This is a genomic window from Wenjunlia tyrosinilytica, from assembly GCF_014646055.1.
GTDB classification, from domain to species: domain Bacteria; phylum Actinomycetota; class Actinomycetes; order Streptomycetales; family Streptomycetaceae; genus Wenjunlia; species Wenjunlia tyrosinilytica.
Map to the genome: position 1 here is coordinate 1 of NZ_BMMS01000037.1, position 57298 is coordinate 57298.

General features: G+C 70.5%; 50 protein-coding genes (1 of these 50 cut by a window edge). 11 read left to right on the forward strand and 39 right to left on the reverse strand.

From position 1 onward, the window contains the following. Positions 1-99: 99 nt before the first annotated feature. On the forward strand, positions 100-570 hold the full coding sequence (locus tag IEY86_RS30510) for a Pycsar system effector family protein (protein WP_189135151.1): 471 nt from the start codon (positions 100-102) through the stop codon (positions 568-570). Between the two features lie 55 nt (positions 571-625). Here IEY86_RS30510 and IEY86_RS30515 read toward each other — a convergent pair whose 3' ends face one another. The 3 genes from IEY86_RS30515 to IEY86_RS30525 all read right to left on the reverse strand — a co-directional run bounded on the left by IEY86_RS30515 (position 626) and on the right by IEY86_RS30525 (position 3208). Beyond that, positions 626-1552 (reverse strand): hypothetical protein, encoded by a 927-nt coding sequence (locus IEY86_RS30515; protein WP_189135152.1) that lies wholly within the window; start codon positions 1550-1552, stop codon positions 626-628. Next, complete coding sequence (locus IEY86_RS30520; protein ID WP_229698889.1) at positions 1552-2340, reverse strand: ParA family protein; 789 nt, start codon at positions 2338-2340, stop codon at positions 1552-1554. Before IEY86_RS30520 ends, IEY86_RS30515 begins: the two co-directional genes overlap by 1 nt. A 157-nt stretch (positions 2341-2497) precedes the next feature. Then, positions 2498-3208, reverse strand: coding sequence for a hypothetical protein (locus IEY86_RS30525; RefSeq protein ID WP_189135153.1), 711 nt, complete (start codon positions 3206-3208; stop codon positions 2498-2500). Between the two features lie 329 nt (positions 3209-3537). Here IEY86_RS30525 and IEY86_RS30530 point away from each other — a divergent pair, with 329 nt between their 5' ends. Both IEY86_RS30530 and IEY86_RS30535 read left to right on the forward strand, forming a co-directional pair. Further along, positions 3538-3828 (forward strand): hypothetical protein, encoded by a 291-nt coding sequence (locus IEY86_RS30530; RefSeq protein ID WP_189135154.1) that lies wholly within the window; start codon positions 3538-3540, stop codon positions 3826-3828. Between the two features lie 89 nt (positions 3829-3917). Further along, the gene (locus tag IEY86_RS30535; protein WP_189135155.1) at positions 3918-17051 is read left to right on the forward strand and encodes a helicase-like domain-containing protein; all 13134 of its coding nucleotides are present in this window, start codon (positions 3918-3920) and stop codon (positions 17049-17051) included. A 250-nt stretch (positions 17052-17301) separates the two neighbouring features. Here the strand turns inward: IEY86_RS30535 and IEY86_RS30540 are convergent, their stop codons facing one another. Beyond that, positions 17302-17439 carry a hypothetical protein gene (locus IEY86_RS30540; protein WP_189135156.1) on the reverse strand — a complete coding sequence of 46 codons (138 nt, stop codon included), beginning with the start codon at positions 17437-17439 and terminating at the stop codon, positions 17302-17304. A gap of 442 nt (positions 17440-17881) precedes the next feature. Here IEY86_RS30540 and IEY86_RS36950 point away from each other — a divergent pair, with 442 nt between their 5' ends. Further along, entirely contained in the window at positions 17882-18022 is a 141-nt protein-coding gene (locus IEY86_RS36950; RefSeq protein WP_229698890.1) for a hypothetical protein, read from the forward strand. A gap of 157 nt (positions 18023-18179) precedes the next feature. Here IEY86_RS36950 and IEY86_RS30550 read toward each other — a convergent pair whose 3' ends face one another. The 7 genes from IEY86_RS30550 to IEY86_RS30580 form a co-directional block, all read right to left on the reverse strand. Beyond that, a complete protein-coding gene (locus tag IEY86_RS30550) occupies positions 18180-19082 on the reverse strand; it encodes a site-specific integrase (protein ID WP_189135157.1) in 903 nt (300 codons plus the stop codon). Between the two features lie 245 nt (positions 19083-19327). Then, positions 19328-20227 (reverse strand): plasmid pRiA4b ORF-3 family protein, encoded by a 900-nt coding sequence (locus tag IEY86_RS30555; RefSeq protein ID WP_189135158.1) that lies wholly within the window; start codon positions 20225-20227, stop codon positions 19328-19330. A gap of 150 nt (positions 20228-20377) precedes the next feature. Then, complete coding sequence (locus IEY86_RS30560) at positions 20378-21106, reverse strand: bifunctional DNA primase/polymerase (RefSeq protein ID WP_189135159.1); 729 nt, start codon at positions 21104-21106, stop codon at positions 20378-20380. Beyond that, the gene (locus IEY86_RS30565) at positions 21103-21543 is read right to left on the reverse strand and encodes a hypothetical protein (RefSeq protein ID WP_189135160.1); all 441 of its coding nucleotides are present in this window, start codon (positions 21541-21543) and stop codon (positions 21103-21105) included. The genes IEY86_RS30560 and IEY86_RS30565 overlap by 4 nt, the downstream gene beginning before the upstream one ends. A 207-nt stretch (positions 21544-21750) precedes the next feature. Next, positions 21751-22680 carry a recombinase family protein gene (locus IEY86_RS30570; protein ID WP_229698891.1) on the reverse strand — a complete coding sequence of 310 codons (930 nt, stop codon included), beginning with the start codon at positions 22678-22680 and terminating at the stop codon, positions 21751-21753. Beyond that, a complete protein-coding gene (locus IEY86_RS30575; RefSeq protein WP_189135161.1) occupies positions 22673-23422 on the reverse strand; it encodes a hypothetical protein in 750 nt (249 codons plus the stop codon). The genes IEY86_RS30570 and IEY86_RS30575 overlap by 8 nt, the downstream gene beginning before the upstream one ends. Before the next feature lie 235 nt (positions 23423-23657). Further along, on the reverse strand, positions 23658-24479 hold the full coding sequence (locus tag IEY86_RS30580; protein WP_189135162.1) for a hypothetical protein: 822 nt from the start codon (positions 24477-24479) through the stop codon (positions 23658-23660). Positions 24480-24564: 85 nt separating this feature from the next. Here IEY86_RS30580 and IEY86_RS30585 point away from each other — a divergent pair, with 85 nt between their 5' ends. Then, a complete protein-coding gene (locus IEY86_RS30585; RefSeq protein WP_189135163.1) occupies positions 24565-24822 on the forward strand; it encodes a hypothetical protein in 258 nt (85 codons plus the stop codon). Further along, complete coding sequence (locus tag IEY86_RS30590; protein WP_189135164.1) at positions 24815-26101, forward strand: zeta toxin family protein; 1287 nt, start codon at positions 24815-24817, stop codon at positions 26099-26101. The genes IEY86_RS30585 and IEY86_RS30590 overlap by 8 nt, the downstream gene beginning before the upstream one ends. A gap of 84 nt (positions 26102-26185) precedes the next feature. On the opposite strand, the gene IEY86_RS30595 is transcribed toward IEY86_RS30590, so the two are convergent. The 8 genes from IEY86_RS30595 to IEY86_RS30630 are packed head-to-tail and all read right to left on the reverse strand — an operon-like array spanning position 26186 to position 34548. Next, the gene (locus IEY86_RS30595) at positions 26186-26761 is read right to left on the reverse strand and encodes a DUF4913 domain-containing protein (protein ID WP_189135165.1); all 576 of its coding nucleotides are present in this window, start codon (positions 26759-26761) and stop codon (positions 26186-26188) included. Then, positions 26751-28496 carry a type IV secretory system conjugative DNA transfer family protein gene (locus IEY86_RS30600; protein WP_189135166.1) on the reverse strand — a complete coding sequence of 582 codons (1746 nt, stop codon included), beginning with the start codon at positions 28494-28496 and terminating at the stop codon, positions 26751-26753. The genes IEY86_RS30595 and IEY86_RS30600 overlap by 11 nt, the downstream gene beginning before the upstream one ends. Next, positions 28496-30088 carry a putative type IV secretion/conjugal transfer ATPase gene (locus IEY86_RS30605; protein ID WP_229698892.1) on the reverse strand — a complete coding sequence of 531 codons (1593 nt, stop codon included), beginning with the start codon at positions 30086-30088 and terminating at the stop codon, positions 28496-28498. Before IEY86_RS30605 ends, IEY86_RS30600 begins: the two co-directional genes overlap by 1 nt. Position 30089: 1 nt before the next feature. Next, positions 30090-31541, reverse strand: coding sequence for an SCO6880 family protein (locus IEY86_RS30610; protein WP_229698893.1), 1452 nt, complete (start codon positions 31539-31541; stop codon positions 30090-30092). Further along, on the reverse strand, positions 31538-33031 hold the full coding sequence (locus tag IEY86_RS30615) for a hypothetical protein (RefSeq protein ID WP_189135167.1): 1494 nt from the start codon (positions 33029-33031) through the stop codon (positions 31538-31540). Before IEY86_RS30615 ends, IEY86_RS30610 begins: the two co-directional genes overlap by 4 nt. After that, positions 33028-33834: a hypothetical protein gene (locus IEY86_RS30620; protein ID WP_189135168.1), complete on the reverse strand. Its 807-nt coding sequence runs from the start codon at positions 33832-33834 to the stop codon at positions 33028-33030. The genes IEY86_RS30615 and IEY86_RS30620 overlap by 4 nt, the downstream gene beginning before the upstream one ends. A 10-nt stretch (positions 33835-33844) precedes the next feature. After that, positions 33845-34168 (reverse strand): hypothetical protein, encoded by a 324-nt coding sequence (locus IEY86_RS30625; protein WP_229698894.1) that lies wholly within the window; start codon positions 34166-34168, stop codon positions 33845-33847. After that, positions 34165-34548, reverse strand: coding sequence for a hypothetical protein (locus IEY86_RS30630; RefSeq protein ID WP_189135169.1), 384 nt, complete (start codon positions 34546-34548; stop codon positions 34165-34167). Before IEY86_RS30630 ends, IEY86_RS30625 begins: the two co-directional genes overlap by 4 nt. A 590-nt stretch (positions 34549-35138) precedes the next feature. Here IEY86_RS30630 and IEY86_RS30635 point away from each other — a divergent pair. Continuing rightward, the gene (locus IEY86_RS30635; protein ID WP_189135170.1) at positions 35139-36200 is read left to right on the forward strand and encodes a C40 family peptidase; all 1062 of its coding nucleotides are present in this window, start codon (positions 35139-35141) and stop codon (positions 36198-36200) included. A 64-nt stretch (positions 36201-36264) separates the two neighbouring features. Here the strand turns inward: IEY86_RS30635 and IEY86_RS30640 are convergent, their stop codons facing one another. From IEY86_RS30640 to mobC, 3 genes are read right to left on the reverse strand one after another with little or no spacing between them, the layout of a single operon-like run. Then, entirely contained in the window at positions 36265-37419 is a 1155-nt protein-coding gene (locus IEY86_RS30640; protein WP_189135171.1) for a hypothetical protein, read from the reverse strand. Between the two features lie 15 nt (positions 37420-37434). Beyond that, a complete protein-coding gene (locus IEY86_RS30645; protein WP_189135172.1) occupies positions 37435-39201 on the reverse strand; it encodes a relaxase/mobilization nuclease domain-containing protein in 1767 nt (588 codons plus the stop codon). Continuing rightward, complete coding sequence (gene mobC, locus IEY86_RS30650; RefSeq protein WP_189135173.1) at positions 39201-39593, reverse strand: plasmid mobilization relaxosome protein MobC; 393 nt, start codon at positions 39591-39593, stop codon at positions 39201-39203. The genes IEY86_RS30645 and mobC overlap by 1 nt, the downstream gene beginning before the upstream one ends. 285 nt (positions 39594-39878) lie before the next feature. Between mobC and IEY86_RS30655 the strand changes: the two genes are divergently transcribed. Further along, positions 39879-40256: a hypothetical protein gene (locus tag IEY86_RS30655; RefSeq protein ID WP_189135174.1), complete on the forward strand. Its 378-nt coding sequence runs from the start codon at positions 39879-39881 to the stop codon at positions 40254-40256. Between the two features lie 443 nt (positions 40257-40699). Here the strand turns inward: IEY86_RS30655 and IEY86_RS30660 are convergent, their stop codons facing one another. The 17 genes from IEY86_RS30660 to IEY86_RS30740 form a co-directional block, all read right to left on the reverse strand. Then, entirely contained in the window at positions 40700-40900 is a 201-nt protein-coding gene (locus tag IEY86_RS30660; protein WP_189135175.1) for a hypothetical protein, read from the reverse strand. Beyond that, positions 40897-41322 (reverse strand): ATP-binding protein, encoded by a 426-nt coding sequence (locus IEY86_RS30665; protein ID WP_308425187.1) that lies wholly within the window; start codon positions 41320-41322, stop codon positions 40897-40899. The genes IEY86_RS30660 and IEY86_RS30665 overlap by 4 nt, the downstream gene beginning before the upstream one ends. A gap of 114 nt (positions 41323-41436) precedes the next feature. Next, the gene (locus tag IEY86_RS30670; RefSeq protein WP_189135177.1) at positions 41437-42660 is read right to left on the reverse strand and encodes a helix-turn-helix domain-containing protein; all 1224 of its coding nucleotides are present in this window, start codon (positions 42658-42660) and stop codon (positions 41437-41439) included. A 153-nt stretch (positions 42661-42813) separates the two neighbouring features. Next, complete coding sequence (locus IEY86_RS30675) at positions 42814-44466, reverse strand: class I SAM-dependent methyltransferase (RefSeq protein WP_189135178.1); 1653 nt, start codon at positions 44464-44466, stop codon at positions 42814-42816. Between the two features lie 411 nt (positions 44467-44877). Beyond that, the gene (locus IEY86_RS30680) at positions 44878-45516 is read right to left on the reverse strand and encodes a hypothetical protein (RefSeq protein ID WP_189135179.1); all 639 of its coding nucleotides are present in this window, start codon (positions 45514-45516) and stop codon (positions 44878-44880) included. 172 nt (positions 45517-45688) lie between these two features. Then, positions 45689-46276 (reverse strand): DUF6248 family natural product biosynthesis protein, encoded by a 588-nt coding sequence (locus IEY86_RS30685; RefSeq protein ID WP_189135180.1) that lies wholly within the window; start codon positions 46274-46276, stop codon positions 45689-45691. A 95-nt stretch (positions 46277-46371) separates the two neighbouring features. Then, entirely contained in the window at positions 46372-47244 is an 873-nt protein-coding gene (locus IEY86_RS30690) for a phosphoadenosine phosphosulfate reductase domain-containing protein (protein ID WP_189135181.1), read from the reverse strand. 107 nt (positions 47245-47351) lie between these two features. Then, complete coding sequence (locus tag IEY86_RS30695; RefSeq protein WP_189135182.1) at positions 47352-48110, reverse strand: hypothetical protein; 759 nt, start codon at positions 48108-48110, stop codon at positions 47352-47354. A 138-nt stretch (positions 48111-48248) separates the two neighbouring features. After that, the gene (locus tag IEY86_RS30700; protein WP_229698896.1) at positions 48249-48818 is read right to left on the reverse strand and encodes a hypothetical protein; all 570 of its coding nucleotides are present in this window, start codon (positions 48816-48818) and stop codon (positions 48249-48251) included. A 90-nt stretch (positions 48819-48908) separates the two neighbouring features. After that, the gene (locus tag IEY86_RS30705; protein ID WP_189135183.1) at positions 48909-49229 is read right to left on the reverse strand and encodes a hypothetical protein; all 321 of its coding nucleotides are present in this window, start codon (positions 49227-49229) and stop codon (positions 48909-48911) included. Between the two features lie 667 nt (positions 49230-49896). Beyond that, positions 49897-50193 carry a hypothetical protein gene (locus tag IEY86_RS30710; RefSeq protein ID WP_189135184.1) on the reverse strand — a complete coding sequence of 99 codons (297 nt, stop codon included), beginning with the start codon at positions 50191-50193 and terminating at the stop codon, positions 49897-49899. After that, the gene (locus IEY86_RS30715) at positions 50186-50476 is read right to left on the reverse strand and encodes a hypothetical protein (RefSeq protein WP_189135185.1); all 291 of its coding nucleotides are present in this window, start codon (positions 50474-50476) and stop codon (positions 50186-50188) included. The genes IEY86_RS30710 and IEY86_RS30715 overlap by 8 nt, the downstream gene beginning before the upstream one ends. Then, positions 50473-50802: a hypothetical protein gene (locus IEY86_RS30720; RefSeq protein ID WP_189135186.1), complete on the reverse strand. Its 330-nt coding sequence runs from the start codon at positions 50800-50802 to the stop codon at positions 50473-50475. Before IEY86_RS30720 ends, IEY86_RS30715 begins: the two co-directional genes overlap by 4 nt. A gap of 201 nt (positions 50803-51003) precedes the next feature. Continuing rightward, a complete protein-coding gene (dnaB, locus tag IEY86_RS30725; protein WP_189135187.1) occupies positions 51004-52401 on the reverse strand; it encodes a replicative DNA helicase in 1398 nt (465 codons plus the stop codon). A gap of 87 nt (positions 52402-52488) precedes the next feature. Further along, complete coding sequence (locus tag IEY86_RS30730; RefSeq protein WP_189135188.1) at positions 52489-53781, reverse strand: hypothetical protein; 1293 nt, start codon at positions 53779-53781, stop codon at positions 52489-52491. 670 nt (positions 53782-54451) lie between these two features. Further along, positions 54452-55018 (reverse strand): GNAT family N-acetyltransferase, encoded by a 567-nt coding sequence (locus tag IEY86_RS30735; protein ID WP_229698897.1) that lies wholly within the window; start codon positions 55016-55018, stop codon positions 54452-54454. A gap of 3 nt (positions 55019-55021) precedes the next feature. Continuing rightward, positions 55022-55801, reverse strand: a complete 780-nt coding sequence (locus tag IEY86_RS30740) for a GntR family transcriptional regulator (RefSeq protein WP_189135189.1) — start codon at positions 55799-55801, stop codon at positions 55022-55024. A 589-nt stretch (positions 55802-56390) separates the two neighbouring features. Between IEY86_RS30740 and IEY86_RS30745 the strand changes: the two genes are divergently transcribed. The 3 genes in view from IEY86_RS30745 to IEY86_RS30750 are tightly spaced (each overlapping or abutting the next) and all read left to right on the forward strand, a layout consistent with a single transcriptional unit that may run on beyond the window. Continuing rightward, on the forward strand, positions 56391-56810 hold the full coding sequence (locus IEY86_RS30745) for a hypothetical protein (protein ID WP_189135190.1): 420 nt from the start codon (positions 56391-56393) through the stop codon (positions 56808-56810). Then, a complete protein-coding gene (locus IEY86_RS37685; protein WP_265805893.1) occupies positions 56807-56932 on the forward strand; it encodes a hypothetical protein in 126 nt (41 codons plus the stop codon). The genes IEY86_RS30745 and IEY86_RS37685 overlap by 4 nt, the downstream gene beginning before the upstream one ends. Continuing rightward, positions 56929-57298: the 5' portion of a hypothetical protein gene (locus tag IEY86_RS30750; RefSeq protein ID WP_189135191.1), read on the forward strand. 29 nt of this gene lie beyond the right edge of the window; the window shows 370 of its 399 coding nt (coding positions 1-370); its start codon is at positions 56929-56931; the stop codon falls past the right edge of the window. Before IEY86_RS37685 ends, IEY86_RS30750 begins: the two co-directional genes overlap by 4 nt.

Below are 57298 nucleotides of genomic sequence, written 5' to 3' on the forward strand. Positions count from 1 at the left end.
CACCCGATCCCCCCGCACAGGAGCGGCCGCGCACCCCCACGGGATGCGCGGCCGCTCCGGTACACCCCTGACCCGCTCCGCAACCACGTAAGGGACTCGATGACCACGCCCGACAGCCTCGACGCCCGCCTGGACGCGGCCAACGCCACCGTCCTCGCCGAGATCTCCCGTACGGACGCCAAGTCCGGCGTCCTGCTCACCAGCTTCTCCCTGCCCCTCGCCGCGCTCGTCGCGGTGGTCCCGGGCCACGACTTACCGCCCGCCGTCGGTCTCCTCGTCGGCGCCGGCGCCTTCGGCCTCATCGCCTCCATGCTCGTCGTGCTCGTCGTCGTCCACCCGCGCCTGTCGGGCGCCGCACGCGGCAGCTTCCTCTACTGGTCGCTCTGCACCCCCCAGGACCTGGTGAAGGACCTCCAGACCCCGGACGACCGCGTAGCCCACGTCATTCACCTCTCGCAGATCGCCCGACGCAAGTACGAAGGCCTACGGCTCGCCGGGATCATCACCGGCGCCTCGCTCATTGCCCTCGGCGCCGCACTGCTTGCGGCCTGCGCACGGCATCTGAGCTGACAACACGAAGCGGGCCCCGTCCTCGGACGGGGCCCGCTTCTTTGCGTTCGGGGCCTTACGCTGCGGACGCGGCCGCAGACGCGTCTGCGGCCTCCGTCTCAGGGCTGCTCTCCTCGGGGTCCTCGCTCACGTCGGCGACTCCGCCTTCGAGCTCGCCTTCCTCGGCCTCGGTCTCGCTCTCCAGGAACGTGACCGTAACCCCGCTGACGGAGGACAGGACCTCGATCAGGGACTTCACCGCATTGCGAGCGCGCTTCGGGTCGTGTTCCAGCGCGGCCTGGAGAGCGCTCGCGTCGAAGGTGCGCGCAGCCTTCGACAGGGCTCGCACGGTCTTCGCGGGGTCGGTCGCCGGAGTCGAGCGCGCCTCGTCCTCCGGGGAGGCGAGGTAGGAGATCACCGCCTCCTCGGTCTTGGCCTTGTGTCCGGCGGCCTCCTCCGGCAGCGCCTCCACGGCGCCCTGGACGAGTGCGGCGGTGACGCTCGCACCCTTGGCCTTCACGAGTCCCAGGTACAGGTAGACGGCCGCCTGCACGCTGTGCTTCTCGACCAGCGGGACCAGCGCCCACGCGTGCCCGTACCCCAGCTTGGTAGAAACAACTGTTTCCAAACCGCCCCCTGGCCTGGCCTGGAACAGGGCTTCGGCCACGCGCCACGTACGGATCAGCTTGCCTGCGTACTGCGGCGTGATGTCCCAGCGGGCCTGGGTGTAGTCCTCGAACGTCTCGAACTGAGCCCGGTACAGCCGAGCATCACGCACCACCTGAAGCGCCTTGCCGGCGGCCCAGAAGGCGAAGCGCAGGTTCTCGATGGCGCTCTCGCACTTCACCAACATGTCCTGCTCCTGCGCGATGAGCGCCGGAGTGTCGGTGAGCTGCTTCGTGGGGAGCTTTGCGGAGTCGCCGAGGGCGCGCGCCAACTCGATCGCGTTGTTCGGGCGCCCCGGGGCGACGGGGGCCCCGTTTACGTTGATCGGCTTACCCATCAGAGCATCTGCTCCATCGTCAGGGCCACGCGCATGAAGTCCTCACGCGCTTTCAGGGCCGTACCCGACATCTTGTACTCGGTGACCAGGGTGCCGTTCTCGTAGGCGTGCTCGTGGATGGTGTACCGGCGGATCGGGTCTGCGACCCGCGGGTAGTTCCGCTCGTCAATCCACGCCTTGACCTTGTTGAGCTGCGCCTCGAACTTGTCCTTGCCGGGGTCGTGCATGTTGATCACGACCAAGAAGGGGATGCCTCGCGGCTTGAGTACGCGCTCGATCGTGTACTCGCACTCATCCCAGGTGATCTTTGACGGAGTGATCGGGACGAGTGCCAGGTCTGCGACTTCCAGCACCTCGCGCAGCGCATCGGCTGTCCGGCTCTCGCCGAGCGGGTCGGCCCCCCACTCGGCGTCAGGGTCGACGTCCAGGAAGCCGGGCGTGTCAACGATGATTCGCCGCCGCTCGGAGTCGTTGATGATGCTGGGCAGGATGTTCAACTTGCTGCGGGTGACGACGAAGTCAAACGGGAGGGCCTCCTCTCGGACGCCCGCGCACCACTTCTCCAGGGTGCCCTGGACGTCGATGCCGGCCGCGACGACGGGGGCGCCCGCGGACTCGTCCCCGTTGGACAGTACCGCCGACCGGCCCGCGCACGCGGCCGTGTTGACGGCGATGGTGGACTTGCCTGCGCCGCCCTTCTGCTGGATGACGACGATCACTTTCGCCGTTCTGGCGACAGCGTCAGCGGCCGTGTCGATGGCCGTTGAGAGGGTTGTGGATGTGCTCATTCCGAGGCCTTCCGTTGATTTCGCCGCACGATGGGCGGCTACTCGGATCGGGCACAGCTTGCCAGACGTTTGGGGTGTTGATGTGCATCGCGGCATTACGGAAAGAGCAAGAGCGTTCGAGTGAAATCGAACGACTTGGAAACAGTTGTTTCTACTCTCAGGCCTGCTCGGGGATTTCGGGCTGATCCGTTGCTGTGGCCCGGTCGATCGCCGCGCGGAGCAGGTCGCCGGTGGTGAGGACCTGAGCGCGGAGTCGGTCGCGGATCTCCAGTGCGGACTGTGGTGCGGAAGGCCGCCCGGCGGCGACCATAAGGGCGAGTTCGGCGGGGATGCCGTCCCGTTCGGCTTCCCGGAGGGCGACATCGACTCCGTCGCCCCAGCGGTCGGCCCACTCCTGGAGTGCTTCGACAGCGGCCTTGCTGGTCCAGTACGCGGCACGGCGGACGGTGTCGCCGAGGTTGTACGGCAGGTTCACCGACACGCGGCCGGTGTACCCGCCCTCGCCCATGGGGGCGCTCGGGGGAGTGCCCCAAGGGCGGCCCGGTGCGTCGGTCTCGCCCTCCGGGGGCTTGGGCCACTTGCGGTCCAGGCCGCGGGCGCGCAGTTCCTCGCGCACTGCCCGGGCCACGATGTCGTCCCGGTTGCCACTGAACTCGCCCGTGCGGCGCATCCGGGCGGCCTGGACGCGGACGTCGCGGCGTACGGCGGCGGCCGCGCGCCGTGACATGCCGGGAAGGAGCAGCTCCCGCCGGCGTGCGGCGATCCACTCCTTCTCGCGGTTCCGCTCCGCCTCGGCGTACTCGTTGAGCGCCTCCAAGGCGTGCTCGGTCACGGCTACGTGGAACTTCATCTTCGCCATGCTCGCCATGGAGGAAATGTAGCCAGATAATTGCGGGGCGTTCTGCTGCCCTTCCGTTTCGCTGTGCGCAATGGAGGGGGCGGCATTTCGCTGAGCGAACTCAACTCCTGCTTCACCAGGGGCAATCCGCTGTTGGTGCGTCGTAGGGTCAAAGAGGATGGATCACGTCCGGCCGCTGTGAGCATCCGGGCGAGGCTGAGGGAAGTCCCTGGCCCCGTTCGTGGTGACGGCGTGCCGGGCCGGGTCCATGGCCTGTGCCCTACCAGCATCACGGGGGAGAACGCTCATGAGCATCGGGGGAGTGGAGCCGCCGCTCCGCGAGGACGAGGAGAACCGCAGTGACGCAGCTCAGCAGGCACGGGCAGACGGCTCGGGAGTATTGGGAGACGTACAGGCCGCAGGCCCTGGAGTCGCTGGGGAGCCCGGCGCAGCAGGAGGCCTACTTCCAGGAGTTGGACCTGCGGGTGACGGAGAAGATCGGGCAGTTGGCGACCGAACTCCTTCAGAAGCTGCCGATGGAGCAGCGCGCGGCGGCCCGGCGGTCGACCCGGTCGCAGGCGCAGGAGCTGGTGTACGCGGAGGAGATCTGGCTGGAGAAGGAGCCGGGGACGGAGCACCGGGAGATGTAGCTCCGCCTCGTTTCCGACCGGAGAGTCAGCGGGACCTCGCCCCTGCCGGGCAGAGTGAGCGGGCCCGCGCCAACCTCGCGGCTCTGGAGATGCTGCGGGCCCTGGAGCGCGAGCAGCGCCCGGCCACCGAAGAGGAACAGCGCACCCTCGCGCGCTGGTCCGGCTGGGGCGCTCTGCCGGTCATCTTCAACCCGCGGCCGGCGCGTGCCGCGTTCGGCCCGGACGAGGATGAGCGCTTTGAGCGGGCGGCCGCGCGTTGGGACGCCGTCAGTGACCTGCGCGAGCAGATCCGGGCACTCCTCTCCGAGGATGAGTGGGCGGCGGCCCGCCGCAACACCATCAACGCGCACTACACCGACGCCGACCTGGTCCGCTCGATCTGGGGCGCGGTCCGCGGGCTCGGCTTCACCGGCGGCCGCGTCCTCGAACCGGGCTCCGGCTCGGGTAACTTCATCGGCTTCGCGCCGATCCTGACCTCGACCCCGGTGCAGATGACCGGTGTTGAGGTCGAGCCGACCACCGCGGCGATTGCCCGCCACCTGTACCCGGACGCCGAGATCATCACCAGCGGCCTCGAAGAGGTCCCGCTTGCCGACGGTGCTTTCGACGGCGTGGTCGGCAACGTCCCCTTCGGCAGGTACAAGCGGTTCGACAAGGTCCACAACGCCGACCTGTCGCTCTCGATCCACGACCACTTCGTGCTGAAGTCGCTGTACGCCACTCGCCCGGGCGGCGTCGTCGCGCTCATCACCTCGCGCTACACCATGGACGCGGAGAAGCCGGATGCGCGCGAGCGCATGTACCAGCTCGGCGACCTGGTCGGCGCGGTCCGTCTGCCCGCCCGGGCGCACATGGCGGCGGCCGGGACGGACGTCGTCACCGACGTGCTGTTCCTGCGGCGCCGGATGCCGGGCGAGGAGCCGGGGGACAAGACGTGGCTGACCTCCCGCAAGCGGGTGCTGCCTGGCCACGATGACGAACTAGCGGTCAACAGCTACTTCGACGCGCACCCCGAGTACGTGCTCGGCGAGCTGCGTGCGGGCTCCCGGGAGTGGGGGCCGGAGGTCACCGTCGTCGGTCGTACCGACCAGGCGCCGGCCGAATCCCTGGCGGCCGCGGCCGCCGCCATCGCAGTGGAGGCCCGGGCCGCCGGGCTGACGGCGGCCGCCGATGAGCGCACCGAGCCGGTACAGACGATCGTCACCGGCGGCACCGAGGGTGCGCTCGGGCTGGACGCCGAAGGCAACCCCACGATCATCGACGGCGGCCGCCCGGTCCCGCTGGAGATCCACCCCGACCAGCGCGAGCAGCTCGTCCAGCTCATCCGCCTCAAGGGCCTGACCCTGGCCCTGTACGCGGCGGAGGCGGACACCCCCGAGCCCGGCGAGACGCCGCAACTCGCGGCGCTCCGCGCGGAACTGCGGGTCGCCTGGCGGGACTACCGCAAGAACCACCCACCGCTGACCAAGCCGCGCCAGCACTACATCTTCACCCCGCCAGAGGCCCGCGCGCAGGCCACGGCGCAGGGCCTGAAGGACGTCCCAGCCGCGTGGAAGCAGCGCACGGCGTTCGCCTGGATTGACGACGACCCCGACGCCTCGCTGCTGTTCGGCCTGGAGGAGTGGGACGAGGCGACAGGCAAGGGCACCGAGCAGAAGGTGCTCCTGTCCCGCGTCCTGGAGCCGCGCACCCTGCCGTCCCGGGCCAACAGTCACGAGGACGCCATCGCCCTGGCGATGGAGTACGACGGCGGCCGCCTGGACATGAGCCGGGTCGCCAGCCTCCTGGGGCTGGACGAGGAAAGCGCGGCCGCGCAGTGCGCGGACGCCGGTCTCGCCTACCGCGATCCGCTCCAGGGCGACGCCTGGGAGCCCCGGCACCGCTACCTGTCCGGCAACGTCCGCGCCAAGCTCGCGGCTGCGCGGGAGCGGGCCGCCGAGGACCCGACGTTCCAGGGCAACGTCTCCGCCCTGGAACGGGTCCAGCCCGCCGACCTGGCGCCGTCGGAGATCAAGGCGAAGATCGGCGCCCCGTGGATTCCGGTCGACGTCTACAACGACTTCCTCGCGCATCTCGGCTTCGACGACGCCAGTGTGCTGCACGCGGGCGGCACGGTGTGGGAGGTCCGCGGCGCCAAGAACGGCGACCTGGCGCGCACTGAGTGGGGCACCGGCTCCCGCCCCACGCAGGATCTGTTCACGTCGCTGCTGCGGCAGACCGAGTCGACTATCCAGGTCACCTACCGCGACCGCGAGGGCCGGACCTACGTCGACAAGGAGGCCACCGACGCGGCCCAGGAGAAGGCCAAGCTGATCGCGGAGGCCTTCGAGGACTGGGTGTGGGACGACGAGACCCGCGCGGCCCGCCTCGCGGGGATCTACAACGAGCAGTTCAACAACATGGTGCTGCCCGAGTATGCGGGCTCCGCGCTGACCCTTCCCGGTCTGATCAGTGACTGGACGATGAAGGAGCACCAGAACGCGGCGATCCGCCGGATCGTCAACGAACCGACGGCGTTGCTCGCGCACGTCGTCGGCGCGGGCAAGACAGCGACCATGGCCGCCGGCGCGATGGAGCTGCGCCGCACCGGCCTGGCGACCAAGCCGTGCCTGATCGTCCCCAACCACATGCTCAAGCAGTGGTCGCGCGAGTTCCGGCAGCTCTACCCCAACGCCAAGATCCTGGCGATCACCGCGAGCGACCTGAACAAGAAGCGCCGCGCGAAGTTCATGGGCCGGATCGCGGGCGGCGACTGGGACGCCGTGATCCTCACCCACGAGGCGTTCACCCGGGTGCCGCTGCGCCCCGATACCCAGCGCGCCTACCTCGACCGCGAGATGAAGTCTCTGCGCGACCAGCTCGACGTCGCCGCCGAAGCCGGGATGCACCGCAACACGGTCAAGCAGATCGAAGAGTCCCTGGCCAACGCGGAAGCAAAGCTCCAGCAGCAGATCGACTCCATGGACGACGAGATCGGCGTCTTCCTGGAAGACACCGGCATCGACTACGTGTTCCTGGACGAGGCGCACGAGTTCAAGAACCTGCGCACCGTCTCGGCGATCCCCGGCGCCGCCATCCAGGGCTCGGCGAAGGCCACCAAGCTCCACATGGTGCTCGACTACCTGCGCACGACCAACGAGTCCGAGCGCGTGGCGACCCTGGCCACCGGCACCCCGATCGCCAACTCGCTGACCGAGGCCTACGTCCTCAAGCGCTACCTCGCCCCGCAGCTCCTGGAGGAGATGGGGCTCGACGCCTTCGATAACTGGGCGGCCACCTTCGGCGAGGTCGTGAGCCAACTGGAGCCCGACCCCAAGGGCGACGGCTACAAGTACAAGGCCCGCTTCAGCCGCTTCTTCAACGTCCCCGAGCTGATGGCCGCCTACCGGGTCTTCGCCGACGTGCAGATGGCGGAAGACCTCGACCTGCCCACCCCGCCCGTACGGGAGAACGAGGACGGACAGCGCGGCGAGACCATCCTCATCCCGCCCACGCCGGCGCAACGGCAGTTCATCAAGGAACTGCCGCACAAGCCCTGGGTGCGCAAGCCCGGCGGCGTCCTGAAGGCCCTCGGCGAAGGCCTGCGCGCCTCCGTCGACCTGGACCTGGTCGACGCCACCGAGGCCCTGCGCAACCTGGGCCTCAACATCACCGCCGAGGACATCAGCAGTGAAGACCCGACGTACGGCGGGCGCGTGCTGGACATGGAGAAGGTCCGCGACCTCGCGGACGCCGCCGCCGTCGACATGCGCAGCGTCGGCGGCAGCAAGGAGATGGGCAGCAAGATCCCGTACGCGGCCGAGAAGATCGCGGAGATCTGGCAGGAGACGAAGGACATCGTCTACCCGGTCTCCGGGGACAACCCGACCCCGCAGGATCTCCCCGGCGGCCTCCAGCTCGTCTTCCTGGACGAGGGCACCCCGGGCAGCACCGCCAAGCACGCCGCCGACCTGTACGCGGACCTGCGCGACGAACTGGTCGCCAGGGGGATGCCGCGCGAGTCCATCCGCTTCATCCACGAGGCGGGCACCGACCGCAAGAAGGAGAAGCTGTTCGCTGACTGCCGTGCCGGACGCGTCCGCGTCTTGATCGGAAGCACGCAGAAAATGGGAACCGGGACCAACATCCAGGACAGGGCAGTCGCGCTGCACCACCTGTCCTACCCGTGGCGGCCGGCGGACATGGCCCAGCGAGACGGCCGGATCGAGCGGCGCGGCAACCTCAACGCCCCCTGGATCGACAACACCCCCGACCACGTCCGCATCCTGTACTACATCACCGAGCGGACCTTCGATGAATTCCGGCTGACCACCCTCGCCCGCAAGGCGCGGTTCATCGGCCAGATCCAGCGCAAGGACTTCAGCGCCCGCGAGATCGAGGATATCGGCGCCGACGCCATCAACCTCGGCATGCTCTCCGCCCTGGCCTCCGGCGACCCGGCGATCCTGCAACTCGCCGAGGCCACGGCAGAACGCGCCCGGCTCCAGGGCCTGGCCCGAAGCTGGGACCGCCAGCAGGACACCCGCACGCAGCAGCTCAGCGACATCGACGAATTCCTCGGCCGCGCGGACGTCGCCCTGGAAGGCATGCGGGCAGCGGCCCCCAACCGGCGCCCGACCACCGGCGACGACTTCGCCATGACCGTGGGCGACGCCACGTATCGCAGCCGCGACGCGGCCGCGAACGCGCTCGGGGCCCGGATGGTCGCCATCGCCGGGGACCAGTCGATCCGGCCCGGCGAGCGTGTCCCGGTCGGCACCTTCGGCGGGCAGGACTTCCACGCCGAGATCGCCTACGGGGCCAGCGGCCGCCGCCAGATGCGCCTGCGCTTCGGCTGGGGCTACGTCGTCCCCCTGGGCCAGCGCGAGGACCGCGCCCAGTGGCAGGCCTCCTCCGTCACCCAGTCCAACGGCCGTGGCGCCATCCAGTCGTTGGAGCACTTCCTCAACCACCTGGACGACGACCTCAGCAAGCTGGAGAAGTCGACCGAGTCCCTTCGCGGCCGCCGCGAAGAGATCGCCGACAACCTGCGGCCGAAGGACGAGAACCCCTACCGCATCCAGGCCCGCTCCAAGGAGCGGGAAGAGAAGGCGCTGGGCAAGCTGGTCGTCGCCAACGAGAAGGAGGCCGCCCTCGCCGAGCGGGTCGAACGCGCCGCGAGCGTCAACCAGGACGCCGCCGAGGAGGTCAACGAGGAACTCGAAGCGCTGCGCGGGCACATCGCCAGCCTGCGGCAGATCATCGCTGACGAACACGAGGTCCAGGCCCGGGCCCGGGGCCTGGTGCAGGACGAGAACCGCCCCGACGACGCGCCCAACCCTGACGCACCCACCCCTGCGGAAAAGGCCGCCGCGGAAGCGTTCGCCCAGGACATGGCCGATGCGTTCTTTCCCGAGGGCAGTACCGAATCGCCAACGGCGAGCCCGTCCACGGGCGGCGCCGAGCCCCGGCAGGAGGACCCGCCGGCCGAAGCACAGGACCAGCCCGGCCCGGACGCCGAGCCCGTACAGAGTGACCCTGAGCCCGCCGCCCCCGGTGAACCCGAAGGGGAGCCATCCCCCGAACCGGTGACGCCCGAGGCCTCCGGCGACAGCGAGACTGCCGAGCAGGAGTCCAGGGAGCAGCAGTTCCAGGAGGCCGTGGACGACCTCTTGTCCGGTGCTGCGGAGCCCGAAGGCAACGCGCCCGATGCAGGAGACGGCCAGCAGGGCACACCCGACGCGGCCCCCGACGACGACCCACGGATTGCCGTCCCCGCGGGCTACCAGCCGTTCAGCGACAGCTCGGTGGAACTGGTGCCGGGCGACGTGGTCCGCGAGGGCCGACCGCAGTACATGGAGGATCGGCACCTCCAGTACCGGACGGTCGTCATCGTGGAAGGCCCCGACCCCTGGGACGGCTACTACATCTGCCGGCCACAGAACCGCAGTGGGACCAGCCGCGTTCACCCCCGGGAGATCGTGGCCGTGCCCGACGGCTCCCGCCTCCTGGAGTCCAGCGCACCCGTTGCGCAGGAGGAGCCTGCCCCCGCGCCCCCGGAGGCTGCGGACGAGGAGCAGGCGCCGCTCCAGGACCTGATCGACCTCTTCGGCGACCGGGTGTCGGTGACCCACATCGGCGGCGAACCCACCGGCCAGCAGCCCGAACCGGATGCCGCAGAAGCTGAGGCGCCGGAGCAGGGCCCCGAGCAGCAGGAGCCCGACCTCCCGACCGCAGCGGAGCCCGGCGCCGCCCCGGCGGCAGAGGAGACGACAGTCGCCCGGGACGAGCCGGAGCAGCACACCGGCCCCTCCCCGGCAATGGCGCGCTGCGCGGCCGTCCTGCGGTACTACGAACCGCTCTTGCAGCGGCACAAGCTCTCCGGCCGGGAGGCCGTGGCGTTCATCGACCGGCCCGGCGTCGGCTACCGGTACGAGCCGGGCAACCCGCTGCCCGACCTCATGGCCGAGATCGGCAAGGTCGCCGAACGCGTCGGCGGTTCCTACCGCGTCAGCTACAACGAGTGGGTCAACTACTCCGTCGGCGAGCGCCGACAGCAGCAGAGCGACACCCTCACCAACCTGAACCTCGACCTCATGACCCTGTACTCCGGGGAGACCGAGCCACTGCTCATGGTCGACCTGGAGGCGATCCTCGCCGCGCCCGGGACAGTGGTGGAGCTGCCCTCCGAGGCGGAGATCGAAGCCGAGGAGGCGGCCGCAGCCCGCATCGTGATCAATCACGATGCCGAGGGCACCGAGGTCCGCAACACCCCGCGCGGCGGGGACCAGCGCATCCGGGACGCGCTGAACGACCTGGACTTCAACTGGTCGCGCCGTCAGCAGAAGTGGTACATGCGCCGCGACACTCCCTTCGAGGACCGCGACACCGCCGTACAGGCTCTGCGCGCCGCCTTCGAGCGGCTGGGCGTCGCCTACACCTACAACGGCCCCGACCCGCAGGACACAGAAGAGACCGCCGAGGCCGCGCCACAGGAGACCGAAGCCCCGACCGGGCCGGTACAGAGCGAGCCTGCTGCGGACGTCTCCGCCACGCATGCCGCGGCCATCGCACCCGTCCGCCAGTCCGCCGGATGGGCCATCATGGCAGTGCTCAGCGACGACCAGGTGCGCGGGCTGGTCAGTGCCGTCGCGGTCGACGGCCAGACGGTCAGCACCCAATCCCGGCGCCTGCTCGGGGACCGCGTACGGCAGTGGATCGCCGAGCAGCGGCAGACGCCGACGACAGCCTTCTACGCCTCCGACAGCAGTGAGCTGCCCTCCGCCCTGCGCGGCGGCGGCGACGTGCGCCTATCAACCCACATCAACGGGCTGACCATCGACCAGGGCAACGTGTCCTTCCGGACCCCGTGGGAACACCTCCCTGCCTGGATCGACGCCGCCGTCGCGCACGACACTGCCACCCGCTCCAGTGACCTGCCTGCGTGGCGCTACGGCCGTCTGGACCACGAGATCCATTTCCGGATCGACGAGCGCAACGAGTCCGCAGCCCTGGCACTCCGCGCCCTGGCGACCGCATTGCGCGAGACCGCCCCACCCACCGACGAACAGTTCGCCGAAGCACGGGCCAAATTCGCCCCCTTGGCTACGGCCGCCGACGCTGAGCCCGAGCCGGGCACGGAGGACCCAGAACTCGACCTGTCGGCCGCCGAAGAACCAGCCGACGCACCCGCCGACACCATGGAGCCGCAGGACGGACCCGAGGACTCGGACACCGACGGCACCGATACGGTCCCCGACGCCGAGGACACGGTGATCGTGCAGACCCCGGACGGGCCCGGCACGGTCATCGGCACCGATGACGGCGACCTGGTGCTCGTCACCACCGGGTCCGGCACCCGGGTCTGGGAGGTCAGCGAGGTCCAGTGGCCCGATGGCGCTGCCCGGCCCGAGAACACCGAACGGGCGGTGAAGGAGCGCCAGAACGCCGCCGATGCCGCGCAGGCCGCCACCGCCGAGGGCATCGAGCTGCGCTACGGCAACGGCAACAGGCTGGTCGACCTGGACACCGAGGCCGGGCACGGCACAGTGGTCGACGCCGACGGCGCGGTCATCGGCTGGGTCCGCGCCCGGACCGGTGACGACGGCCGCCGCTACTGGTGGGCGCAGGACGCCCGCGGCGGCACCCCCGACGACATGCCCTTCCATGAGGCGCTGCCTGCCTCAGCGGGCGTCCCGGCGATCCGGGCCGCCGGGACCATCCGCTCCGAGCTGCACGCGGTCAAGGAACCGGCACACCGCGCCCCCATCCCTGCCGAGTACGCCGCCCGCGAGGTGCGGCTGACCACGGCTCAGGTCCCGGAGCTGCGCCGCCTGGTGCTCGATGCCACCTACTCGGACGGCACCCCCATCGAGCCGCCGGAGTGGGTGGCCTCGCACCGCAAGTACGTCCTGAACACGGCACAGATGCGGGCCCTCGGTGATGCGGCGCAGGCCGCCGCCGACGCCTTCCCCGGTGTCACCGCGGAGGAGCGACGCACCGCCCGCGTGCTGCGCAACGCCGCCGAGCGCTTCGAGTTCGAGGTGTACGACACCGCCCGGTGGCGCGCCACCATCGCGCCGATCGGCGAGACGGACCCCTACGTCGGGCCCTACCAGCCCCGCCCCCGGCCGGAGACACCCGACGCACCGCAGGAGACGGCGGACGTACCCGCCCCGGCCCCGGAGCTCGCGGCGACCGAGACGCAGACCTCCGCCGGGACCGAGGCAGAGCCCCCCGCCCCGGCGGACACCGACACCCCGGAACCGACCGCAGAGACGGAGGCCGCCCCCGCCGACCCGCAGCCCGAGGACCGCGCGGACACGGCACCGGACACCCCGGCACCGGACCCCGCGCTCACGGCGGACACACCGCCGGGGCCGACCGGTGCGGAACCCCAGGACGCCGGAGCCGATGACGAGGAGACACAGCTCGACCTCTTCCCCAGCGAGACGCCGGAGGCCCCGGCGCCCGCACGTCGGCCCGGCAGCCGCCGGCGGACCGGCCGGAAGGAACCCGCCATCCACCCCGGCGCCGAAGGCGGCCCCGAGGACGGACGCCTGGGCGTGTACGGGCACGCCGGTCACGGCGTGTGCGACCGGTGCGGCACCCCCGACACCGAGCGCTACACGATGGTGTGGAGCTGGCACCTACGGACCGAGGACGGCGGTGCCATGGCCGCCGAGTGCGGGAGCTGTGTCGAGCTGACCACCGGCCTGTCCTACAAGGAGTACCGGCGCCAGGCCGACGTCGCCGAGGCGCGGCGCGGCGGCCGCCGCATCGTGCCGACTCCGTACGCGAAGGGCGACGTCACCGGGAGCCGCACGGCCGAGAACGAGTGGACCTACGTCCACCAGCCCACCGGCAGCCGGTACCGCCTTGCGGAGGAAACCCCCAGCGGGTACCGGGGGTTCGTCCTGCGGGACCTGCACGGCATCTCCCAGGGCACGGGCGTCTCCACGAATTCCGGCTACGAACTGGCCGAACGGGCGGCCCTGGGCCGCACGGCAGAGACCCACCCGAACGACAGCGACGACTGGGTGTTCTTCGGCTACCGCACCAGCAAGGTGACGCTCCACGAGGGCGAGAGCATCAACACCCAGCACCCCAACGCCCCCCGCCGCAACCGCGCCCCGTTCGAGCACGGACCGCGCTGGGACATCACCGTCAGCGGGACCGACTACCAGGTGGAGATGGTCTACCAGAAGGGCCAGCCCGGCGAGGACGGCCACCGCCTGGAGGTCACCGCCCCGGACGGTGCGAGCGCCCGCTATGTGGAGTGGGACGGCGTGCTGGAGTGGGCACGCGAGCGTGTCCGGGCCCCGGAGCCGGAGCAGGCGGCCGCGCCCCTCGCCGCGCCGCTCGCCGAAGCCGAAGAAGCGCTCACCACGGCGGAGGGCATCCGCGACGCTCTCCAGAACCGCAGCACCACCAGCGCCCTTGTCCGGGCGCGCGAGGCCTGGGACCGGGCCCGGTCCCACTACGAGGCCGGTCGGCTCACCGAGGGAGACGGCCACCTTGCCACGGCGCGCAGTCACGCGATCTGGGCCCGGTTCCGGGAGAGCGCGCGTGCCGACTTCCAGCCGCTCAAGGCTGCCGCGCGCCGCTTCCACGACGCGGTGGACGAGATCCTCTACCCGGGCGGCGCGGGATGGCGGCCGACGGTGGGCGACTACGTCCGCTCCCGGCACCAGTACGTGCCCGAGTCCGAGGGCTTCTGGATGAAGGTCACGGCGATCAGGGCCGACGGCATTCGCGTCCAGTCCGGCTCGACCGGAGACGCCAAGACCGTGTTGCAGCCCGCCGACCTCGGGCCGCACGCGGATCTGGCCTGGCAGGAACAGCCCTTCCGTGCTCCCGGCGAGCCGAGGGCATCGGACCAGGAGCGGCGGGCCCACCTCGGCATGCCGCCGCAGGAGGCGGCGCCCGAACCCGGCCTCCCGGAACCAGCGGAGACGCAGAGCGCGCCCGGCGACTCGGAAGAGGAGCAACTGGACCTGTTCGCCGCCACGGCACCGGAGGCGCCCGCCCCGCCGGCCACGCCGGAGGACACCGCGGCGTCCGGCACCGAATCATCGGGCGAGTACAGCTTGGGCCTGGTCGACGGGGAGAGCCTGACGTACCGGGGTGACTGGGACGGCCGCTACGAGATCACCCTTCCGGGCACCAGTTACCTGCTGTTCCTGCCTTCCATCGAGTACCGGCGCACGAAGTGGGCCGTCGCGTCGAACGACGGGCCGGACACCATGTCCCCGAAGCGGCTGCGCCGGTTCGATGATCCGAACGAGATCATGCCGTGGGCGAGGGCTCACGCCTCGAAGCGGCAGACCGGCTACGTCTTCCGCGACGGCGCATGGACCGAGGCGCCGGAGACCATCGCACCGGAGCCTCCGACGGAGGACGCGGCCGCCGAGGACGGACAACTCCCGCTCCTCAGGGCCGACGACACCGCGCCCGCTCCCGACTCGGCGGCCGGAGAGGACCCGGCCGCCCCCGACGCATCGCCCGCTGAGGCGTCCGCGCCGGACGACGCGCCCGCGCCGGACGACGCGGACGAGGACCCCGACCAGCAAGACCAGGAGGAAGCAGTGGCAGACGAGCCGGTACCCACCTCCGTCGCGACGGACGTCCCGGCCGTCGACCCGCCCGTGGAAGACCTCCCTGCGGAAGCCCCCGCACAGGAGGTAGCCGAGTCCACCGTGGACGTCGAAGACCCGCCCGCGCCCCGGAGCTTCACCGAGACGTTCCCGCTCGCCACCGACGCGAGGTATCAGCTCCTGCTGACCAGTTTCGAAGGCGAGAGCCCCCACGAGGGCGAGCTGCGGTACGGCGAGGCCACCATTGCTGCCGTCCGACTGTCCGCCTCCGGGCGCTGGTTCGCCCGGATGACGGTCGACGGCATGCCTGCCGACGTCACGGACCTGAACGGCTCACCGCTGGACGCGGCGCATCAGGGCGCGGTGATGTTCGCGGTCATCACCGGGGAGCCGTACGGCGAACCGCCGGTCGCGGCCGACGCCCGGGGGCCGCTCTCGCGGGCGGACGTGCTGCGCGTCGAACTGCGCTCCGCCGTCGAGCAGCACCTGCGCACCATCACCGTGGCGGCCGCGCGGGTGACCCCGGACTACGGACAGAACCCCCAGTTCCAGGCCCTGAGCACCCAGCTCGGGCGACTCGGTGCCGCCGACGTTGAGTACCACGGCTCGCGGCAGATGGCCTCGAACCTCACCGCGGTCCAGGAGGCGGTCAACGCCTGGGGGGCCGCGCTGCCGGTGGACCCCGCCCTCGATGAGCGTCAGCACCTGGCCTTCCCGCTCCTGAACCTGCTGCACGAGACCATGCGCCTGCACGGACGCCTCCAAGCCACCCTGGACGCGATGGTGGCCGAACGCGCGGCCGCCGAAGGGCAGGAGGCCGCGGCCGCCGTCCCCGCGTCGGCCGAGCCCGCCCGGGACGACAACGCACAGCAGACTCCGGCCCCGGCGCCCGAACCGGCCGACGCACCCGGCCCGGAGCAGCCCGCCGACGAGGAGTCGACCGACCAGTTCGCCCCGAGCCGCGAACCGGAGAACCCCGAGATGGCCACACACGCCCAACCCGCGACACCCGAGACGCCGGAGGCGGAGGAAACCCCGCAGGCTGAGCAGGAGACCGCCGCCGCCCCGTCCGCGCCGGATGCGGCGGAACCCGCCACGGAGGCCTCCGCCGACGGCGAGCCCGCGCCGAGCGCGGACGACACGGAGCCCGCCCCGGCGACGGTCGAACCGCCCGCCGCTGCGGAGCCGTCGGGGGAGCTGCCACTGTGGACCGGCCCGGCGGACTCCGACCCGGCGGAGGACACGGTCGACGTCGTCGCCGACTTCCATGCGGTCAAGGATGCATGGGACGAGCACGTTCCCGCCGACAAGGGCACGGGCGACGACCTGTTCGCCGAGGTGGAGGAAGAACTGCACCGGCTGGAGGCGCTGTTCGCCGAAGCCGTCGCCAAGGTGAAGCCTGCCCCCGAGCCGGAACCCGCCCCCTCAGCGGCGCCGGCCGCCGCGGTGCAGAGCACCGAGTCCGACTCGGCGGCCGCGCCGCCGCCCGGCGAGCCGGAGGCGGCCCCCAAGGACCCCGACCCGCAGCAGTCGGCGGACGCGGTGAACTCGGCGCTGCGCGAGGCCGACGCGCACGCACCCGACCTCCGGGACCTGCCGGAGTGGCAGCGCATCCAGAGCGTGCGGGGCGCGTTCGGCCACCTGATGCGTGTCATGAAGGAACGGGCGGGCGAGCACTTCGGCAAGCTCATGGCCGACGGCCGCGTCTCCGACTTCGTCCGCCGGGTCTCGATCGCCGCGTGCGAGAAGGTCGCCGGGTGGGCACAGGCCGCTGCGGACAAGCTGCGCCGCCCCGACGAACGCGGTACGAACAAGCGCGAGGAGCTGCCGAGCGCGGAGGCACTGCTGCGGCTGGGAGATGCGGCCTTCGAGTACGGCGGTCCCCGCCGCAGCGGCGGTGGCACTCCGCCCCCGCCTGCGAACGGCGCGCCGGACGCGATCGACATCCCGGCGATGCGCAAGATGGGGGAGGCGCTGGACCGGCCCATGCCAGGCGCCACCAAGCGCGTCTCCACGGCGGCCGCGCGGGGCCGGTCGACCACCGCCAAGCGGGGAGGGAAGAAGACCACGCCCGGCACCGACCAGGCCGAACACCTCCGCCGCGGCGGCGCCGAGCAGCAGCAGACCCGCAAGCCCAACCAGCGCTGACCGGCACCGGCCGGGCGCCCAGGTGACCACAGTCGTCGGCGTCCGGCCGGGCACCGGCCATGTTCAGTCTGGCCAGATAACCCGCCTTCTACCTCGGGAGGTCGTCCGTGCCCATGGGCCCATCCTCGCTCCGGCACCCGCCCGACACGACGAAGCCCCGCCCTGGGCGCAGGCGGCCCGGTCGGGGCGGCTGGCCAGGCCGAAGCCGCAAGCCCTGGGGCCGACCGGAGTCGGCCCCAGGCGGGGGGCGTTAGCCCGCTTCGTGCCACTGGCGGAACTCGTCCGCGTCGTAGCCGGGGTTCTCCACGGGGCAGAGCGTGACGTCCTCGGGGTCGGTCGAGCGGGGGTTGGGGACCAGGCCGTCATCGCACTGGGGGTTGGCGCACATGTGGTTGCTCCTTCGAGGTCGGTGTCGCTGTCCTGATGGGCTCCGCCCTGCACGGTTCTGCTTGGGGGGCAAGGCTCGCGCTTGCGCGACCGCACGCAGTGCGGCTTGGCCTTGCCCCCCAAGCAGGTTCGTGCTGCCCTTCGGGCATCAGGACAGCGGCGCCGACCGGGAGTGACCACTTCACCAGCCGGTGTGATGACGGCCTGGTCCCCAACCCCCACCGCAGCTGACCCGCGCTCTGCCCCGTGGAGACCCCGGTCCGCACCCGGGCCGCCGACGCAGGTCAGCAGCATGCCGGACACGCGCACTTCCAGCGGAGTTCATCCGCGAACTCATCGTCCAGGGCACCCGCGAGGGCCTGGCCGCCGCTCGCGCCCGCGGCCGGGTCGGCGGACGCCCCACCGTCGCCACCGAGGAAGTCATCAAGGCCGCCCGGGACCTGTTGCCCGACCCCGGCCGCTCCATCACCTCGATCGCCAAACTCCTCGGCGTCTCCCCAGGCACCCTCTACAACCACATCCCCGACCTGCGCGAACTGCGCTCCGGCGACGTCCCCCGCCAGCTCGACGCTGCGGAGCGGTAACCCGTGCCGATCAGCCTCCGGCCAGCTGACCGCCAAGCTGAGCGGCTACTTTGCACCGGGGGTCAGGGATAGGACACCGGGGCCTACTTCGCAGACCGGCAGAACTGACACCCCTCCACATGCGGATCCCGCAGCGCCTCCCGGGCCGTCTGCTCGCTCACGGTCTCCCTGTCCCGTGCTGTTCCTCGGCGAACGGTGAGGGGGAGTGTGCGACGACGTCAGGCAGCAGGGTGGGGGCGATCTCTGTCAGGTCGGGGTGGGTGGCGGCCACTTCGCGCAGCAGTCGGGGGAAGGTGACGCGGTCCAGGCCGCGGCCGGTGCGGGAGAGCAGCAGCGGGCCGTGTGTCTTGGTGGAGTGCGGGGCCTTGTGGGTGCGCGCGGGAAGGTATTCGTCGAGTGCCCACAGCACCGGCCGGGGGATGGGTGTGAGGGGGCCGACGGCGGAGGCGCTGTTGTTCTTCATCGGCAGTCGCCAGGTGGGCCCGGCGGCGTTGTCGCGGTGGATGTGCTGGACGACGACGGCGATGGACTGGCCGGGTCGCAGGCCTGCGAGGGTCATGTAGGCGGCGAGGCGGGCGCGTTCGGGGTGGGGGCCGCGGTAGCGGTCGGCGGCGGTGCGCAGGGCGTCGGTCTGGAAGCGGGTGAGTTGTTCGCGTGGTGCCGGCGGGGTGGGTCCGGCGAGTGCGCGGCGGGGCGGCAGGTTCCAGCGGGCGGCGCCGAGGTCGTCTTGGCAATGCCGGTAGAAGGACCGGACGGCGGAGACGGCGCGGCCGCGGGAGGCGGCCGCCATGGGGGTGCCGTCCAGGTTCGTCAGGTGCGATGCCCAGTTTTGGATGTGCAGTGGCTCGAAGTGCCAGACGAGGTCGCCGATGTGGCTGAGCCAGTCGTACGTCCAGCCGGGTGGGGCTTCGAACCCGGCGAGCAGGAGGCCGTAGCGGTAGCGGGTGTCGTCGTCCCAGGCGCGGCCGGTGACTTCCTGGCCGTCGGGCCGCAGGTATGCCCCGGCGAGCCAGCCGCGCAGGATCGCGTACGGGTCGGGGGCTCCGACAGCAGCACTCATGGGCGCCACTCTATGAACCCCTCAACGAACTTTACGGAACAGACCGGCCATCTCCGCCAGGAGCCCGCGTCGGCCAAGGTCTGTACGAACGTGCGGAGTGCGGCGCGAGGCGGCGCCCCACCCTGGCCCTTGGGCTGGGGAGCTGGTCTGTTCCGTAAAGTTCGGTCGGTAGTCCCGTTCCGCTCAAGTGGGGGCGCCGGTAAGAACCCTGTCAGGAGCCGCAAACGACGGCGATAGTTGCCTTGTCAGTCGGACTTCCGGAGGGCTCGCAGCACCAGGGGGCGTGACATCGCACCGTGGACTCGCTGTGCCAGTTCGTTGGCGCTGGCGCCGGTCTTCTCCTGCTCGGCGCGCAGAGCGACGCCGAGCAGGACGCGGGCCTCGTCGACCTTGCTCAGCGCCTCCAGGACGGCGTCGACGGCCTCGGAGACGGTGGGCGGCGGTCCGGTGGTCAACGAGTTGACCACCTCGGCGGCAGGCTCCGTCTCGTCGGGACTCTGGTCCTGATCACCCTCGGGGTGGTCAACGGATTGACCAGTTGCGGCGGGTGCGCCCGGGTAGCGGAGGTTGGAGAGGTCGAGGACCTCCCGCTGCCATGGGGCAGGCTCGGGGTATCCGATGGACTTCGGGTCGGCAAGACCGCGGTTGACCTCGTCGCGGTCGAATGTCGCTGGGTTGTACTTGTGCAGGCCCCATTCGCGCAGTTCGCGGTAGCGGGGTCCCTTGCGAGCCCGGATCGCGCGCAGGGTGCGTTCGTAACCGAGTGGCCCGCCGCAGTCCTCCGGCGGGCAGGCGCGGCGGCCGGCGGTGCAGCGCGGGTAGTGGGTGTTCGGGGCGGGCCGGTGGATCTTCTCCACGATGATGTGGTGAACCCAGTGGTCGCCGAAGTCGTACACGTACCCGGCGCCGGAACCCACCTCGGGCAGCATCTGCGCCACGGTGTGCGCGGACGCCTCCTTGCCGTTGTGTCCGTATGTCTCCCAGCGGGCGCCGAACTCGTACAGGTGGGCGTCATCCCAGCCCATGGCGACCTGGATGACGGCGTGCAGTCCGGACAGTGGGGTGTGCGAGTAGACGTGGATGCGCCGCCACACCTCCGGCTCGATCCCCGGCATTGACACTCGTAGTTGGTGCACGCTCTCCACGACGGCAACCGTATCGGCAGAGCGCCCCGCATCGCCGTTTGCGGCTCCTGACAGGATTCTTACCAGCACCCCAAGTGCAGGCAGCCACCGTGCTGGAGATGGGCTTAGCCGTTCATCCGGTGCGGGGCTCTGGCGTTGTGCGGGGACGGGTCAGCGCGGGGCGTTCTGCAGGCGGTCGGCGATCCAGTCGGGCAGCGGAGCCACAGGCACGTCGCGGACGATCGAGTACGGCAGTCCGCCCACGATCGAGCCGGGCCCCACGAGGTAGCCGCCGCTGCGACGGCCGGGGCCGCGTACGTCGATCCCGGGCCCGAGCGCCGTACGGCCGCCGGACACGCTGCCGATGGTGCAGCCCATAGGTGCCCGGAAGTACAGGTGCCGACCCCCGGACGGGGTGGCCACGGTGAACGTCTCGGGCACCTCCTTCCCGAGCCGGTCGGCCAGGGCGGCGAGGACGCCGGGGCCGTCGTCGTCGCCGTGGACGTCGAGGTCCAGGGCGACGACGTGGGAGGCCCGGCAACCGATGCCGACTCCCCGACCGGCGAGCAGCTCGGGCAGCAGCTCCGGGAGCAGGGTGGCCTGACGCTGCCACCCGCGTACGGGCACCCGGCCGCCGATCGGGAGCGGGAAGACGGCCAGGCCCCGCCCGACAGCCGTACGCGCGGCGGCGAGGACCTGCGGGCACTCAGCCGACCAGTGCCAGAGCTGCACCGGGTTGAGACGGTGCTCGGGGCAGTCGTCGCGCTCGCTGCCGCTGGCGACGGCCCCACAGGCGACCTTGGGACAGGTGCACGCGCAGAAGGAGCTGCCGCCGTACGGCCTGCCGTGCCGCGCGTACCCGCTCGCGGTGATGACCGCCTGGACGTCGCGGACGCTCACGCTGCCTGGTCCTCGTCGTCGTCCTCGTAGCAGCAGCACTCGCCGTACGGGTCGCCGCCGCCGCCGGCCCCGCACTCCGGGCAGGCGTTGGGGTCGTCGTCGTAGTCGCCGGTCGCGGCCCGCATCTCCTCGTGCCGCCAGCCGGTGCAGTCGTACTCGCACCCGCAGCCCTTCGCGCACTCCGGGCAGACCATCCCGTACGTCCACCCGCAGTCCCGGCACATGACCTGGTTGCGCGGGTCGTTCTGCTCCTGGCGCAGGTAGTCGACTGCCTCGCGATACGTGTTGATGTCGCTGTACGTCTCCAGGTACCCCTCCAGCCTGTCCCGCTCGTCGGGGTCCGGGTGGTCCAGGAGCGCGATGGCGCAGGCGTGCTTGATGCCCAGCTCGTCCTTGAGGTCGGCCAGGGCCTTCTTGCGCGCGTGGTTCTTCGGCATCTCAAGCTCTCGTTTCCGCGGCTCGCGGTGATCCCAGACTCACCGGCCGCCAAGAGCGAGGCCAGCAAGGGTGATGCGATGTGGTGGGCGGCTCGGCGCGGAGCACCTTCGGTGGAACTCGTCCGGTCTGGGCCAGACGAACCGGGCCACGAGCCGGGCCCACGGTCATGCGACCGCAGACCCGACTGTAGCGAACGGGGCCGACACTCAGGGCGTGATCCGCGCGGCCGTCACACGGTCGGAGTGGATGCGGTGGGCCTTGCGGCCGGCGGGCGACTGCATGAGCGCGGTCGCGGAGTGCTCGATCATTGCCACGTGCACGCTGACCGGCGCGGTGGCCCGCACGAGGTAGCCCTGCCCCCGGCGGATCGTCTTGCCGTTCCGCAGGGCCTCGCGCACCGCGTCGTCGGCGACCTCGGCCAGGTGCTCGGCGACGAGGCCGGGCACCTCGACCACCACGACGGGATCGGCGTCGACGGCCTGGTCATGGCCGTCGCTCTCGTCATGGCCGTCGCCGTCGAGCAGGGCGGACAGGTCGTCGGGCACCTCGCGGAGCCCGGCGTCGTCCAGGACGCGGCGGATGGTCTTCGGCGACGTGCCGTACTGCCGGGCGAGGGCCTTCACGGCGGCGCCCTCGCGGTACGCGGTGACGACGTCGGCCGCCTGGTCCTTGCTGAGCGCGGACGGCCGCCCGAGGGTCTTCCCGGCCGCCGCCGCGGCGGCGACGCCTTCCACCGTGTTCTCCGAGATCAGCTCGCGCTGGAACTGGAGGACCGAGGCGAGCACGTTGACCACCATCGTCGTGCCGGAGTCGTCGGCCGCGAGGTCGATTCCGGAGAGCAGACCGCTCTGCACGCGCAGGTGCAGGCCCCGCCGGGTGAGGACCGGGCGCAGGGCCAGGACGTCGGCCACGGACCGGAAGAGGCGGGCGGCGTCGGCGATCCGGATGGTGTCGCCGACGGCGGCCTCGTCCAGGAGCTGCTGGAAGCCCTTGCGGTGGATGGACAGGATGCGGCTGGACGTCGCCGGGTCCTCGTACATCGGGGCGCCGGCCTCGATGAGGGTCTTGAGCGCGAGGCGCTGGCGGGCGTTGGTCTGCTTGTCGGTGGAGTGCCGAAGGTAGAGCCGGTCAGTCACGGCGGCCGTCCTTGTCGAGCGGGGTCACGGTGCCGCCGACCAGGCGCTCGGTGGCGTCCATCGCGTGGGCCTTGCAGGCGAGGAAGGACCCCCCGGCCGCGTCAGTGACCTTGTGGGTCAGCGGCTCGCCGCACGGGACTCCCAGCCGGTCGTAGTTCCACGTCCGGCCGCACGTCTTGCACCGGGTCCGGCCGCCGCTGGAGACCAGGGTGTTGCCGTGCTCGGGGCAGACGCCCCACGGCACCGCGCACACCGAGCCGTCGCGCACGGCGCGGACCCGGGCGAGTTCGCTGGCGGTCTCCTCCAGGGCCTGGCTCACGTCGGTGAGCCGTCCGGCGGCGTCGTCCAGGCGGAAGACGGTGTGCCGGGTCTCCTCACTGCCGCGCAGCCGACGCTCGACGTCGCGGATGCGCTCCTGGAGGGCGGTGGCGTCGGCGATCAGCGCGCGGACGTCGGCCGGGGTCGGCTCCCGGTCGTCGGCGTCGGTGGGCTCGTCGCTGAGGCTGCCAGCCTCCCACCGGTCGAACCCTCGCTCGCGGACGTGGGTCCACACCTGCCGGGCGCCGATGATGCCGTCCGCCCACGTGAGGGCCGCCTCGATGTCGGCGTTCTCGTCGCGCGGGTGAAACAGCTCGTGGCACTCCACGATGCGCTCGCCGGTCACGCGGTCACCGGTCAGCTCCCAGCCGGGCACGTCGACGTCGATCGGGCCCGGAACGAGCTTGAAGCGCGGGAAGGACATGGTTCCCCCTCGGGTTCGGCCGGGCCGGGGCGGCGCGGCTTCCGATGAACACCCTAGGGGGGCGAAAAGGGGGGGCGCAAGTACGGAACGGATTCCATTGGATCACAGACCCCCCTAGGGCCGGTTTTCACCCGTTTGGGCGATTCGGCGGATTGGATCGGCTACCGGGGGCGAAGACGACCGTTTCCGCCTCCTCGAACTCATTGGATACGAGCCTGACCGATGCCGGGGAAGCTCAGTCGCGCTGCACCGGGGCGAACGTCGATTCGCAGTCCCCGCACAGGATGCTGCGGCGGCTCAGCGTCCTGGGTGAGACCCGGATGACAGTGGGCGGCTCACAGTTGCAGACCGCCTTGGCGTAGTTGCGGTCCTCCTTCTCCACGACGGCGGGTCCGTCCTGGTGGTCCTCGTCATCGGTCTCCGAGTCGATACCGGTGTCGTCCGCGCTGGAGCGAGAGCCGCCACCGGCACGGAGTAGGGCGAGGGGCCGCACCCGGGTCGCATGGATCGCAGCGTCCAGGGCCGCGATCTGCTCGGCGTACGCCGCCTTGGTCTCGTCGGTCATCCTGGTGCCAGCGAACCCGTACCGCTTTTTGAAGAAGGCGCTGACGTCGGCCTTTTGGGCAAGGCCCAGCTCCGCGGCAGCCGCCTTGAAGTGCTTGTTGTGGTACTGGCTCGCCGAGCAGTCGTTCACGCTCCGGGTCTCGTTGAGACCGTGCGCAGCCTCGTGCACCAGGGACTCGAAGACCTCCTCGGCGCCGTCCTCCAGGGATTCGGCCGTGACAAACACCTCGTGGTGGGCGGTGCCGCCGTTGCGGCCCCGCCAGCGGTGGGCGGCAAAATGCGCGAGCTTGGCGTGGCTCTCCCGGCCCCCGGTAGCCATGGAGATCACCGCTTCGGGGACGTCCGGGTGCCGGGCCCGAATCGCCCTCCACCCGGCGATCAGAGCCGTGGTGACGGCCGCCGCGTACTCGGCAACAGGGGGCGCTACCAGGGCCGGGGCGTCTGATGCGGGTGCCTGCGCCGGTACCGACAGTGCATCGGCTGCTGTGGTCATGGAGGACACCTTAACTCAAACTCACCTCTTAAGAGGTGAGTTTGAGAGGTAAGTTGGCCTCACGTCTCGTCGCCGAAGGGAAATCATGAGCAACTTCGAGAACACACCGACCAGCGTCGTCTACGACGTCTTCGCCGAGACCGCCGGCCTGCTCACGGCCCGGTACACGAGCTTGTCGGACGCCGCGACCAGCGAGCCGGAGCGTGAGCGGTGGTGGGCCAAGGTGATGGAGCTGCGCGACACCAAGCGGGCGGTGCCAGCACACGACCGTGAACAACTGATCGTGCACATCACGCGGTGGGCTGCTGACCTTAAGGCCCTGGAGTCCGCCGACCGTGACTGAGGCGAGCGATTACTTCCTCACCGACAAGCAGCTCCTCGACCGGTTTGAGGAACGGGTCAAGGAGTTCGTCTTCGGCGGGTACAGCCCGCAGGCCGAGCCGGTGCTCATACTGGCGGGCGGACAACCGGCGGCGGGTAAGAGCCAGGCCATGGCGGCCATCCAGCAGCGGCACGGGCAGGGCGTAGCGGTGCCACTGACCGGGGATGAGCTTCGAGGGTTCCATCCCAGGTACCAGGAGTTGCTGAGGGAGAGCCCGCAGGTACTGGAGTCCGCGACCGCTCAGGCTTCAGGACCGTGGGTGCGGATGAGCATCGACTTTGCCCGGGACAACGGTTACACCCTCATCCTTGAAGGCGTCTTCCGCGATCCGAACATGACGCTGGGCACGGCCCGGGAGTTCGCGGCGGTCCGGTTCGGTGTCGAGATGGTCGCACTGGCCGTCCGCGAGGAGCGGAGCCGCCTGGACGCCTTGCACCGCTTCCTCAATCCGGGTACCGGCCTGCCCGGGCGCTGGACCCCGCCGGAGTTGCAGGATCTGGCCTACCGGATGACGCCGCAGACTGTCGCCGCCGCCGAGGCGGACGCGGCGGTACGCCAGATCACCGTCACCAATCGGACGGGCGTCGACCTGTATGTCAATGAGCGTCGCGCGGACGGCGCGTGGTCCACGCCTGCGGCGGCCGTGGAGGCTATCCACGATGAACGGGCCCTGCCGCTGGCGCGCGAGGAGGCCCGCGGATGGTTGGACCGGTATCGCGAAGTCATCATCACCTTCGCCGTGGAAGGCCGGGTCAACGATGCGAGCAGTGGTGTCCTGCAACGTCTGACCCAGGACGCCGACACGGTCGTGCAGATGGTGGATCACGATCCGAGGAGCCCACTGCGAACCGGCCACCAGGCATCCCAGACACTGCTGCGGCAACTGGCCACCGTGCCCATGGCGAACCGGGGCCAGGCGCTCCCGCTCCACCTGCTGCCGGACCACGAGATCACGGACCGCAGTGAGACACAGCGCCGCAGGCAGCTCACACCGGAGCAGCGCCTGGCCGAAGACAGTATCCGCCATCAGGTACGTGAGCGTCTGAGCGCTCAGCACTCCACGCCGGGCGAACAGCGCACTGCCGGACAGGGCCCGCGTGTGTCCTCGACGGCAGCAAGGTCGCGCTCGACCACGACGCGACAAGTGCCCCCGCAGTCCGGCGTCGGCGGAACGGAACAGCCCCCTCACCTGCGGCGGCCCGGTAACGAGCAGGAGCGCGGACACAGGCCGAGCCGGTAGAGCCGGTGACGTCGGATCGGTGCCGCTGCCGCCGCGCTGCCCACCGATCCGACGGCATACAAGGCCGCAGAACGGGTGTGCGCGTCAATCGCCCGTGCGATGCCACGCGCTGGGCACCACGCTGGGGAGGCGATGGCCGATCTGGTGCTCACCCTTGGTGCAGCCCGAGAACGGGCCGGTGGAACCGCGCAACTCCCGCAGGGCGGGATCCAGGTGGTCGCGGTGCCACACCGAGGGGCCGGTGTAGCCGCAGGACGCCGGGTCGGTCAGCTCCTGCCAGGCCAGCCACACCGCGTGCAGGCGGGCGATGGCCACAGTGTGCTCGAACCACAGGTGACACCACCTGGCATCGGCCGACGGTTCGGCGAGGTAGCCGGGCACGAGCACGCCCTCGACCCACTCGATCAGGGCCCGCAGCTCGTCGTCGTACGACGGGGCGTCGAGCAGCAGAACGAATGGCGGGTACTGCCACTCGTCCTCCGTCTCGTCCTCGGCCTTCCCGTCGGCGTCGTCGGAGGCCTCGCCCGGCTCGGCGCCGCCCCCAGTGAGGGCTTCGACCTGGGCAGTCAGGTGCGCGAGTTTGACCTTGAGGTCCTCGATGTCCTCGAACATGCCGACCGGCACGTGCAGTTCCGGGACCTCTTCCGGCTCATCGGGCATCGCGGGCCGCCTTCCGCTCCTCATACGCCGCGGCGGCGCGCTTGGCGATGGCGTACTCCTCGTCCTTCATCTGCGGGCCGATGTGCGCCATCAGCTTCTCCGCGTACCAGGGGCGCAGGCCGATCTGCGCGACGGGCATGCCTGTGGCCAGCAGCAGGGCCGTGCCCTTCTTCATGGCGCGGATCTCGGCCGGGTCGAGCACCTGCTCGCGCTGCTCGGAGTAGCTGCGGCTGTAGCCCTCCTTGCTCTTGGAGTACGAGCCACGCTCGACGTAGTGCGCGCCGGTCAGCGTGCTCACGTCCTGCGCGAACTTCGCGTCGTCCAGGCCGACGCCGATCAACTTCTTGGTGGCCGCGCTCCACATCGAGTCCATGCCGACCTCCCCCCACGCCTTCACGCCCTGCCTGTACGACTGGAGGATCACGAACGGGGTGATCCCCCGGCTGCCGAGGTGGCTGTAGAGGTCGGGCAGGTCCGCGATTCTGCAAATGTTGGCGGCCTCATCGAGTACGGCCCGCATCGGCTCGGGCAGGCGGCCGCCGTTGCGCTCGCCCGCCTCGGCCCCGGCGGTGAACACCGCGTCCGCGAGCGCGGCCACGACGGCGGAAGAGGGCCCGCCCTTCTTCGACAGGAGGTAGAGCGTGTCCTTGCTGGTCGCGAAGTGCTCGGGATCGAAGCGCGGGTAGCGCTTGTCCGGCGTGACCCACGCAAGGACCTTCTCGTCGCGCAGGGCGCTGGCGGCAGTCCGGGCGTTCTGATAGATCCCGCTCTGCGTCTCTTCGGCGATGTTGATGGACGAGTCGACCTGTTCGGCGAGCACGGGTTCGTGCTGGTAGAGCACGCGGAGCGGCGCCTTCTCCTGCGGGTCGGACAGCCACTTCATGACGTCGCGGACAGTGCCGCCCTCCCACCATGCGGCCCGGAACAACCCCACGAGGAGGTCGCCGGCGGCCTGGGACCAGAAAGGGTCGGCCTGCTCGCTGGTGATCTGGGTGACGAAATGGGAGGCCAGGCGCTCGGCGCCCTCCAGCGTCTCGGCCTGGGCGATCATGTCCCACCACATCTGGCGCTCGACCTGGGCCACGCCCTGGGTGTCCAGGATCCAGGCGTGGCCGACCTTCGAACGGCTCCCGAGGGTCGCGGCGTAGACGTCGGCCTTGTTGCTGGTCATCAGCAGGGCCGCCGGGGCTTCCTCGGCCACGGGGATGGCGAGGCTGGTCGACTTGCCCGCCCGGGGCGCCATGATGGCGACGTAGGTGTCCTCGTCCGAGCCGCGCAGCTCGATACCGGAGGGCATGTGGTCGCCGAGGAGCACGCCCCGGTCGCGGGCCGGGATCTTCGCGGGCTTGGCCTCCGTCAACGAGGAGCGCAGCCGGGTCGCGGTACGGGCGGCGTGCTTCGGCGCCAGCTCGCGCACCTGGTGCAGCGTCGCCAGGCTGCTGGGGTTGCGGAACCAGCGGAAGGCCACCCGCAGGCCCCACACCACGAGGACGACGACGGCCACGTCGAGCAGCCCGGCACCGACGGTGGACGCGGTCCGGGAGTGCGGCCACAGCGTCGACCACTCGGTGGCCATCTGGAAGGCACCCACCAGGGACAGGGGAAAGGGGGCTACGTCCTCGCCGGTCGCCAGCGCGCCGACCGCCGCCCCGGCCCACGTCGAGACGGCCAGCGTCACCGTACCCCCGAGGGCGATGCCTCCGGCCGCCCATGCCCGGTCGTTCTCCGTCATCATCAGCTACCACCTCCTGGGGCGGTCGTGATCCTGCGCCGGTTGGTGTCCGTGCGGTACAGCCGCAGCTCTGTCCCGGTCAGCTCCAGCGCGGCCGCGATCCCCGGCCGCGTCCCGATCTTGATCAAATACTTGCCGCGGCCCGGGTGCCGGGTGCCCTCTTCCTCCAGGGGCGCGGTGCCGTCGGCGTCGTCGTAGGTGGGGTCGATGTCGAGCCCGGTGCTTGTCGCTGAGGACCACGAGCCGATCATCATGCGTTCCTGCTCGGTCAGGGACCGCTTGCCGGTCACCCGGCGCAGCTCCTCCTCGGAGGACGCGCCGATTACCCACGTGTCGCACCGGTCCATCAGGCCTCTGGCCTTGGCCCGGTCGGTCTCGGTGGGCAGGGCTTCGACGTCGAGCAGGGAGTGCGTGACGTAGATCGTGACGTCGTTGGTGGTGCGGTTCAGGCGGCTGATGGCGTCCATCGCGTCCACGAGGCCCGGCCCGCTGCGCAGCGCTCGCCACATCTCGTCCATCGGCAGCACGAGCGAGCGGTCCATCAGGCCGATACTGCGGGCGCTGTCGATCGCGCTGTAGGTGTAGGCCCATGTGGCGATCATCCCGGCCGATACGACGTCGTGGCCGCGCGCACGCAGGGCGGAGATGTCGACCGAGACGGCGGGGGCGTTGATGTCCAAGGGGGTCGTGGTCGGCCCGTCGAAGAGGCCCTTCAGCGGGCCGCCGATCAGGTTGTCGAGCCCGGCGATGACCGAGCGGGTCAGGTCCTGGTACCGCTCGCCCTCCGCGGCGAGCTTCATCCGTAGCTCCTCGGGCGCCGCCCGCAGCACCCGAACGACGTCCGAGACGATGGGGTCGCTGCCCGACTCCTGTGCGACGGAGGCGACCTGGACCGCGGTGTCCAGCGCCGAGCGCTCGATCTCGTCGGGGGCCCGGCCGAGCCCGTGCTTGGTGGACAGCAGGGCGACCAGCGTCTCCAACCTGCGCCCGTTCAGGACGTCGAGCAGGGACTCTCGGCGGTCGACGGACAGCGTGTGCAGGCGCCCCTTGAGCGGGCCGGAGTCCAGCGGATTCAGGCGCCCGATCCCGTCGCCGATCCGCACCACCGACCCGCCGAGTTCGGTGATCAGCGCGCTGTACTCGCCCTTGACGTCTCCGGGGACGCACACCATGTGCCCGTACGCCGAGTACACCAGGCACACGCGCTTGACCAGCGCGCTCTTGCCCGCCCCGGGCTGACTCATGACCCACATGCCGGGGTTCGTCGTCAGCTTGCCGGTCCAGCCGGACGGGTCGATGCACACCAGCTCGCCGGTGAGCACGTCCCGCCCGACCGGTACACCGCGCGGCGGCAGGCCCGATCCCAACAGGAAGGGATAGATGCCGCCGGCCTGGCTGGTCGGGCCGGTGTAGACCGTGCCCGTGTCCTCGACCGGGACGCGGCCGCCGAACCGTCCGCCCCATCCCAACCTGGGGGCGAAGCGTCCCTTCAGCTTCTTCTCGGCCCGCCGCTCCTCGCGGGTCGGGCCCTGCTCGGCCACCCGGACCACGCGCTTGGGCGTGGTCACCGGCACCGGTTTCGCCTTGCGCGCCACGTCAGTCCTTCACCAGCGGGTTGTAGCCGAGCGGCAACTGGGCCGCGAAAACGGCGGCCTGGGCGCCATACGCACTCCTCATGCGGATACCTCGGGTCGCCTTGACCGCGCGGGCCAGCTCCTGGCGCGCGGCGGGCAGCTCGGCCGTGCTGCGGGCGGTTGCGGTCACCATGAGCGTCCAGTCGACCACCTGGGAGCCGCTGGCCACCTGAGCGGCGGCCTTCTCCGCGCGCTGGGCGTCGGCCCGCTGCGACCACTTCGCGCGGCCCTTGACCTCTGCGGTCGCCTGCGCGCGCTGGTGGGCGTGGCTGATCTCCCGTTCCAGCACCGCCTCGCCCTCGTAGGGGTCGAGCACGCGGTACGCAATGGTGATGCGCCGCTGGTAGCGGCCGGGGGCCAGCAGCGGCAGCAGCACGCTGTACGGGATGGGCCGACGAGGCATCTCGCGCAGTACCCAGCTGATGGACACCCCGCCGTCGTGCGCGTACTCCTCCCAGCCGTCATCGGCGGCCTGCGGCCCGCACTCACTCCAGCTGAGTTCTTCGAACTCACGGTCCCTCGCATTGAAGACCTCGGGGTCGTACGCGCTGCGGACGATCCGGCGCAGGTCGATGTCGGTGGCCCGGCGCTCGATGTCGGTGCCGGTGCCGGACAGGTCCAGCCCGTCGACCACCCGCAGCGACTCGGCGACCTGCTCGGCAAGGTCCGCCGGCGGATTGGCGCTCGCGTTCGGGTCCACCGTGACGCTCATCCAGGGCGCCACGCTGGCGGTGGCGTGCGGGGTGGTGCGGACCAGTTCGTCAATGATCTTCTTGGCCAGCTGCGGCGCGTGCGGGTCCTTGCGGGCCTTTACGTCGTCACCGAGGGCCTCCCCCGCTCCCGGGGTGATCTGGATGGTCACGCTCGCGCCCTTGACCTGCTCGTCCGTGCTCATCGCATCGAGCACGGACGACCAGGTGCGCAAGCTGCTCTGCACCGCCCCGGTGGGCGCCATGAGGCTGCCGCCCGGGGCGAGGAGAGTGGTGATGGTCATGTACCCGGTGGTCCGGTCGTGGACGACGCCGACGGACCGGCCGGTGGTCGGGTCGTGAGCCTTGATCAGGGTGGAAGAGGCTCCGACGCCCGGCAGGTCCAGGGCGTACGGGTGCGGCAGCAGCGTCCGCCGGTAGGAGGTGGCGTCGAACCGCGCCGCCCGCCGCCAGGAGAGCTTGGCCCAGTAGTAGGCGAGCGCGGACATGCCGTGGCGCTTGGCGGCGGCCAGGGCGAACACTGCGCCCGTCACCGGCAGGGTGACCAGCAGGGAGAGCGGGGCCTGTGTGGCGATCAGGCCGTCCGCCGTCAGGACCACAGCCGCGATCATCGTCGCAGTCCGGGACAGCCCGCCGAAGCCGAAGCTCCGGCGGGCACGGAAGCCCTCGACCATCAAGGTCTTCGGCACTTCATGGGCGGTCACTGCTGGTTCCCCCCGCCCATCTGGCCGCTCGCTCCCTGAACCGCGTCGTTGACGCCGTCCAGGACCTGGATGCCGACGCCCACCGGGCCTGCGGCGCTGGCGGCACCGGCCGAACCCGCCGCCGCGGCGCCGGTGCCGGTGGCGCTCGAGGTACCGGCCGCCAGGCCCTCACCCGCGGCCGCGTCGGCGCCCGCGGCGCTTTCGGCTCCGGCCGGGCCGGGCACACGGGCCCCTGCCTCGTTCCGGGCTGCCTGCGCTTGGGCGTCGCCGCCCGAGCTGCCGTCTTCGCCGGAGTCGGCGTTGCCGCCCTGGCCGCCCATGCTCTGCTCGACGTACCGAGCGTGTTCCACGGCGCTCGACGGACCGTTGCCGCCGTCACCGCCGTCGTCACCGCTGCTCTTACCGCCGAAGTAGCCCGCGGCTGCGGACAGTGCGCCGCTGGCCCCGCCCGAGCCCATCCCGGCACCGACCGCCGCCCCGAACGGTGCGAACACCTTCGCGAGCTGGGCGGGCGCGAGGACCGCAAGGACGAGGGTGGCGCAGCCTCTCAACCACTCGGCCAAGGTCTTGGCGTGCCCGAACTCGGCGAAGCCGGTGCAGATGATGATGGCCACCATCGGCTTGTACGCCACGATGACCATGCCGCTGGTGATCAGTGTGGGCGCCCACTTGCGGGTGGCGTCGCCGCCGGTGCGGCCGCCGCCGGCCACGGGCAGCAGCAGGCAGATGATGGGTATCGCGCTTTGCCGAAGGAAGATCATGACCATCTGGATGAAGCCGATCAGCAGCAAGACCGCGACCACGCAGAGCATCGTGATGGGGTTCGCGACCGTGCTGGGGAGCAGTACCGCGATGATCCGCTCGTAGGCCTTACCGTCGTCCGCGAAGGTCGCGTTGACCAGACCGGTGCTCAGCGCGTCCCCGAGAACCAGCAAAAGCGCGAACAGGGACACCCCGAGGGTGGACAAGAAGAGGTTCTCCACCCATCCGGCCATCGCCCGCCCGGCGTGCTTGGTCTGCCCGGTCACGGCCATCTTGCCGAGTTGCCACATGATCCCGGCCACGGCGATGACCAGCCCGAGCCAGGTCAGCATGCCTGCCAGGGTGGCGGTCCCGCCCCACAGTCCGGTGCCCTTCAGGTCCACCGATGGGCCCAGCAAGGCGAAGGTGAGCACCTTCTTGATGACCCACTTCGTGACGTCCTGAGCGCTCTTGACGATGTCGCCGAGGACGCTCTCCCAGACGTTCTTCCAGGCCTTCTTGATCGCCTTCTCGCCCGCGTCGCCGACGGCGTCGCACATGTCCGAGCCGGTGAGGCCGCCGATGCCGGTGTGCAGGATCGTCCCCAGGACCGGGCCGGTGCCGACCAGGCACACCCCTTCAATGGTGTTGCCGATGATCCCGTCGGCGGCCGCGGGCTGCGGCGCGGACACCGAAACTCCGAACACTGCGACCAGGGCGAGCAGCAGCGATGCGAGCCGCCGCTTCACGACGCCTGCCTTATGGCTGTCCACCCGGACCCGTTGAAGTCGGGGTCACCGGGGGCCGCCATCTTCGGCTGGGTCTGCCCCTGGACGTCCTGCTGTGCGCCCTTGGTGGCGGCGCCGGTCAGCTTCCAGTCGCCGTCCTCCCACTGCGCGCCGGCCAGAGTGCGGGTGTAGGACCCGGACTCCTTCTTCATCTCCCCGGCCTTCTGGACCACCCGGCACAGCAGCCACGCACTGACCTCGGTGTCCGACTTCTTGATGACCTTGAAGCCCACGACGGTGCTGCGGACGTACGCGCCCGACGGCAGCGGCTGCCCGGGGCTCACGCCCATCTGCTTGGCGAAGGCCTTGTCACTCTGGACGGCGTTCAGCTCGATCTGCTCGGCGTTCTCCGAGGACTGGTCGGCCTTGCCGATGTACGAGTGGTAGATGCGCAGCTGCTCGTCGACGTTGGACTTCTCGCCCTCGATGGCGGTCGTGTTGGCGGCCACCATCATCGCCACCGCGCCCTCGGTGCCCTCGGGGAAGCCGACCGTGCTGCCCTTGCTGTCGGTGCGCTTCCCCCGCGGAAGCGCCGCCCACTGATCCGGCTCGGTCCAGTCCTCCGGCGGCGCGTACGTCGCCGACGGACCGGAGGACGGGGACGCACTCGCACTCGCACTCGATCCGCCCTTGCCCGGCGTGTCCGTGCCTCCGTCGTCCCCGCCGAACGCCGCGTAGCCCGTCAGGGCGAGCACGGCCGCGAGCGCGGCGCCCGCGAACCAGACTCCCTTGGTGTTCCACGTCCCCCTGGTGCGTCGTCCCATGCCTCCCGCCTCAGCCTGCGATGCCGTTAAGAATGGCGATCAGGGAGCTGGACAAAAGGATGGCCGCGATCCCGCCGCCCATCCACTTGAAGGGCTCGGAACCGCCGCCGTTGCGGCTCTTGTCCGCCACGGCGAGCTTGTACACGCCGTAGGCCGTGCCGCCGACTCCGGCCAGGACCAGCAGCCACAGGCCGTATCCGAAGATCTGGGCGACAGGGCCCTCCATCCCGGGGATCTTCGTGGGCTTGGCCCCGGGGATGAGGCCGCCCCTGTCCTTGTCGCCGTCCCCCGCCAGGTACATCGCCGCAGCGAAGCGTTCCAGGGCCATGGTCATTTCCTCTCCATTGTGCGCCGCAGCTTCTCGGCTGCGGACTGGACGTCCTTGTACTCCAGGGCCTCGTCAGGTCCCTTAACAGCTCGCAGGACCGGCAGGTACGGCACCTTCGCCACCCCGGCCAGGCGCCCTTCCAGGGCGCGGACCAGGAAGCGGGCGTCCTGCACCGGGCGAGTCGGGGCGTCAGCCACCCAAACGAGCCAGGGCTTTGGCAGGGGGCCCCAGCGCAGCAGGGTCTCCTCCAAGCACGTCACGCTGTACAGCGTCGTGTCGGCCACGAGTACCGGGGCGGCCCCGTACGGGATGTACTCCCCTGGCGCGAGGACACGGGCGCGGGGGCTGCCGGAGTCGCCGTCGAGCATCCGGGCAACCGTTGCCACTGCAATGCCGTAACCGTTGATGGGCATCAGCGCGTACCGGAGCGCAACCGGTGCAGTGCTGCCTGGGGTTGATGTCACCGGTTGGGTGGTCATGCCGCAACTCCCCCCTATATGCCTTTGGTTAAGTCACGATATTGGGTTCTTGGGATCACTGAGGGTAGCGTGAACCTTCGAAAAACCTGAATGGGCTTTCGCGGTAGCCGGAGGTTGGGTCACAAGTGTCGCTCTACGGCAAATGCGCGAAGGCGCGGATTCTGCCCGCAAAGCGACGGTTGTTCCGAGATGGCGGCCCGATCGCAGCTGGTGACCCCGGCACCCTTCGCCGCGTCACACGCACACCCATCAGCCAACCCCCGAGTCGCCAACGGCCCCGCACGGACGCCTCCATTTCGCTGCGCGAAATGAAGAGGTCGGCATTGGCTCAGCGAAGTCACCCCATGAGAGACCGACCCTACGTGAGCCGTGGGCCCCGCCCACGGTCCGGGCTCCACCTCAATGGAGGCGCGCATGCCGAGCGCATCGTGATCTAGTACGGCAGAAAGTCACACAACCGGCGCGACCGCGAAGACACAAGCCCGGGGGGATAGCGCGTGAAGGTGCTCGTTGGAGCTGCCGCGACAGTGATAGGCCTCGTCGTCCTGGCGTTCATCGGGGTGGTGGTCCTGGTCGTGGAGGACGACGCATCGGCCACCGAGACGACGGACGGCGGCGGCGGGTTGCGGGGCGTTCCCTCCGAATTCCGCAAGTGGATCCTGAAGGCAGACGCCGACTGCAAGCAGCCGGGGATGACCCCGGCACTGCTGGCCGCTCAGCTCTACCAGGAGAGCAAATTCCAGACCAGCCACGAGGAGGCCACCAGCGACGCCGGCGCGCAGGGACCGGCGCAGTTCATGCCGGAAGCCTGGGCGACATGGGGTAGGGATGCCGACGGCAACGGCGAGTCGAGCCCGTGGGACATCGGCGACGCCGTCATGGCGCAGGGCCGCATGATGTGCTCCCTGCTCAAGCAGGCGAAGAACTCCGGCTACCCCGGCGACGTCCGGGCGCTCGCGCTGGCCGGTTACAACGCCGGATGGGGCCGCGTCCAGGAGTACGGCGGTGTGCCCCCGAAGTCGTTCGCCAAGGGCGAGACGTACAAGTACGTGCAGATCATCCTGTCCACCATGTCGCGCTTCGAGGGGCCCGGCCTGCTCACGGTCTCCGGCTCCGGCTCGGGCGCGGACGCCCTGCGCAAGGCGGCCACCCGGATGGGCACCCCGTACGCGTGGGGAGGCGGCGGACCGTCGGGTCCGTCGACCGGATTCTGTGATGGCACCAACGGCTACCTCAACGGTAAGTGCGCCGCGAGCAACACCGTGGGCTTCGACTGCTCCAGCCTCCTCCAGTACGCGTTCTGGCCCAAGACGAAGCTGCCGAGGACGGCCGCCGCTCAGTACGGCGCCACGTCCGACCGGCCCGTCTCCCGCAGCGACCTCAAGCCGGGCGATCTACTGTTCTGGTCGCACGGCGGCACCGGGTCCATCTACCACGTTGCGATATACGCGGGCGACGGCAACCTGCTGCACGCGCCGCGCACCGGCCGCCACGTGGAACTCGCCCCCCTCACCTCGGCGATGCCGGAGAGCGACTATGTCGGCGCGACCCGCCCCTGATACGGAAACGACGTGTGCCGCAGACCCGAATCGGTCTGCGGCACAGGTGCGTCGGGGCGGCGGACTACCGGGTCTTGCCACCCTTCGCAGTGGGCCCGGCCTCCCGGTGCGCGGCCACCGCTGGCTGGGCAGGCGCCGCGCCCTTCGACGCGGAGGTCTTAGTAGGGTCCACGCTCGGCGACTGCGACCGGGCCGCCGCGGTGTTCACCTTCACCCCGGACTCCGTCGCGGGTCCGCCGACCGGCTTGCGCAGCGCGTCGTTGGCGGCCTGGACCAGCCGTCCACCCATCTGCGTCTTCGGTCCCGCCTCCCAGGCGGTGTCCTTCGACAGGCCTGCCAGGTGCTCCGCCACCGGCTTGCCGTCGCGCTCCATACGCTCCATGCGCGCGGCGATCAGCGGCCACTGCTTCGCGGCGACGAGCATGTCCGCCTCGCGCTCGCGCCCGGGCAGCGCCTCGCGCACCATCCGTGTGTAGCGCTGGTTCTCCGACTGTGAGATGGCCAGCTGCCGAAGGGCTCGCTCGCGGTCGGACAGGTCCAGATCCCTGGGGATGTCCAACCCGGTCGTCAGCGGCCCGTACGACAGCATCGCGTCCCGGCTCGTAGTCGGCACCTCGGCAGCCGCGAGCACCTTCGCCACGGCCTGGTCGACGCCGACGCCCTCCTCGTGCGCGAAGGCGAGGATCGCCCGCACGTCGACTCCCCGCTCGTCCAGCTTCGCCATCGTCGCCGCCATGTCGGGCCACGCCGGGGAAGACAGAAGCGCCTCACGCACCGGACCCGCCGGCATGGTCTCTCGCAGCATCCCGGCCCACGTGTCCGTGCCCTCGCGGGCCACCCGCTCGGCGTTCGCAGTGACCGCGTCCCGCACCGTCACCGCGATCTCGCCGACGCGCGGGAGCATCGCCTCCAGGTCCACCCCGGCACGACGCAGAGCCACCAGCTGCTGCGCGAGCTGCGGCCAGTCGGCACCGTCCAGCAGCACCGCGCCGATGTCCGACGGCAGCAGCTTCTGCACCTTGCCGGAGGCCTCCGCCACCGACTCCTCGGTGGTCGGCAACTCCTCCTCCGCTCCGCCCTTCTGGCGCTGCTGGTGACGCCGCACCGCGTCCGCGATGGCCATCACCAAACGGAACGCCACCACGGAGGTCTGCACCGCCTCGGCGGCGGCCGCCGCGAACGCCTCTCCTACCTGCTCCTCCGGCGCCGGTGTTGCCATGTCTCGCTCCCCTCGCTATTGGGCCCGCTTCGGCCCCTTGCGCTGCTCGTCGCCCGGCGGTCGACGTGTCGGCCCCGGCGACCCCGTCTTGCGGACCGCACCGGCGCCTCCAATGCCCCCCGTGGACGTCGGCGGCGGGTTCTTGCCGGAGGCGGTCGCCGCCGAACTGCGCTGGCGCTGCCACCCATCCAGACGCCATGTAAGCACCTCGGCAACGGAGTCCGCCGAGGTCATTTCCCGGCGCGCGGCTACTGCGGCCAGGACGTCGGCCGGGTCCTCGCCCGCCTTCTCGACCGCGACCAGGCGCGTGCGCAACGCGGGCCACGCCGGGTCCGCGAGCACCGTACGTGCGTGCTCGGGAAGGGCCTGCTGGAGCACCCCAGCCATCGGCCCCTCGCCGGACACGGCGGGCGTCCGCCGGGGCCCGCCGGGTCGTGCGGCCGCGCGCTTCGGGCGGGGCCGGTACTCCCGTGCCGCGCTCGCACCGGCGGTCACCTCGACCGCTTCGCGCAGCAGTCGACCGGCCCGCCCCGAGGCCTCCGCCTGGGCGCGGTGCTCCTGCGCCTGGTGCCAGCGCCGGGACGCCTCGATCGCCGTCATCAGGGCCAGCAAAAGCCCGAGTGCGGCGACCGTGTCACTGCGACCGGCCGCAGCGGCGGACTGCGACAGCAGGTATGTCGACTCCCGGTAGAGTCCGCGCGCCTGACCCTCCAGCGCACGGTCACCCGGGACGCGGGACGCGCGCTCGAATTCGTAGGCGGCCTGCCTCATCCGGTCGCGCACCATGCGCGGCGAGATGACGGCGGCGACGACGATGAGGTCACCGAGCGCGGCGACGTCTCCGGCCCCCTCGCTCAGTCCGCCGGCGCCGAGCTGGTCGGCGGCCGCGCACACCCGGCGCTCCGCCTCGCGCCACATCTCCGCCGCCGCGACCGCCGGTACGACCGTCGGCGTCAGCCACCGCTCACGTACCCGAGGCAGGGAGAGGTCCGGGGCGAGTCTGGCGCCGGGAAACCAGACCGCATGCTGCCCGCCGTCACGGTCACCGGGCATGGCGACCGAGTACCCGGTCACCTTCCCGTCCGGCGCGATGCGCTGCTTCACCCGCACACCGGACGTCGACAGCCGGGCGAAGAAGTCGGCATCGCTCACGGCGGCGGCCGCCGCCTCGCGTACCGTCCGCTGGAGCGTCTCGCGTACCGGCTCCGACAGTCCGCGGCGCTGCGCCTTCTCCGTCTCCCCCGTCTTCGGCCACTTCCTCGCGGTCTTGTCGCCGTGCGTCAATCGGCGCAACCCGAACTCGACCTCGAACTCTCGCGCGGCGGCATGCATCTTCACGATGTCCTTCCGCAGATTCGGCCGCCGACCGTCCTGCCGTGCCTGGGTCGCCACGATGTGGATGTGGTCGTCAGCATGCCGAACCGCCACCCACCGGCAGGCCTGGTCATCACCGTGCTTAGCGACGCCGGAGGCATGCATCATCTCGCGGGCGACCCGGGCCCATTCCCCGTCCGTGAGGGTGCGGTCCTCGGGTGCATTGCGCACGGCCACGTGGTACACGTGCTTGGGCGGCTTCTTACCCAGCAGCGCGTACACCGGGGCATCCAGGATGAGCGCCAGGTCGGCGATCGTCATGTCCGGCGAGCGCGCCGGGTCTTCCACGTACGGGTCGTCCCAAGAGGCCACCATGTGCGGGTCCGTGTGCTCATCGCGCTTGCCCGGCCCGAACAGGTAATCCAGCAGCCCCCAGGTGTCGTTTCCCTCCCGGGCCTTCTTCGGCATCACGACCGCGGCCGCCGCTCGCGCATCACCTGCCGGGTCGCCTCGTCCATGCGCTGGATGGCCCTGTGTACGGCGTCCAGGGCGGCCGCGAGTTGCGCGGCGGTGACCGTGCCGTCAGCGTTCAGGGCCTTCGCGATCTGGTTCACGTTGTTGCCGACCCGCGAGACATGGTTGCGGGCCTTGATGAACTCGGCGACGACGTCGCGGGCGTCGGCCGACACAGGGACGACCCTCTCCTTCGCCACGTCCAGGGCGGCGTTGCCGACCCAAGCAGCGAGTGCCTGACTATCGCGGGCGGCGGCCTCACGGACGATCGACAGCTCCGTGTCGTTGTAGGAGACAAGGAAGCGGTTAACGCGACGGCCATCGGCACCGCGTTCGCGGCGTCGCAACGGAGCGCTCCTCCGGCCGTCCGCTGCCGGTAGCTCTGCCACGGGCAGCCCCCTTTCCACCCACCCGGTCCGTCCTCGGACCCAAGATCCCCGGCTGCCACCCTAGTGGACCAACAGCCGGGGATCCCACTTACTGATATCAGTAAGCACTAACTCGCTTTCGGTGGTTGAGGCCGTCGGAAGCGCACACGGTGCGCATGGCCACCTGTCAAAAATCCCTGCGGCCTGCGGTGATGGACCCGCCCCCGCAGCCGCCGTCTGGGGCCGTAACAGTACGATCACGGCATGGCGAGTTCACATGACATCATGCAGCGGATGAGAGAAGTCCAGGCGGCCCGCGAGAAGGCCTTCGAGCCACTGGCGGAGATCCTGGGACGGCGCGCTGAACTCCAGCGCCAGTTGGCAGAGCTGGACGCGCCGTACATCAAGGCGTTCGTCGCTGCGGAGGCGGCGGGCTGGACCGCAGAGGAACTGACGGCGATCGGCGCCGAGGAACCCGCGAAGCGTCCGAAGGGGCGCCCGCGCACCCGACGGACGACGAAGAGGGAGAAGCCGGAGGCCTCCGCAACGGAGTCTCCGACTACCCCGCCTGTGGGTACAGTGCCCGCACAGGAAGGCGCCGCAGAGGCTGCCACGGCGACCGCCGGAAGTGTCTCCGGCTGACCGCAATGAACGCAGAGAGAAGGGGCCCCGCTTCGCGAGGCCCCTTCGTGATGTGCACGCATCCCTCCTCGGCTGATCCAGTGTCCGGCCGGGCTCCTCCGCGTCAAGGTCGTACGTCCGCTCCTCGCCTCATCGCTCGTCCCTCCCGACGCGCCTGCGGTGCGGGCGCTCCTCCTTGACTCTCCGTCCCCCGGCCTTGGGAAGGCCTTGACGGGGAGGGAGGAAAAGAGTCGGCGCCGGGGGCCGGGAGGGGGGGTCGGGCCGTCGTGCGAGTGCGACTCGCAAGGGGGTGGGCGGTTCCAGAAATCTGGGACACACAGTGGTGCCCCGGAACCCTCACGGGTGGGTATCCGGGGCACCTCTTCCGGCCGCTGCCCGCGACGGAGGTGGCGCGGGCAGCGGGGTTCAAGGGGCGGGCTACGGCCCGCTGCTGCGGCAGTCCCTCACAGGTCACCCGCTGCGATCATCTCCTTGCGCGTCCGCCGCACCGTGAGCTTGTGCGGCTCCTCCGCCGGCCACTCCTCTCCGCCGCCCGTCTGGCGCCGGAGCCAGGCGACTCCGCCGCGGACATCGGTCACAATGGCCCGGGTCTTCCCTTCCATCACCTCGTCGCCGACCGACGGCAACGCGTTGGTCTCGGTCATCGACTCACCTTCATCTCTGCCCAGACGCGCTTGCCCCACGGGCGGCGTCCGCGACCCATCAGGTCGTATCCCCATCTGTCCGCCAGTTCATCGACCAGAGCCAGTCCGCGGCCGTTGACGTCGTCCGGCCCTCCCTCGCGCATCTGCGGCAGTCGGTTGGGCGCACGGTCGACCACGGCCACGTAGACCCGTTCGTCGTCGGGGCGATTGATGATGACCCGGACGCTCCCGCCGCGGGCGTGTCGGACCGCGTTCGCGAACAGCTCCGACATCAACAGCGCTGCGCTGTCTCCTGCTTCGTGCATGTTCCAGGCGCACACGGCCACGCGCGCTAAGCGCCGTGCCTTCTCCGCCGTCTCGGGGGTGCGCGTCATCGTCTCGCTGTAGCCGGGATGTCCCGACCCGCGGGGTGTGGTGGTCATGTCGGGCATCGCCAGACCTCGGGTAGCGGATAGTCGAGCCATGACCGTAAAAGCCGGAGGGGGTAGCGACAGGTACAGTCGCTACCCCCTCGTCGAGGGGTACAGGTTGTACCCCTAAGCGGCGACGCCGAGCTGACGCGCGAGGCCCCGCGCGTCGTCGCGGATGATCGCACTGCCGTTCTCCGCCAACTCCGCTGCGGCGCCCCTCGCGAACAGGTTGAAGCGAGCCGTCTCAGGGCTGGCCTCATACGCCTTCTTCAGCAGATGCACGACCGCCACGGACTCGCCTTCCATGCTGTACGCGCGGGCCGTCTCGATGATGTGGAAGCTGCGGCGGGTGGCGCTCTGCATCGTGCCGAGGTCGACGTGCGTCGCCGCGTCGATCGCAGCCCCGCCCCGCACGAGGTCGTTGTTCATCGTGATCGCGTACGCGTCGACCATGCTCCGGCCGAACACCAGCCACGGGTGCGCGTACCCGTCGCCGAGTCGGCGGGCGGCCGCGGCCGCCCGGTCCCAGTGCCGTTCGGCGTTGCCCTTCTGCCCGACCCGCGCGTACGACAAGGCGACGGCCAGGTGCAGCAGTCCGCCGAGGGCGATGTCCTCCGATCCGCGGTCCGGGTCGAGCAGCTGGATGGACTTCATTGCCAGCTCGACGCGCGCCTCGTGACGCTCTCCGGCGTCCCGGAAGACGTGGTTGAGGTACCACGCCGAGGCGGCCATGGCGCGCGGACTGTCGGCGTCCTGGGCCATCGTCATGGACCGGTCGCCGGTGAGCATCACCAGCTCCGGCGCGGGCTGGAAACTCAGGTACAGCTGGGCGAGATGGTAGGCCTGCGCAAGGTGCACCTGGACCTGTCGACGCTCGACGCCTTCGTGTGTCCGGGCGGCGTGCTGGAGGTCGGCCAGCAGGGCAGGCAGCACGTTGGCGACGCGGGTGCGGTGGTCGCCGAATCCGTGCCATGCCTGCCATGCGTTCTGCACCCGGGTGGCGAGCTCTGCGGTCGGCGCAGGCTCCTCGTCCCGAACAAGCAGATCGTAGGTCGTCAGTGCTTCCTTCACCCGCAAGAGCTCAGGGTGAGCGGCCTTCGTGTAGGTGGCGGCCGCCAACCGCTCGTCACCGGTGAGAGCGGCAAGGTCGTCCACGCCGAGGGCCTCCGCGAGACGCAGAAGGAGCGGCAGGCGTGGCATGCCGAGTCGGTCGTTCTCGATCGCCTTGACCCATTCCGTGCTGCGGCCGACAAGACCGGCGAGCACCGGTCGCGTCTGCCCCTTCCGCTCGCGCTCTCGTCGGACCCGTTGGCCGAATGTACGCGGGCCATTTTCAGCGTCGTGCGCCATGATGGACTCCGTTCTGACGTCGCGCTCAGGACGGTACCGGTGCGCGAGCGTCCGGCGACACCGGTCTCGGGTCGAGGACCCGAAGGGTGACCGAAAAGTCCCGGTGGGCCGCTGATCTCCAGCGGTCCACCGGGACTTCGTCGTGAGGGTGGGTCAGGCTGCGGGGAACAGCTCCAGTTGCTCGATCGCCCCGTCTTTGGTGCGCGGGGCGGGCAGTGCCGGGCGGCCGGTGTCGGCGGCCTGGCCGTCCAGCCGGTAGAGCGCTGTCTGGTAGGTGGCCACCGGCTCGTACCAGTCCTCGCCCTGGACGGCGGAGGAGACGGCCGCGCCCATGACCGGGCTCACCGCGTCGGCGATCATCTGCGCGATGTTCCGCACGCCGCGGGCGCCCGCGCGGGTCGGGATGTAGGTCCACGGGTAGTCGCGGCGGAAGCCGACCAGGGCGCCGAGTTCGGGGGCGGTGATCGTGTTGGTGCCCTCACCCTGGGGGACGTAGGCCGGGCGGAACTTGATGCCGTACCAGGGGGCGGTGACGCACTGGCCAACGTCGTTGAGCGGGAACGATCCACCGCCCATGGGCTTGCCGGTCTCGGGGTTGATCCCGCGCTTACCGCGGGTGTCGGCCCACCAGTCCGTCGGGAGGTCAAGCGCGGCCGCAACGGTCACCTTCGGCAGGGCGGGGCGCCCCTGGTAGGGATCGATCCGCCGGTCGAGTTCCGGTGCCCAGTCCGGCAGTCGGCCGGTGCGCTTGAGGACGTACGCCCACATCGCGCGGGCCGCCTTGTCACCGTCCACGTGGTCCGCGTAGCGGGGCTCCTCGTAGCGGGTGGCGACCATCCACGCGCGCTCGCGGTGGGTGGCTGCGCCGAAGTCGGCGGCGTCGGCGACCTGCCACGAGCACCAGGCCCAGCCGAAGCCCTCGACGCTGGTGATTTCGGACTGGATGGCCTCGGCCAGGGCCGGGCTCTGCTTGAGGAGGTTCGCGCTCTGCTCCATGGTGATGGACACCAGCGGGGCGCCGATCTGGACCAGGCACATCGGCCAGATCAGCATCTCGGCCATGAGCGCCGTACGGTCGTCGGAGACCACGCTCGCCGTCCACTTCCGGAAGTCTGCGGGGGTCATGCAGGGGGGCAGGTGGCCGCCGCCGCACTGCTCGCCCCAGCCGTGGGCGTCGGGGTGGTCCTCCATACCGTCGATGACGTCGCCGAAGTAGTGGTGGGGGCCGCCGTAGAGGCTGCACAGGTCGTCCACCTCCAGGAAGCCGAAGGCCTCGCTCGCCTGCCACATGATCGACTGGAGTTCGGAGATCTGGGCGGCGTTCCACCCGGCGCGCTTGCCCGCGCCGGAGAGGGTCTGGCACGGCGGGGAGCCGTGGAAGCGGCGCACGCCCCGCAGGACCGGGTGGCGGGGGTCGAGCGTGCGGATGTCCGCCTCGACCACCCAGTGCCCGGCAGCCCGGGCGGTCGCCGCGGCGTCGCGGTTGAACTCGATCAGGACCCAGTCGCCACCGTCGTCCACCAGCGCCCGCCCGGCGGACATGCCGCCCGGGCCGCCGAACGCCTCAATGCCGCGCTCCGGGTCACCCTCGGCCCACGGACGGGCCCAGTGCGGCGGGTAGGGGAAGGCGAAGTCGGTGCAGGCCTGGCAGTCGGCGCACTCCGTGCCGGTGCCGCAGACAATGCAGTCGGCGCACGTCCAGCCGTCCCACTCCAGCACCGCCGGCCGGAAGCCACTCGCGTACGGGCGGCCGTCCTCGTCCGTCGCCGGTTCGGGGGCGGCGTCGCGCACAGGGGTGCCCACCATGACCGTCCTTGATCGTTGAGGTTTCTCGGTGTGGGCCGGGGGCCCGGTGGCCGGTTAGGGATTCCCGCCCCCTTCCGACGTAGACAATACTCTCAAGTTTTAAGGTTCGAGTCAACCCCCGGCGCACCACAAAATCGCAGCTCAGAATCCCTTTTGGAGGAGGGAGTCCCCCGACCCCACCCACCGATCACACCCCATCGGCCCGCAGCTCACCGCGCTCCCCTGCCCCCTCCGAGAGAGGGCAGGGGGTGTGGAGGCGGAGCCCCCGCGTTGCTTGGGCCCACAGCCTCCCGGGCACTCCCGCCATGAACTCATCTCTTAAGAGGTGAGATTGCGGACGGACCGGTGGCAGGGACGACAATGGCCAGCGCCCGCTCCGGGTCGCACTGGCCATCGTCCCTGCCGGGCCTGCTACTGCCGGGCCTCCTTGCGGGCCTGGGTGATGATCCGCTTCCAGGTGTCGACGGACTGCCCGTGGGTCTCGGCCAGGGCTGCGGCCACCTCTCCGGCCTTCCGGTCGGGCATCGCGGCCAGCGCCTCGGCGGCCAGCCGGACTCGCAGGTCGGGGGTCTTCGCCGCGCGGGCCTTGGAGTCGGGGCCGGGCGGGCGTCCGCCGCTGGTGCCGAACCCGCTGACGGGGTTGTCGACCCAGGCCCAGAGCTGGGCCCGGGTGCGGTACTCGCGGGTGCGGGTGGGCAGCTCCTCGACGCGGACCGGGTCGGGCCACTCCGGCGGGGGGTTCTTGGTGTACTGGGTGATCCGGCTGGGGTCGACGCCGAGCACGCGGGCCTGCTTCGCTGGCGGTAGCTGCTCGTCCGGGTCGCCGCCGCGGTCGACGCCGGACAGGTCCCGGGGCCGGTCGCGATGCTGGGCGAACCACTGGTCCCAGGCCTCCAGGTCCCAGTGCATGACGCCGTCAATCTCGCGGGGCTCGGGGTGACCGTTGGCCCGGCGGTCGCGCCACAGCCTCTTCAGGGTGGTCCCGCCGTAGCCGATGTGCTCGATCAGGTCCTCGCGGTTCGCCCACTGGCGGCCGTCGACGGTCTTCACGGGTGTGCTCCTGGTGGTGTCGGTCGTGGATACGATGGTGACTGGTCCGGTTATGGGTCTGTTGAGGGCCCTCGGTGGCCGGACCGCACGGCCCGGCGGGATTCCCACGCTTTTGCGCCCCGCCGGGCCGCTCGACGTCCGGCGCCGAGCGGCCCCGGCTCGCGGGCCGCCGTCAGAACAGGGTGCACTGCGCCTCATCGGCAGGCTCGCATCCTCGAGTACGGCGCCCTCCCCACGCGGCGCCCCGCTCCGCCCGGCGGTCGGGGCCCGACTCCGCCGGTTCGGCTTCGGCCTCCACCGGCGCCGCGGGCTCGGCGGTGACCGAGTCGTCCTTGGCGCAGGGGCACCGGCACCACCACACGCACGGCGCGTCGTCGGGCCGGACGATGAGCTTCGCGACGACCCGCCCCCGGGGGCCGTGCACCCAGTCGGTGTTGTCGTCCAAGTGCGGGCCGCCCTCCTGCCGGTGGACGCACAGCTCGCACCGGCCGCCGAGGCAGTTCCAGCACGTGCCCCGCTCGCACATCGACCAGCGCCAGAAGCCAAACGGGTACTTGCGGTCGATCTCCGTGAGGAACGCGGGCCACACCTGCTCGCGCACCCACGCGCCCTCGTCCTCACCCATGGGCGACGGGTTGGGTACCGGGTCGATGATGCCCATGATCAAGCCGCCCTGGAAGTTCAGGGCGGAGGCGCCCCGTACGATCTCGCGTTCCTCCGGCGTGACTGTGCGCTGCGGGCGGCGGATGACGTCGTTCATGCTGCGGTCCTTCGGCAGTTGAGGGGTTCGGTGTGGTGTGCGGCCCCGGCGGGGGAGCGGGATTCCCGCCCCGCTCCCCCGCTGGCCACGGCCGGTCAGCCCCGGGCGCGCTCGATGATCTCCCGCAGGCTGATGGACTTCTTGAACTGGTGGCCCATCTCCGCCTCGGCCTTGGCGTACTCGGCGAACAGCCCGGGGTTGAGCTGCGCGGAGCGCACGAGGTCGTCGGTGTGCGCAAGCGGGCAGGCGCGGCAGCTCAGGCGCCGCATACCCTGGTCGTAGGCCTCGTGGTGCGCGATGCCGTTCTTCCGGTGGGTCTCCCACACCTGCTCGGTGGTGAGCCGGTGGACCGGGAGCCACGTCGTCACGACTCTCAGCGTGCCCTTGCCGCTCATGCGGTTCCGCTCGATCTCGGGCTTGTTGGCGCGGGCCCGGGACTCCTCGGCGCGCATGCCCATCGCATATCCGGCCCGGATCGGGCGCCCCAGGTTCAGCTCGACGCCGGTCTCGTCCACGAAGTCCCGGCCGACCACGGTCTTCCCGTCACTCGTGCAGTAGCGGGCGAAGAACCCGGGCCAGTTGCCGTGCGAGAGGATCCGCTCCCACAGCGACTTCCACCGCTTGCTGCGGCGGACGGCGAACGGGACGCCGTACTGCTCAGCGTGCGCGCGGGCGACTTCGAGCGCACCAGGCCACTCGACCAGGTGCCCGTCATCGGTGCGGCCGAGGTCGCAGTGCAGTACGCGGACCTTGTGGAGCTGGCCCGCCTTGTCGGCCTGGGTGCACACCTCGTGCACGGTGGCGCCGGAGTCCTTGCCGCCGCTGTCGCCGACGATGACGACGTCGTGGGCGTCAAAGTCGAACTCCGCAGGGGGCGCGGCTGGCGGCGCGGGCGGCGCGGCGAACAGTTCCATCTGGGCGGCGGCGCATTCCGTGCCGCACGGCGGGGTGAAGGGCTTCTTCGTCACGATCGTCTCCTGGTTGAGGGATTCGGTGTGGTGCGCGGCCCCGGCCGGGGGAGCGGGATTCCCGCCCCGCTCCCCCGGCCGGTCGGACCGGTCAGTCGTCGGACTGGTCAGTCGTCGGTCCGGTCGACCCGGGCGTAGTTGTGGAAGTCGTCGCTGACGGGGAACTCGGTCGGCTCGGCGACGGGCGCGCACACCCACGTGTCCAGCGGGCCGGGCGTCTCCTGCTGGCCGCTGAGCCAGAGATGGAGGTCCGGCTGGACCTCGAAGAGGCCGCCGTCCTCGCCCTCGGCGTAGAACTGGGAGTTGCCGCCGAACCCGTACTCGTCGGCGTAGTCCCACACGCAGACCAGGTACGGGCCGCCCTCTTCCGCGATGCGCCCGAAGACCGACCGGACCTCATCGGCGCTGTAGCCGATCTCGAAGGCCCCGTGCAGATCGGCGAGCTGGGTCATCGGGTCCGGCGACGTCTGCGACGTCGTGATCCATTCGGCAAGAGCGCGGGTCGCGGCGACCTCCGCCGTCTCACCCTCGTCCGTCTTCCCGGTACTCTCCGGCGCGGGCTCCTGGTCGTCGTGCTCGCCGCCGTGCTGCACGATCAGGTCGCGCACGGCCTCGACCGGCACGTCCACGTACAGCGAGCCCTCGCCGAGGTTGCCGCCGGTCAGCCACTCCTCCCACTGGTCCTCGTTCTCCCAGGCCTCCGTGTCGGGGGCGGTCAGGCCCGCGTACAGGAAGACCTCCTCCGCCGTGTCGGCGCCGGGGCGGGTCTTGAGGGTGAGCACATGGCCGTCGGCGAGGCGGATGCCGTCGAAGACGTCGTTGGTCCCGCCGGCCGTGAGGCTGTCGAGTCGCGGCGTGCTGGTCATCGTGACTGTTCCTTCGAGTTGGGGTGGTTCGGTGTGGGCCCGGGCGCGGCGGGATTCCCGCCCCGCCGACGCCCGGGCAGGCGGGCGGTGTGGCCGTACCGCCGGGCCCAGGGAGATCCGGGCCCGGCGGGCAGCGGGCTACTTCTGGTAGGCGGGGATCAGCGCGCGGACCTTCTCCTCGCCGATGCATCCGCCCTCGTGGCGGTAGGCGGACGGCGGGTTGCCGTTGCGTCCGCGATGGTGGCTCCAGTAGCGGACGCCGGACCAGGGGCACAGCTCGCACTGGAGGTACCAGGGGTTGTCCGACCCCGGAAAGCCGTGGAGCACGGCACGCCAGCGGTGCTCCGTCAGCCCGGCGAACGCGACGTGGGCACCCGCGATGTTGCGCGGGCTGGCAGGCATCCGCGGGTGCAGCAGGGGCACCGGGCCGTCCAGCGGCTTCGGGGCCTCGGCGCGGATCTGCTCCAGGGCGACGGCGGTGACGCGACCGGCGGCGTACTCCTCGGCGAGGTACGCGGCGGCCATGTCGATTCCCTTGGTGCCGTGTGCCGGGCGGCGGAGGTTGTGCTCGCCCTCGCTGGTGACGACCAGCCAGTCACGGTGCCAGCGGTAGGCCTGCCCGATGACCCGGTCTTCGCCGATGATCACGGGGTAGCGGCACTCGATGTCCGGCTCTCCGATGCGGGTCTTCAGGGTGGTGGCGCTCATGATCGTGCTCCTTGTTGAGGTGGTTCGATGGCCGGGGTCCGCGAGCGGGCGGGGATTCCCGCCCCCGCCCGCTCGCGGGGTGACGACCGGTCAGGCCCGGTCGTCGGCGCCGATGGAGAGCAGCAGGATTTCCCAGTCCGGGCCGCCCTTGGCCTGGACGAGACCGGCGTAGAGCAGCGCGGCCTCCTCGTCGGTGACGGCGCGCACGCCGTTGTCAGCGAGGAAGGCGCCGATCGCCTCAAGCGGCTCGTCGGCGCCCCGGAAGTTGTCGGTCAGGCCGTGGATGCCGCCGGGCTCGCCGTTCTCCCAAAGCTGGATAGAGAAGGTGCGCAGCCGGGGGTCGAAGACGGGACGCAGTTCGATATCGGTGCCGTCCAGGCCGAGGCGGTTGAGAGTGGCGAAGTCGATCACGGTGATTCCTCCGGTTGAGGTGGCTCGGTGCGGGCCCGGGGCCCGATGGCCGGTGGGGATTCCCACCCCCTTCCGACGTAGACAATACTCTCAAATTTTGAGGCGTGGGTCAACTTTCAACTCACCAAAAACCGCAGTTCAGAGGCTTTTTTCAAGGGAATTCCGGGGGGGGATTCCGACGCCTCGACAGACCCCGGAATTGCCCCCGGCGGACGCCGCACGACGGGCCGGTCGGGGGGTTCCCTCCGCGGCTGGGCAGGCGCAGCCGACCGCGGGCCGTGTCGGGGGGCCAGGCTCGCGCTCGCGCGACCGCCGCAGGCGGCTTGGCCTGGCGGCCCGGCGCGGGCTGTGGTCCCCTCGGGGGCACAGTCGCGGAGGGGGCCCCCCGACCCCACCACCCCCGACCACCCACACACCGCAAGATCACAGCGGCGCCCCTCCCCTCTGTGGAGGGTCGGGGGTGTGGGGGCGGAGCCCCCGCTGCCTGAGACCGCACGGCACACCTCACCCGCACCACCAACTCACCCCTTAAGAGGTGAAGCGGTCGGCGAGTCCCGGTGCCGCCCGGGCGCGGACCCGCCGACGCCGGTCGGCTCCGCACGTGCGGCGGGGCCGGGAAGGGGCCCGGTGAGACGGGTGTGTCTCGCCGAGCCCCGGGTCGGGCGGGTCAGTAGAGCTGGATGCGGGTGAGGACGATGTGCCGCGGGTCGGCGTCGGCGACGATGACGTACTCGGCGATACCGAGCGAGCCATCGGCGCCGAGCGGCATGCGCCGCTGCTGGGGCCACTTCGCCGATGCGGTGCTGCCCGGCACCTCGCCGCGGGTCTGGTTGATCACGACCGTAGCGGCCACGATCGCGCCGAACACCTCCCCGGGCAGGGCCTTGTCCATGAGGAGTTCGGCGACCTCCTTCGACAGCACGCACGGCAGGCCCTGCGGGTCCTCGTCGTACGGCTCACTCAACGGGCAGGCCCGCCTCACGGCGGCGACCAACGAGGTCGGCGGCCGCGGTCGTCGGCAGCGTCCCGTCCAGCGCGGCCGCAGTGAGCCGGTCGCCGGACGGATCCGTGTCGAGCATCGCCTCGCACCACCAGCGCCGAAGGACGCCTTCGGCCTCCTCGGGGGCTGCGGCCAGCAGCTCGCGGTAGAACTCCATACGGCGCTCGCCGGACAGCGCGGTCGCGATGCCTTCGGCGTTGCGCGGCACCCGCTCCGGCCCGTGCGGGTGAATCGGCTCTGCGGTCATCGCGTGGTGCCCCTTTCCGTCTGCTCTGAGTCTGCCCGCTCCCGGCGACCGCCGTCGACCGGCTGCACGGGAACGGTCCCGGACCGCTTCGCCTGCCACTCGGCGCGGGTGGCGGTCTCGGCGGCCGCGGCCACGTCGGCTAGTTCGCCGGCCAACCGGTAGATGCCGCCCGCAGCGGGGCTGCCGAGGGAGGCCACGGCCAGCACCTCGCGCACACCGGAGAGCGCGTCGAAGATGCTGAACGTGCCCGCACGTCGGCTGCGATCATGCCGGATTCCCCTTTCCGCATGTAGGTTCTCGGCGCTCGTGTCGGATGCCGCCTTCATGACCTGCGGCTTCGTCCGCAGTCTCACGACGTGTCGGACGCTGGAGTCTCACGCCCATGTCGTTTTCTCGACGGTCCGCCTCGGGCAGCTCGGTCCGTCGGTCCTCCGACCTGGGCGGTCTCACGGCCGGTGTCGTATCCGACATCGATCCGACATCAGCCGTGAGATTCCGACACGGGATTTTTGAGATCCCACAGCAGGTCAGAAGCCTGAACCGAGGTTGCGAGCGCGGGCATAGTGGCCCTGGAAGGCGACGGTGACGGTACCCGTCGGCCCCTGCCGGTTCTTACCGATGATCAGATCCATTTCGCCCGCCCGCTCGTGCTCCTTGTCGTACGCGTCGGGCCGGTGCAGCAGAATCACGGCGTTGGCGTCGGCCTCGATCGACCCGGACTCGCGAAGATCGGCCATCATCGGCTTCTTGTCCTCGCGCTTCTCGACCTCCCTGTTGAGCTGGGCCGCGGCGATGACGATGATCCCGAACTCCCCGGCCAGCTCCTTGAGCCCGCGGCTGATCTCGTCCACCTCGCCCGTGCGGTTCTGTCCGCGCTTTCCGGAAGCCTTCATGATCTGGAGGTAGTCCACCACCAGCACAGCCGGGAGCTTGCCCTGGGCCTGGAGCCAGCGCAGCCGCGAACGCAGCTGCACGGTCGTGGCCGCCGGGCCGTCGTCCACGACCAGCGGCGCCCCGCCGATACGCAGGGCCGCGTCGTGGATGCGCCGCCTGTCGTCGTTCATGTAGTGGCGGTCCTTGATCCGGTTCAGCGGCACGCGGGCCTCGGCCGCCATCAGCCGCTCCATCAGCTGCGGGCGGCTCATCTCCATGGACGACACCATGACGGTGATGCGGTGCTCGATGGACACGCACCGGGCGATGTCGAGCAGGACCACACTCTTGCCGATCGCCGGACGGGCGGCCACCACGACCAGGTCGCCGGGCTCCATCGGGAGCATGGCCCTCAAGTCGTCGTACGGCAGCGGCAGGCGGCTGGGCGGCGGCGCGTCCATGCTGACGAGGTAGTCCTCCAGCATGTCGTCCACCCACTGCACACGCTCCTGCCCGCCCCCGGCGCCGAGCTGGACCGCCGACTGCATCTCGGCCTGCGCCGCGCCGACGACGTCGGCGACCTCGCCCTCGGCCGCGTAGCTCATCTGCACGATCCGGGTGCCCGCCTCGATCAGGCGCCGCAGCTTGTACCGCTCGACCACGATCTCGGCGTAGTACGCGGCATTCGCCGCCGTCGGCACCGCCTGCACCAGGGTGTGCAGGTAGGAGGCGCCGCCGATGCGCTCGATGTCGCCGGACTTCGTCAGGTACGACGCGACCGTGATCGGGTCGACCGGCTGACCCTTGCCGTACATGTCCATGATCGCGTCATGGATGGTGCCGTGCGCCGGGCGGTAGTACGCCTCGTTCGTCACCCCGGCCTCGTTGACGTCCCCGATCGCGTCCTTCGACAGCAGCATGCCGCCGAGCACGCACTGTTCGCTCTCCACGTCGTTCGGCGGGACGCGCTCGAAGGGGACGGTGTCCGGCGCCTCATCGAACAGCGAGCCGCCGCCGTCCTCCATGCCGTCGTGCTGAGTGGGTACGCTCATGGGTGAATCCCTTCTTGAACTGGGTGATTCGAGCGGCGGCAGGGGCCTTTCCACGGGCTCCCCTGCCGCCGTTGTGCTGCGGAGGGTCTAGGCCAGCACCGACTTCTTGGCGTTGCCGGGGTGGCTCGGGTGGCACTCGCACCGGACCAGGCGGCCGTCGTCGTCCTCGCGCATCCGCTGGCCGGGCTGGCGGGGCTCGATGCCGTCGTTGCACTTGCCGCACCAGTCGGGCAGCGCGCGGCGCTGGCCGGGCACCGCGGTCTTCGGCAGGACGAACCGCTCCAGGTGACGGGGCAGCGAGTACCAGTTGCCCCGACTGCCCATGTCGGCGGCCGCGGCGATCAGGTGGTCGACGTCGATGCCGTCGGCGAGCAGCGCAGCCGCGTCGCGGACCATCGCGGTCCGCCCACGGGCCGGAACACCGTGCCCGTGCTTCTGGCGGGACTCGATCCAGGCCTCCGCCACCCGCACGTCGTCGTGGGTGTCCGACTCCTCGGCGGCAGCCGAGGGGGTGATGTCGTTCTCCGGCGAAGCCGAAGTCTCCTCTCCTCGTCCCGTCCCGGACTTGGCTGTGACGGTGGGGTCCGTTGGGGCACCCGGGTCACCAGAGAGAGAGGCTTCTTTGAGAGAGCTTCTTAGAGGGTGATCGTTTTCGCTGGTCAGCGGGAGATCCGTTCCGGAATTCTGGGCTGGCGTTCCAGTTTTTTGGAAGGGCGATCCAGTTTTCTGGAATGAAGGGGCCTCGGAGGCCTCGACCTGCGGTGTTCCAGTTTTCTGGAACGGCTCGCCGTTGGCGTCGACCAGCCGCACTCTGGCCCGGATCTGCCCGTTGGCCGTGGTCTCGATCTCGGTGATGTGGGTGGGCGGCGCCGGCGGGTTCTCCCGCCAGTCCGGCCGGTAGGCGTCCAACTTGTCCCACGCGTTGCGCCACCCGGTGTGTTCGGCGTCGGGGGGCAGGTCGTTGACGATGAAGCCGCGGGAGATGCCTTTGGCGGCCCGCGCCTTGCCCTTGAGCTGGCTGATGCCCTCCAGCTCCAGCACGTCCTTCGGTACGACCAGGTTGAGTTCTTCCAGCGTCGCCAGGACCTCGTACATGGTCGAGATGCTGGTGGGCTTGTCCTTCGGGCCGGGCAGCAGCCAGCAAAGCTGGTCGATCGTCATACGCCGCATGCCGTTCCACGACTGGCGGGAGGCCTCGGCGATCATCGACCGCAGCAGGCTGTAGAGCCGGTACGCGGTGTGCGTCATGCCCGGCATGAGCATCAGGTAGTCGCGGACCTGCGTGTACGACCAGTAGTCGGTAATGGTGCCGGAGAACTCGAACAGCTCGTCGCCGTCCGTTGGCGCGGCGGCGGCCAAGGCCCTCTGTGGGCGCTTCACGGAGTCACCGCCTCGGCGGTGGAGACCGCGGCGGACGCGACCGAACGGGTCGGCGTAACAACGCTGCGTGTCGTCAGGTGGATCTGGAACATTGGTTGGGCTCTCCCCTGGAGGTTTGGGGAGTCGCAGACCGGCAAGTGACGGAAAAGAGACGGTGACCTGGAGCACGCTGCTGCGTGCAAGCCATTCCTCGCTCTATCCTGTGAGTGGTGACCTCGGGCCCCTGGCAGGGCTCAGGCCCCGGCGTCATCGCCGACCTACGACTCAAGCTGTGGAGGCGGGAGTCGATCTGGGTGGCCGTCCTGCTGGCAAACAGGGCGGCCATCGGCGTTTCACGGGGCTCGCGCCAGCCGGAGCGAGGCGAGGACATGACCGCCGGTGGTCGTGCTGCGGATGACTGGCCATCCTGCGATCTTGTACCCCTGGCGCCGGAGCCCTGAACGCATTTTCGAGCTGCGAGCGTTGCGCCGTTGCGGCGAAGGCGGGTGCTGAGTTCGATTCATCGTGGTGCCTTCCTGGTTCCGTTGGTTTCACCGCGGTTGCGGCTACTCGGATCAGTGCGGCGCCGACCACCACAATCGGCTGCCACTCTGCGCAGTGCCTCCCGGTGTACTCGGGAGGGGAGCCCTGCGTCTCGCGCATTGTCCTCCCCCGAGGGCCCACTGTGTGGTCAGCCTGCCAAACCCGGTGTGTCGACGGTGCACAGGGGTGCGTCGGGGTGCACAACGAGCGACGAAGGACGCTGGGCCATCCAGCCCGAAAGGCGATGGGACGGCGCCTCGGTCCGCACGTGCTCGAACCCTTCGTTCAGGTAGTAGCCCTGCAACTTGGAGTTGTCACGCCAGACGTCCAACCGAAGCCATGGGAGCCCTCGGTCACGCGCGACTCCTCCAGCCCAGTCGAGCAGTCGGCCCCCGAGTTGCTGGCCAGCCGCCGAGCGAGCCGTGATGAGCTTCGCGACGTAGACCGCCGACTCGGGGTCGTCAGCCCGCGTCCAGAAGTCCGCATCGGGACGCGCCAGGGTGATGGTCCCCAGCAACTCTCCGCTCGCATCGGGGACCACCCAGGTGCGCCCCTCGGCGATGTCGACCTGCCATTTGGCCAGGGCGCGATCTCGGAAGCCGGGCGAACGCCACTGGTCGATGCCCGCGTTGGCAAGCCACTCCTCGGCTTCGATCCGCAGCTTCATGAGGGCGTTGGAGTCGTCCAGGGAAGCCGGGCGGATGAGCTGTGACAAGGGTCAGTCCTCGATCTCATAGACGAGCGTGTTGAGGTCACCGGGGGCGATGGTGACCATGCAGCGGACGGCCGTTCCAGCCGAGTTGTAGCCAACTCGGACGTGCCGCAGGACGGGGACAGTGCTGCCGGTCGGTAGCCCGAGGCGTACGGCCTGGTCGGCAGTCAGAGTCCACGCGCGCAGCTTGTCTACCTTGCGCGTCTGGGCGTACCGCTTGTCCTTGATGTTCGCGAGAATGCCGCCCGGCATGGTGACGTCCTCTTCGTCCATGAGTGGCGTATCGAACGCGACCTCGGTAGGAAACCAACTGTCAGCGAGCTGAAACGGCTCGCCATCGACGCGGCGGGTTCGCCGGCGGGCGACGACGAAGGTTCCACGCTCCACGCCGAGCTCCCTCGCAATGTCCGCTGGTGCGCGCTCCACGCTGACCGTGGGGGCGTCCTGGCTGGGCACCCGGCCGAGTTCGAGGATCGCGGCCTTCCAGTCGTCTATGCCGTTCTCGACGTCATCGCGACGGTTGCCGTGCTCGAACCGGTGCATGGCGAACTCGATCGGCTCGACCCGCCGAACGAAGACGCCCTTCCCTTGCTGGCTGGTGACGCGCCCTTCGGCACGGAGGATTCCGACGGCTTGCCGAAGAGTCTCGGCGCTCGTCTCGAATTCCGCGACCAGGACGCGAGTTGGCGGTAGCTGGCGCTCAATCGCGCCGTTGTCGATGCGCGCACGCAGGACAGCGGCGATGTCTTTCGCCCCCATCCGCTTCTTTGGCTGGCGGGTTGTCATGCGGAACAGAGTACCCAGCTTGTCTAGTGAAGCTAGCCCGGGATGGAACTTCTTTGATGTCGACTCCATTTCCGCAGGTAGGAGTTGCTTTCCAAGTTGCAGTGACACGCCGTCAGAGGCCCTTTGGGTTTTGGTTGTTGACGGCTTGCCTGGTGAAGGCTTACGGTCTTCCCATCTTCCCCAGTTAACTAGGGAAGTGGTCGGAAAGGGTGTGCTCGTCATGCCTGTTGACCTGCGTGAACTGCTTGAAGCACACCGCCAGAGCTGGTCTGACCAGCACGGGACCACCGTCGGATGACGGCAGGCCGGGGCGGGAGTGAACGTCACTTGAGAACTCAACAGCGTGCCAAAAGATGAGTAATTGGGCCGGATGGCCGCCGGGCGCTCTCCACACGAGGGCTGCCCGGCGGCACTCCAAAGGCAGAGGTCATGAGGGGCGTGCCCGACTGGTTCGGGCTCTCCGGAGACAGGGGTTCGAGTCCCCGCTCGCCTACCGCGCCGTCCCCCGTACGGCGCGACCCCCGACACGGCGTTGCAGCGCCTGATGTGTCGGGGGTCCACGGATCTACCAGCAAAGGAACCGATCCGCATGACCATCATCGCAGTTACCACCGCCGCCCCGATCCGCCCCCAGGCCGTGTCCGATGGTGTCGAGGACGTGGTCCAGGAGGCGTGGAGCGTGTTCGGTGAGGTCCAGGACCTCGTGAAGTTCGGCATCGAGGTTGAGGTGACCATCCGCCCCGGCGAGATCCTTGCCGACCTGGTCGTCCGCAAGGAGGCCGCGCACCTGCTCCCGGCCCTGGTCAAGGAGCTGGAGAACAGCGGGATCAGCCGGACCAAGAACGGCTTCCGGGTCGCCGGAACGATGTGCCAGGGCAACGTCAGCCTGCGCATCATCGTCGACAGCTCGCAGATCACCGTCGAGCAGATCGAGGCCCTGGTCGCTGCGGCCGACGTCGACTTCGACGCGTACGCCGGCGGCGACGACCGCACGGAGTGGGCCGCATGAGCGCCGAGTCTGCCGCCCAGGCCGCCGAGGCGGCCCGCAAGGCGGAGGAAGCCCGACAGCAGGCACAGGCCGAATTGCAGCGCCACGGACAGGCGATGTCCGGAATCGGAGGACGACGGTGACTCTCCCCCTGCTCACCCGGCCGAAGAAGAAGACGGCCGTCGAGAACTTCCACAACCAGCACGGACCGATGGACGGCTGGTCCGGTGACGACTTCGAGCACCTGCTGGACCTGCTCGTCGTCGTGAACGCCCCCGGCCCGCTGGCCCGGTTCCGCCTGCGGCTGGCGCTGCTGGCGTGGACCGCGGCGACGATGCCGGTCTACGCCCTCGCCGAGCTGCTGTGGTCGGCGCAGGAACGGGTCTCGGAGCGCCTGAACGTGGCCATGGACAAGCTGGACGACCGGTGCTCGAAGGTCGAGTCCGCGTGCAAGCGGGCCGGTGACTACGCGCTGGTCGAGTATGTCGGCCGGGTCTTCGACTCGGTCT

What these genes read in the sequence shown, in the direction of transcription:
- IEY86_RS30510 (WP_189135151.1), top strand. Translation starts at nt 100, where the DNA reads ATGACCACGCCCGACAGCCTCGACGCCCGCCTGGACGCGGCCAACGCC.
- IEY86_RS30515 (WP_189135152.1), bottom strand. Translation starts at nt 1,552, where the DNA reads ATGGGTAAGCCGATCAACGTAAACGGGGCCCCCGTCGCCCCGGGGCGC.
- IEY86_RS30520 (WP_229698889.1), bottom strand. Translation starts at nt 2,340, where the DNA reads ATGAGCACATCCACAACCCTCTCAACGGCCATCGACACGGCCGCTGAC.
- IEY86_RS30525 (WP_189135153.1), bottom strand. Translation starts at nt 3,208, where the DNA reads ATGGCGAGCATGGCGAAGATGAAGTTCCACGTAGCCGTGACCGAGCAC.
- IEY86_RS30535 (WP_189135155.1), top strand. Translation starts at nt 3,918, where the DNA reads ATGCTGCGGGCCCTGGAGCGCGAGCAGCGCCCGGCCACCGAAGAGGAA.
- IEY86_RS30540 (WP_189135156.1), bottom strand. Translation starts at nt 17,439, where the DNA reads ATGTGCGCCAACCCCCAGTGCGATGACGGCCTGGTCCCCAACCCCCGC.
- IEY86_RS30550 (WP_189135157.1), bottom strand. Translation starts at nt 19,082, where the DNA reads ATGAGTGCTGCTGTCGGAGCCCCCGACCCGTACGCGATCCTGCGCGGC.
- IEY86_RS30565 (WP_189135160.1), bottom strand. Translation starts at nt 21,543, where the DNA reads ATGCCGAAGAACCACGCGCGCAAGAAGGCCCTGGCCGACCTCAAGGAC.
- IEY86_RS30575 (WP_189135161.1), bottom strand. Translation starts at nt 23,422, where the DNA reads ATGTCCTTCCCGCGCTTCAAGCTCGTTCCGGGCCCGATCGACGTCGAC.
- IEY86_RS30580 (WP_189135162.1), bottom strand. Translation starts at nt 24,479, where the DNA reads ATGACCACAGCAGCCGATGCACTGTCGGTACCGGCGCAGGCACCCGCA.
- IEY86_RS30585 (WP_189135163.1), top strand. Translation starts at nt 24,565, where the DNA reads ATGAGCAACTTCGAGAACACACCGACCAGCGTCGTCTACGACGTCTTC.
- IEY86_RS30595 (WP_189135165.1), bottom strand. Translation starts at nt 26,761, where the DNA reads ATGCCCGATGAGCCGGAAGAGGTCCCGGAACTGCACGTGCCGGTCGGC.
- IEY86_RS30600 (WP_189135166.1), bottom strand. Translation starts at nt 28,496, where the DNA reads ATGATGACGGAGAACGACCGGGCATGGGCGGCCGGAGGCATCGCCCTC.
- IEY86_RS30620 (WP_189135168.1), bottom strand. Translation starts at nt 33,834, where the DNA reads ATGGGACGACGCACCAGGGGGACGTGGAACACCAAGGGAGTCTGGTTC.
- IEY86_RS30625 (WP_229698894.1), bottom strand. Translation starts at nt 34,168, where the DNA reads ATGACCATGGCCCTGGAACGCTTCGCTGCGGCGATGTACCTGGCGGGG.
- IEY86_RS30640 (WP_189135171.1), bottom strand. Translation starts at nt 37,419, where the DNA reads ATGGCAACACCGGCGCCGGAGGAGCAGGTAGGAGAGGCGTTCGCGGCG.
- IEY86_RS30645 (WP_189135172.1), bottom strand. Translation starts at nt 39,201, where the DNA reads ATGCCGAAGAAGGCCCGGGAGGGAAACGACACCTGGGGGCTGCTGGAT.
- IEY86_RS30655 (WP_189135174.1), top strand. Translation starts at nt 39,879, where the DNA reads ATGGCGAGTTCACATGACATCATGCAGCGGATGAGAGAAGTCCAGGCG.
- IEY86_RS30660 (WP_189135175.1), bottom strand. Translation starts at nt 40,900, where the DNA reads ATGACCGAGACCAACGCGTTGCCGTCGGTCGGCGACGAGGTGATGGAA.
- IEY86_RS30665 (WP_308425187.1), bottom strand. Translation starts at nt 41,322, where the DNA reads ATGACCACCACACCCCGCGGGTCGGGACATCCCGGCTACAGCGAGACG.
- IEY86_RS30670 (WP_189135177.1), bottom strand. Translation starts at nt 42,660, where the DNA reads ATGGCGCACGACGCTGAAAATGGCCCGCGTACATTCGGCCAACGGGTC.
- IEY86_RS30675 (WP_189135178.1), bottom strand. Translation starts at nt 44,466, where the DNA reads ATGGTGGGCACCCCTGTGCGCGACGCCGCCCCCGAACCGGCGACGGAC.
- IEY86_RS30685 (WP_189135180.1), bottom strand. Translation starts at nt 46,276, where the DNA reads ATGAACGACGTCATCCGCCGCCCGCAGCGCACAGTCACGCCGGAGGAA.
- IEY86_RS30695 (WP_189135182.1), bottom strand. Translation starts at nt 48,110, where the DNA reads ATGACCAGCACGCCGCGACTCGACAGCCTCACGGCCGGCGGGACCAAC.
- IEY86_RS30700 (WP_229698896.1), bottom strand. Translation starts at nt 48,818, where the DNA reads ATGAGCGCCACCACCCTGAAGACCCGCATCGGAGAGCCGGACATCGAG.
- IEY86_RS30715 (WP_189135185.1), bottom strand. Translation starts at nt 50,476, where the DNA reads ATGACCGCAGAGCCGATTCACCCGCACGGGCCGGAGCGGGTGCCGCGC.
- IEY86_RS30720 (WP_189135186.1), bottom strand. Translation starts at nt 50,802, where the DNA reads ATGAAGGCGGCATCCGACACGAGCGCCGAGAACCTACATGCGGAAAGG.
- dnaB (WP_189135187.1), bottom strand. Translation starts at nt 52,401, where the DNA reads ATGAGCGTACCCACTCAGCACGACGGCATGGAGGACGGCGGCGGCTCG.
- IEY86_RS30740 (WP_189135189.1), bottom strand. Translation starts at nt 55,801, where the DNA reads ATGACAACCCGCCAGCCAAAGAAGCGGATGGGGGCGAAAGACATCGCC.
- IEY86_RS30745 (WP_189135190.1), top strand. Translation starts at nt 56,391, where the DNA reads ATGACCATCATCGCAGTTACCACCGCCGCCCCGATCCGCCCCCAGGCC.
- IEY86_RS37685 (WP_265805893.1), top strand. Translation starts at nt 56,807, where the DNA reads ATGAGCGCCGAGTCTGCCGCCCAGGCCGCCGAGGCGGCCCGCAAGGCG.